General features: G+C 33.6%; 56 protein-coding genes and 1 rRNA gene (1 of these 57 running past the window's edge). 32 read left to right on the forward strand and 25 right to left on the reverse strand.

The window, feature by feature from the left end:
- The 3 genes from ACE01P_RS09475 to ACE01P_RS09485 all read right to left on the reverse strand — a co-directional run.
- Positions 1-808, reverse strand: a 16S ribosomal RNA gene (locus ACE01P_RS09475); the annotation flags it as partial.
- Between the two features lie 1,119 nt (positions 809-1,927).
- Entirely contained in the window at positions 1,928-2,293 is a 366-nt protein-coding gene (locus tag ACE01P_RS09480; protein ID WP_379696706.1) for a hypothetical protein, read from the reverse strand.
- A gap of 365 nt (positions 2,294-2,658) precedes the next feature.
- Complete coding sequence (locus ACE01P_RS09485; protein WP_379696709.1) at positions 2,659-3,330, reverse strand: hypothetical protein; 672 nt, start codon at positions 3,328-3,330, stop codon at positions 2,659-2,661.
- A gap of 527 nt (positions 3,331-3,857) precedes the next feature.
- Between ACE01P_RS09485 and ACE01P_RS09490 the strand changes: the two genes are divergently transcribed.
- Both ACE01P_RS09490 and ACE01P_RS09495 read left to right on the forward strand, forming a co-directional pair.
- A complete protein-coding gene (locus tag ACE01P_RS09490; protein ID WP_379696711.1) occupies positions 3,858-4,037 on the forward strand; it encodes a hypothetical protein in 180 nt (59 codons plus the stop codon).
- Positions 4,038-4,127: 90 nt separating this feature from the next.
- Positions 4,128-5,810: an ATP-binding protein gene (locus tag ACE01P_RS09495; RefSeq protein ID WP_379696714.1), complete on the forward strand. Its 1,683-nt coding sequence runs from the start codon at positions 4,128-4,130 to the stop codon at positions 5,808-5,810.
- Positions 5,811-5,884: 74 nt separating this feature from the next.
- Here the strand turns inward: ACE01P_RS09495 and ACE01P_RS09500 are convergent, their stop codons facing one another.
- Entirely contained in the window at positions 5,885-6,418 is a 534-nt protein-coding gene (locus tag ACE01P_RS09500; protein ID WP_379696717.1) for a 5'(3')-deoxyribonucleotidase, read from the reverse strand.
- A 99-nt stretch (positions 6,419-6,517) separates the two neighbouring features.
- On the opposite strand from ACE01P_RS09500, the gene ACE01P_RS09505 reads away from it, so the two are divergent.
- Positions 6,518-7,264 carry a DeoR/GlpR family DNA-binding transcription regulator gene (locus ACE01P_RS09505; protein ID WP_379696720.1) on the forward strand — a complete coding sequence of 249 codons (747 nt, stop codon included), beginning with the start codon at positions 6,518-6,520 and terminating at the stop codon, positions 7,262-7,264.
- Positions 7,265-7,505: 241 nt separating this feature from the next.
- Here ACE01P_RS09505 and ACE01P_RS09510 read toward each other — a convergent pair whose 3' ends face one another.
- The 5 genes from ACE01P_RS09510 to ACE01P_RS09530 form a co-directional block, all read right to left on the reverse strand.
- Positions 7,506-8,957, reverse strand: a complete 1,452-nt coding sequence (locus tag ACE01P_RS09510; RefSeq protein WP_379696723.1) for a TolC family protein — start codon at positions 8,955-8,957, stop codon at positions 7,506-7,508.
- Positions 8,950-12,117: an efflux RND transporter permease subunit gene (locus ACE01P_RS09515; RefSeq protein ID WP_379696726.1), complete on the reverse strand. Its 3,168-nt coding sequence runs from the start codon at positions 12,115-12,117 to the stop codon at positions 8,950-8,952. Before ACE01P_RS09515 ends, ACE01P_RS09510 begins: the two co-directional genes overlap by 8 nt.
- Positions 12,118-12,151: 34 nt before the next feature.
- Complete coding sequence (locus tag ACE01P_RS09520; RefSeq protein WP_379696729.1) at positions 12,152-13,234, reverse strand: efflux RND transporter periplasmic adaptor subunit; 1,083 nt, start codon at positions 13,232-13,234, stop codon at positions 12,152-12,154.
- Between the two features lie 177 nt (positions 13,235-13,411).
- Entirely contained in the window at positions 13,412-13,792 is a 381-nt protein-coding gene (locus ACE01P_RS09525) for a hypothetical protein (RefSeq protein WP_379696732.1), read from the reverse strand.
- A gap of 169 nt (positions 13,793-13,961) precedes the next feature.
- A complete protein-coding gene (locus tag ACE01P_RS09530) occupies positions 13,962-14,369 on the reverse strand; it encodes a GNAT family N-acetyltransferase (RefSeq protein WP_379696734.1) in 408 nt (135 codons plus the stop codon).
- A 173-nt stretch (positions 14,370-14,542) separates the two neighbouring features.
- Here ACE01P_RS09530 and ACE01P_RS09535 point away from each other — a divergent pair, with 173 nt between their 5' ends.
- On the forward strand, positions 14,543-15,106 hold the full coding sequence (locus tag ACE01P_RS09535) for an outer membrane beta-barrel protein (protein WP_379696737.1): 564 nt from the start codon (positions 14,543-14,545) through the stop codon (positions 15,104-15,106).
- Positions 15,107-15,152: 46 nt separating this feature from the next.
- Here the strand turns inward: ACE01P_RS09535 and ACE01P_RS09540 are convergent, their stop codons facing one another.
- The 4 genes from ACE01P_RS09540 to ACE01P_RS09555 all read right to left on the reverse strand — a co-directional run bounded on the left by ACE01P_RS09540 (position 15,153) and on the right by ACE01P_RS09555 (position 20,027).
- Positions 15,153-15,764, reverse strand: a complete 612-nt coding sequence (locus ACE01P_RS09540; protein ID WP_379696740.1) for a hypothetical protein — start codon at positions 15,762-15,764, stop codon at positions 15,153-15,155.
- Positions 15,765-15,928: 164 nt separating this feature from the next.
- Positions 15,929-17,806 (reverse strand): M1 family metallopeptidase, encoded by a 1,878-nt coding sequence (locus ACE01P_RS09545; protein ID WP_379696743.1) that lies wholly within the window; start codon positions 17,804-17,806, stop codon positions 15,929-15,931.
- A 251-nt stretch (positions 17,807-18,057) separates the two neighbouring features.
- Positions 18,058-19,638: an NADP-dependent glyceraldehyde-3-phosphate dehydrogenase gene (locus ACE01P_RS09550; RefSeq protein ID WP_379696746.1), complete on the reverse strand. Its 1,581-nt coding sequence runs from the start codon at positions 19,636-19,638 to the stop codon at positions 18,058-18,060.
- Positions 19,639-19,715: 77 nt separating this feature from the next.
- Positions 19,716-20,027 (reverse strand): rhodanese-like domain-containing protein, encoded by a 312-nt coding sequence (locus ACE01P_RS09555; RefSeq protein WP_379696749.1) that lies wholly within the window; start codon positions 20,025-20,027, stop codon positions 19,716-19,718.
- Between the two features lie 293 nt (positions 20,028-20,320).
- Here ACE01P_RS09555 and ACE01P_RS09560 point away from each other — a divergent pair, with 293 nt between their 5' ends.
- The 3 genes from ACE01P_RS09560 to ACE01P_RS09570 all read left to right on the forward strand — a co-directional run bounded on the left by ACE01P_RS09560 (position 20,321) and on the right by ACE01P_RS09570 (position 22,775).
- Positions 20,321-21,124, forward strand: coding sequence for a hypothetical protein (locus tag ACE01P_RS09560; RefSeq protein WP_379696751.1), 804 nt, complete (start codon positions 20,321-20,323; stop codon positions 21,122-21,124).
- A gap of 26 nt (positions 21,125-21,150) precedes the next feature.
- Complete coding sequence (locus tag ACE01P_RS09565) at positions 21,151-21,777, forward strand: Crp/Fnr family transcriptional regulator (protein ID WP_379696754.1); 627 nt, start codon at positions 21,151-21,153, stop codon at positions 21,775-21,777.
- Positions 21,778-21,989: 212 nt separating this feature from the next.
- Positions 21,990-22,775, forward strand: coding sequence for a sulfite exporter TauE/SafE family protein (locus tag ACE01P_RS09570; protein ID WP_379696757.1), 786 nt, complete (start codon positions 21,990-21,992; stop codon positions 22,773-22,775).
- 90 nt (positions 22,776-22,865) lie between these two features.
- Here ACE01P_RS09570 and ACE01P_RS09575 read toward each other — a convergent pair whose 3' ends face one another.
- From ACE01P_RS09575 to ACE01P_RS09595, 5 genes are all read right to left on the reverse strand, one after another.
- Positions 22,866-23,252 carry a helix-turn-helix transcriptional regulator gene (locus tag ACE01P_RS09575; protein ID WP_379696759.1) on the reverse strand — a complete coding sequence of 129 codons (387 nt, stop codon included), beginning with the start codon at positions 23,250-23,252 and terminating at the stop codon, positions 22,866-22,868.
- Positions 23,253-23,492: 240 nt separating this feature from the next.
- The gene (locus ACE01P_RS09580) at positions 23,493-23,897 is read right to left on the reverse strand and encodes a hypothetical protein (RefSeq protein ID WP_379696762.1); all 405 of its coding nucleotides are present in this window, start codon (positions 23,895-23,897) and stop codon (positions 23,493-23,495) included.
- A gap of 577 nt (positions 23,898-24,474) precedes the next feature.
- Positions 24,475-25,551, reverse strand: coding sequence for a cytochrome d ubiquinol oxidase subunit II (cydB, locus tag ACE01P_RS09585; protein ID WP_379696764.1), 1,077 nt, complete (start codon positions 25,549-25,551; stop codon positions 24,475-24,477).
- Positions 25,552-25,553: 2 nt separating this feature from the next.
- The gene (locus ACE01P_RS09590; protein WP_379697207.1) at positions 25,554-26,900 is read right to left on the reverse strand and encodes a cytochrome ubiquinol oxidase subunit I; all 1,347 of its coding nucleotides are present in this window, start codon (positions 26,898-26,900) and stop codon (positions 25,554-25,556) included.
- A 164-nt stretch (positions 26,901-27,064) separates the two neighbouring features.
- Entirely contained in the window at positions 27,065-27,655 is a 591-nt protein-coding gene (locus ACE01P_RS09595) for an HD family hydrolase (protein ID WP_379696767.1), read from the reverse strand.
- Positions 27,656-27,859: 204 nt separating this feature from the next.
- Between ACE01P_RS09595 and ACE01P_RS09600 the strand changes: the two genes are divergently transcribed.
- The 23 genes from ACE01P_RS09600 to ACE01P_RS09710 all read left to right on the forward strand — a co-directional run bounded on the left by ACE01P_RS09600 (position 27,860) and on the right by ACE01P_RS09710 (position 50,904).
- The gene (locus ACE01P_RS09600; RefSeq protein ID WP_379696769.1) at positions 27,860-29,275 is read left to right on the forward strand and encodes a rhodanese-like domain-containing protein; all 1,416 of its coding nucleotides are present in this window, start codon (positions 27,860-27,862) and stop codon (positions 29,273-29,275) included.
- A 93-nt stretch (positions 29,276-29,368) separates the two neighbouring features.
- The gene (locus tag ACE01P_RS09605; RefSeq protein ID WP_379696772.1) at positions 29,369-29,932 is read left to right on the forward strand and encodes a YeeE/YedE family protein; all 564 of its coding nucleotides are present in this window, start codon (positions 29,369-29,371) and stop codon (positions 29,930-29,932) included.
- Between the two features lie 10 nt (positions 29,933-29,942).
- Positions 29,943-30,419, forward strand: a complete 477-nt coding sequence (locus tag ACE01P_RS09610; protein ID WP_379696774.1) for a DUF6691 family protein — start codon at positions 29,943-29,945, stop codon at positions 30,417-30,419.
- A 246-nt stretch (positions 30,420-30,665) separates the two neighbouring features.
- Complete coding sequence (locus ACE01P_RS09615; protein ID WP_379696777.1) at positions 30,666-32,282, forward strand: FAD-dependent oxidoreductase; 1,617 nt, start codon at positions 30,666-30,668, stop codon at positions 32,280-32,282.
- 249 nt (positions 32,283-32,531) lie between these two features.
- On the forward strand, positions 32,532-32,990 hold the full coding sequence (locus ACE01P_RS09620) for a MarR family winged helix-turn-helix transcriptional regulator (protein ID WP_111288898.1): 459 nt from the start codon (positions 32,532-32,534) through the stop codon (positions 32,988-32,990).
- Positions 32,991-33,003: 13 nt separating this feature from the next.
- The gene (locus ACE01P_RS09625; protein ID WP_379696779.1) at positions 33,004-33,636 is read left to right on the forward strand and encodes an NAD(P)H-dependent oxidoreductase; all 633 of its coding nucleotides are present in this window, start codon (positions 33,004-33,006) and stop codon (positions 33,634-33,636) included.
- Between the two features lie 39 nt (positions 33,637-33,675).
- A complete protein-coding gene (locus tag ACE01P_RS09630; protein WP_379696781.1) occupies positions 33,676-34,242 on the forward strand; it encodes a YceI family protein in 567 nt (188 codons plus the stop codon).
- Between the two features lie 204 nt (positions 34,243-34,446).
- Positions 34,447-35,727, forward strand: a complete 1,281-nt coding sequence (locus ACE01P_RS09635) for a hypothetical protein (RefSeq protein WP_379696784.1) — start codon at positions 34,447-34,449, stop codon at positions 35,725-35,727.
- 298 nt (positions 35,728-36,025) lie between these two features.
- Positions 36,026-37,426: an anthranilate synthase component I family protein gene (locus ACE01P_RS09640; protein ID WP_379696786.1), complete on the forward strand. Its 1,401-nt coding sequence runs from the start codon at positions 36,026-36,028 to the stop codon at positions 37,424-37,426.
- Positions 37,427-37,494: 68 nt separating this feature from the next.
- Complete coding sequence (locus ACE01P_RS09645; RefSeq protein ID WP_379696788.1) at positions 37,495-37,938, forward strand: hypothetical protein; 444 nt, start codon at positions 37,495-37,497, stop codon at positions 37,936-37,938.
- Positions 37,939-38,031: 93 nt separating this feature from the next.
- Entirely contained in the window at positions 38,032-38,598 is a 567-nt protein-coding gene (locus tag ACE01P_RS09650; protein ID WP_379696791.1) for an anthranilate synthase component II, read from the forward strand.
- 76 nt (positions 38,599-38,674) lie between these two features.
- Positions 38,675-39,667, forward strand: a complete 993-nt coding sequence (gene trpD / locus ACE01P_RS09655; protein ID WP_379696794.1) for an anthranilate phosphoribosyltransferase — start codon at positions 38,675-38,677, stop codon at positions 39,665-39,667.
- A gap of 87 nt (positions 39,668-39,754) precedes the next feature.
- A complete protein-coding gene (trpC, locus tag ACE01P_RS09660; RefSeq protein ID WP_379697209.1) occupies positions 39,755-40,534 on the forward strand; it encodes an indole-3-glycerol phosphate synthase TrpC in 780 nt (259 codons plus the stop codon).
- A 123-nt stretch (positions 40,535-40,657) separates the two neighbouring features.
- Entirely contained in the window at positions 40,658-41,290 is a 633-nt protein-coding gene (locus ACE01P_RS09665; protein WP_379696797.1) for a phosphoribosylanthranilate isomerase, read from the forward strand.
- Between the two features lie 12 nt (positions 41,291-41,302).
- A complete protein-coding gene (gene trpB / locus ACE01P_RS09670; RefSeq protein ID WP_379696800.1) occupies positions 41,303-42,484 on the forward strand; it encodes a tryptophan synthase subunit beta in 1,182 nt (393 codons plus the stop codon).
- A gap of 70 nt (positions 42,485-42,554) precedes the next feature.
- Complete coding sequence (locus ACE01P_RS09675) at positions 42,555-42,875, forward strand: gamma-glutamylcyclotransferase family protein (RefSeq protein ID WP_379696803.1); 321 nt, start codon at positions 42,555-42,557, stop codon at positions 42,873-42,875.
- A 5-nt stretch (positions 42,876-42,880) separates the two neighbouring features.
- The gene (locus ACE01P_RS09680) at positions 42,881-43,618 is read left to right on the forward strand and encodes a carbon-nitrogen hydrolase family protein (RefSeq protein ID WP_379696806.1); all 738 of its coding nucleotides are present in this window, start codon (positions 42,881-42,883) and stop codon (positions 43,616-43,618) included.
- Between the two features lie 52 nt (positions 43,619-43,670).
- Positions 43,671-44,432 carry a tryptophan synthase subunit alpha gene (gene trpA / locus ACE01P_RS09685; protein WP_379696808.1) on the forward strand — a complete coding sequence of 254 codons (762 nt, stop codon included), beginning with the start codon at positions 43,671-43,673 and terminating at the stop codon, positions 44,430-44,432.
- A 93-nt stretch (positions 44,433-44,525) separates the two neighbouring features.
- Positions 44,526-46,148 carry a M1 family metallopeptidase gene (locus tag ACE01P_RS09690; RefSeq protein WP_379696810.1) on the forward strand — a complete coding sequence of 541 codons (1,623 nt, stop codon included), beginning with the start codon at positions 44,526-44,528 and terminating at the stop codon, positions 46,146-46,148.
- Positions 46,149-46,282: 134 nt separating this feature from the next.
- Positions 46,283-46,912, forward strand: coding sequence for a TetR/AcrR family transcriptional regulator (locus tag ACE01P_RS09695; protein ID WP_379696813.1), 630 nt, complete (start codon positions 46,283-46,285; stop codon positions 46,910-46,912).
- Positions 46,902-48,221: a TolC family protein gene (locus ACE01P_RS09700; RefSeq protein ID WP_379696815.1), complete on the forward strand. Its 1,320-nt coding sequence runs from the start codon at positions 46,902-46,904 to the stop codon at positions 48,219-48,221. Before ACE01P_RS09695 ends, ACE01P_RS09700 begins: the two co-directional genes overlap by 11 nt.
- 12 nt (positions 48,222-48,233) lie before the next feature.
- Entirely contained in the window at positions 48,234-49,313 is a 1,080-nt protein-coding gene (locus tag ACE01P_RS09705) for an HlyD family secretion protein (protein ID WP_379696818.1), read from the forward strand.
- A 4-nt stretch (positions 49,314-49,317) separates the two neighbouring features.
- On the forward strand, positions 49,318-50,904 hold the full coding sequence (locus ACE01P_RS09710) for an MDR family MFS transporter (RefSeq protein ID WP_379696821.1): 1,587 nt from the start codon (positions 49,318-49,320) through the stop codon (positions 50,902-50,904).
- A gap of 194 nt (positions 50,905-51,098) precedes the next feature.
- On the opposite strand, the gene yaaA is transcribed toward ACE01P_RS09710, so the two are convergent.
- Positions 51,099-51,857: a peroxide stress protein YaaA gene (yaaA, locus tag ACE01P_RS09715; RefSeq protein WP_379696824.1), complete on the reverse strand. Its 759-nt coding sequence runs from the start codon at positions 51,855-51,857 to the stop codon at positions 51,099-51,101.
- A 476-nt stretch (positions 51,858-52,333) separates the two neighbouring features.
- On the opposite strand from yaaA, the gene ACE01P_RS09720 reads away from it, so the two are divergent.
- Positions 52,334-53,767 carry a CCA tRNA nucleotidyltransferase gene (locus ACE01P_RS09720; RefSeq protein WP_379696827.1) on the forward strand — a complete coding sequence of 478 codons (1,434 nt, stop codon included), beginning with the start codon at positions 52,334-52,336 and terminating at the stop codon, positions 53,765-53,767.
- Positions 53,768-53,782: 15 nt separating this feature from the next.
- Positions 53,783-54,808: a COX15/CtaA family protein gene (locus ACE01P_RS09725; RefSeq protein ID WP_379696830.1), complete on the forward strand. Its 1,026-nt coding sequence runs from the start codon at positions 53,783-53,785 to the stop codon at positions 54,806-54,808.
- A 118-nt stretch (positions 54,809-54,926) separates the two neighbouring features.
- Here the strand turns inward: ACE01P_RS09725 and ACE01P_RS09730 are convergent, their stop codons facing one another.
- The 6 genes from ACE01P_RS09730 to ACE01P_RS09755 form a co-directional block, all read right to left on the reverse strand.
- Positions 54,927-55,694, reverse strand: a complete 768-nt coding sequence (locus ACE01P_RS09730) for a LytR/AlgR family response regulator transcription factor (protein WP_379696832.1) — start codon at positions 55,692-55,694, stop codon at positions 54,927-54,929.
- 228 nt (positions 55,695-55,922) lie between these two features.
- The gene (locus ACE01P_RS09735) at positions 55,923-56,303 is read right to left on the reverse strand and encodes a 2TM domain-containing protein (RefSeq protein ID WP_379696835.1); all 381 of its coding nucleotides are present in this window, start codon (positions 56,301-56,303) and stop codon (positions 55,923-55,925) included.
- 14 nt (positions 56,304-56,317) lie between these two features.
- A complete protein-coding gene (locus tag ACE01P_RS09740; protein ID WP_379696838.1) occupies positions 56,318-56,623 on the reverse strand; it encodes a 2TM domain-containing protein in 306 nt (101 codons plus the stop codon).
- Positions 56,624-56,625: 2 nt separating this feature from the next.
- Complete coding sequence (locus ACE01P_RS09745) at positions 56,626-56,955, reverse strand: 2TM domain-containing protein (RefSeq protein WP_379696840.1); 330 nt, start codon at positions 56,953-56,955, stop codon at positions 56,626-56,628.
- A complete protein-coding gene (locus ACE01P_RS09750) occupies positions 56,936-57,259 on the reverse strand; it encodes a 2TM domain-containing protein (protein WP_379696843.1) in 324 nt (107 codons plus the stop codon). The genes ACE01P_RS09745 and ACE01P_RS09750 overlap by 20 nt, the downstream gene beginning before the upstream one ends.
- Positions 57,259-57,671: the 3' end of a 2TM domain-containing protein gene (locus ACE01P_RS09755; protein ID WP_379696845.1), read on the reverse strand. Its footprint extends 925 nt past the window's final position; 413 of the gene's 1,338 nt are visible here — the last part of the coding sequence; its start codon lies beyond the right edge, outside the window; its stop codon occupies positions 57,259-57,261. Before ACE01P_RS09755 ends, ACE01P_RS09750 begins: the two co-directional genes overlap by 1 nt.

Genomic DNA, 57,671 nt, shown 5'->3' on the forward strand with positions numbered 1-57,671 from the left:
ATCGTTTACGGCGTGGACTACCAGGGTATCTAATCCTGTTCGCTACCCACGCTTTCGTCCATCAGCGTCAATCAATTGGTAGTAACCTGCCTTCGCAATTGGTATTCCATGTAATCTCTAAGCATTTCACCGCTACACTACATATTCTAGTTACTTCCCAATAATTCAAGTCCTGCAGTATCAATGGCCGTTCCACCGTTGAGCGATGGGCTTTCACCACTGACTTACAAGACCGCCTACGGACCCTTTAAACCCAATGATTCCGGATAACGCTTGGATCCTCCGTATTACCGCGGCTGCTGGCACGGAGTTAGCCGATCCTTATTCTTACGATACCGTCAAGCTCCTTCACGAAGGAGTGTTTCTTCTCGTACAAAAGCAGTTTACAATCCATAGGACCGTCATCCTGCACGCGGCATGGCTGGTTCAGGCTTGCGCCCATTGACCAATATTCCTCACTGCTGCCTCCCGTAGGAGTCTGGTCCGTGTCTCAGTACCAGTGTGGGGGATCTCCCTCTCAGGACCCCTACCCATCGTCGCCTTGGTAAGCCGTTACCTTACCAACTAGCTAATGGGACGCATGCTCATCTTTCACCGTTGCGACTTTAATTGGAAAAGGATGCCCTTCTCCAATGCTATGAGGTATTAATCCAAATTTCTCTGGGCTATCCCTCTGTGAAAGGCAGATTGCATACGCGTTACGCACCCGTGCGCCGGTCTCAAGGCCCGAAAGCCTCTACCCCTCGACTTGCATGTGTTAAGCCTGCCGCTAGCGTTCATCCTGAGCCAGGATCAAACTCTTCATCGTATATTTTAATATTATATAATCGATGCTTTATATCGGTTCTTTTTCGAATCTATCGATTCTACTGCTCTTATTTCTTTTGTCTCGTTGTTAAACGAGACGGCTGTCAATTCAATATGTCTACGAACGTGTCTTCTATTCTGTATCGCTTGTGTTTCAAAGCGGGTGCAAAACTAAAACTTCTTTTTGTTTCCTGCAAGAAAAACTTAAAAAAAATTGAAGCTTTTTTTTCGCCTCATTTTTATAATCTTTCTTCCAATCTTTCAAAGAGCTCTACCCGTTTTGCGGGGTGCAAATGTAAAAAGCTTTTTCAATTCCCGCAAGCTTTTCCGAATCTTTTTTCCGAAAATTTCTTTCCGTTCCGATTCCTGTTGCCTGCCTGAATTTCTAAGAGCGTTTTCGCTGTTGCGGGTGCAAAAGTAGAACCTTTTTCCGCTTTTCCAACACTTTTCATGCCCTTTTTTAAATCTTTTTCAAAACTATTTCTTAACTCGCTGGCAACATATTCTTTACGTTTTCATGTTTTTTGGGTTTGCGTGGGATTTTTCTGAAACGCTTTCCGTTTTTCCAGTTTTTCGGGGGCTTCATCTCTCCGCTTTTATTGGATTTTTAGCCTTTGATCCCGTTTTTTGATGATTTCTTATGCTTGCCAGAGCTTAGTTTTACCGAAAATCCTCTTTCGAAGACCGATCCCATAGCCCCGATAGAAGCGGAAATCCTTTTTGGGCCGGGGTTCGGTCCGAAAAGATTGGAGCGGATAGCGGGAAACAGCTCCTAAATCAAAAATTGCAATTATTCCGAATTACAAAACCCGATCGGATTCGGCTGCGCTCGAACGGACATTTCTATACTTATATAATATATGTATCAAAAAATAACCCGACAGCTTTTGGAAAACTGTCGGGCTAAGTACTATTATATATGTAGAATTTATATTTAAATCATGATCTCACAAAATTCGTTTTATACTTTACTATAATATATGTATACATTTAAAACTTTATTTTCTACTTTTTACTTGAATTCATCAAATTTTAAATAATCCAATGTCTTCAATAATTTACAGCCAGTACTTGGGAATCTGGGAGAATACAAGTAAAACTTAGGTATGCGAATCTCCTACTAGCGGAATCTAAACTTATAATTTTGTTTTAAAATCCCAACATGAAGTTTTCCTTTATTATTAATATGAGTAGTAACCATAATATATTTCTCTTCGGGATATTTTACGTCGAAATTGAACGTAGTGTCTTTTGCTTTAACCTGAAGCAAGTGTTTTCCTTCTCCAGATGTAGACAAGCTAACTGTTTCATAAGTCGGCAATGCTTCTGTTGCTTTCAAATTAATATCTTGAACTTTCTCTTTATCTAAAAAGACTTCTAGTTTTAAGTTATCTAATTTCATATCGGTTGGCTGTTCAAACGAGACCACATATTTTTTACAGCTGACAGTGCACAAAACGATTAATAGTAATAGAAGCTTTTTCATAGACGGGATTTTTTTGGAATGGACTTTATGTAGAATGATAATCTATTTATTTTTATAAATATAAATAATTTTATTGCGATTTGGTTTCTGAAAAAATTAGTTTTCCTCTTAAAAACTGATATTTAGATAGTTCTGAATTATATTAAAAAGTGTATTTTTTTTCACTAAAAAAACGCTATTTTATTGATTTTTACTAGGTTTAACGGGATTTTTTTCTTATCTTTATAGTGTAAATAACAGTAAATATATGCCGGAAAACAAACTATTTAATTACCAAAATTACACTTCAAAAAATCATTCTTTTTACTGCTTTATGCATTTTATTTCTCAAAATGCTTATCAGTTTCATTTCGAAACAATGTTTTCTAATCTTTTTTCTGAACCAAATATAGACACGCAGAAGAAACTAGAGCAACTGCTCCAACTGCAATCGTAATTATTTTACGAGGATATATTTTCTGAGCCATTTTTTTAGAAAATAGATTCTTAAAATTCAACAAGAGATTTCCTTTTTTAGGAATATCTTTTGACTCTTCATGTTCATTTTTCACCAAAACATTTTTTTCTATGCCTTTATTTTCTATTTCAGTAGTTACATTCTCAACGACATTTTTAATTTGTTTGGCTTCTTCAATTCTGCATTTTTCATTGAATTTTTTAAACGGGCGCGGCTGAAAGTCGACGATTACCGCAGCAAGATTTATGGCGTCAATATTTGACGGGTCCGTTTCGCCTTTGAAAAAAGTTTCAATAGGCCTGAACTTGTCTTTTTGATCTTTGAATTTATGTTTTTGAGTATGGTCAAAATTTAAGCATAATAAATTTCGAAAAACATTTAAATCGTCTTGTGTCGGATTATCTTCAAAAATAAGCCAGCACAAATCACGGAGTTTACCGCGCGAAGGATGGTATAAAAAATCAAAGTATTCTCCCTCTTTTTCGATCTCGTATTTAATTCTAATCGCTTTTTTATACTCTTCTAATGTATTATTCATCTTGCCTTTTTTAGGAACTTCTTTTGACTCTCTAATTTTCATTTTTAACCAAAACTTTTTTCTATGCCTTTACTTTCTACTTCTACAATTAAATTCTTACCAGCAATTTCAATTTCCGTTCCAAATCTATTTTATTTCTATATTTTTTTTAATTGTTCGCAACCAACTTTTGACGAACTTTTTGCATCTATAATAATAGAGATTTGGTTAGAAATCAAATAACATTTTAGCAAAAAATAGCCTTTGCATATTTGCTTTATTGGGAATTCTCGGGAATCTCAGGAATACGCAGGAATTCCGGGAATCCCTTATCGATAGTGACCTAGAAGCGTCATTACTTTGCATCAGAAATTAGTTCAAGTTTTGTCTGCAGACTAAAACAAAAATATAAAACTAGTTCTAATTAACATTGTGGAAAACCGTAAGACCGAGTTTATTCGGGAAGTATAAATTACGTCTTACAGTCTACACGATTTCACTTCCCCAAAAAACAATTTTGGTATCGCAATTCCAAGATTCGGACAAGTCCGAACAGCCATACCTATGTCTAATTTCTAAATTAAATTAAAATGAAAAAACTATTACTATTCATAGCTTTCGCGCTATTGTTCACGATATTTTCTTGTACTCCTGATGAGTATGAGACTCAACCTAAAAAGAAAATTGAAAAGGTTGGCACACCGTCAGCAGATTATAATGAGGGTCCTGGTGACAAAGGAAATGGAAATCCACCACCACCAGGTCCATAATAAAAAAAAAGTTTTTAGTATCTAATTAATTACTATTTTCGGGGAAAGTAAATTTAAATGTTACGGTCCCCTTTTTTTTATTGTATTATTTTGCTTTTTCTTTTTTCTTGCGAAGAAAAAAAACCTGTTAATCCTGATAATAAATCCATTAGGAAAGAGGCACTCTTTTTACGAAACAAAGCTATTGAAAATTTTGATCAACAGAATTTTAATACTGCCTTTTACCAATTCAATAAATCAAAAGAACTATATGAAATCCTAAAAGACAGTGCCAATATCTCGTACATACTCAATAGAATTGCAGAAATCTATCAGAGAAATGGAGATTATTATGGGAGTAAAGAAATCATAACTGAAGCATTACCATATATTAAAAAAGGAGTTTATATTGCTGACGCAAATAATTCGTTGGGTATTGCTGACAAAGAACTTTCTCTTTATGACGATGCCATTTATTACTATAAACAAGCCGCAAATGAATATGCCGACCCTCTCTTAAAACAAGGTCCCATACAAAATATTGCAGCTGTTTATATTCAACAAAAAAAATACAATAAAGCAATCCCTATTTTAGATTCTCTTTTACAATCTCTTTCAAGTAAAGACTTAAAAAAGAAAGCTGCTCCAAGTGATAAATCTATATTGTTAGATAATTTGGGTTTTGCATATTTCAAAAACGGAATGGATGAAAAAGGATTTCGATTAATGACTGAAGGTCTTCAAATAAGAGTCGAAACTAATGACACTTATGGAAGCATTGAAAGCTATCTTCATCTTGCCGATTATTATTCTAAAAAAGACAAACAGAAATCAGATGAAAACGCTCTTTTGGCTTACAAAGTAGCAACAAAAATGAATAGTGTTGATGAAAGGTTGGAAGCGTTGCAAATATTAGTCTCAAATGACAATACTTCTAATACTCCCAAATACACACAAAAGTATTTTACCTTAAACGACAGTATTATTAAAGTTAGAAATAATTTCAAAAACAAATCTGCCAAAATTAAATACGATGCAAAAAAGGAAAAGGATGAAAATGAAAAACTACGTTTAGAAAAAGCCGAAAATCAATTATCTCTTCAAAAAGCCAAATATCTCCGAATTGTATTTGTAATTGTTTTTATTTTCTTGGTGATTTTAATTGCGATTTTGATTCGCTACTATAAAAATAAAAATAAGGCTATCGAATTTAAAAGTTCATACGATACGGAAACGAGAATTTCTAAAAAGATTCATGATGAATTAGCAAATGATGTATTCCAAGTAATTGCTTTTGCTGAATCTCAGCCATTGGCTACAGAATACACTAAAGAAAATCTTCTTCAGAAATTGGATGATATTTACGGGCGTGTAAGAGGGATTTCGAAAGAAAACAATAAAATCGAAACCGGAAAAGATTTCACCAAAAGCATAAAAGAAATGCTTTCTGCCTATAATACTGTTGAAAGAAATATTATCGCCACCAATTTAGAAAGTGTAAACTGGGAAGATGTTGACGATATAAAGAAAATCACTATCGGAAGGGTTTTGCAAGAATTAATGGTGAATATGAAAAAACACAGTAAGGCAAATCTAGTTGTAATAAAATTTGAAAGCGATCAGAAATCGATTTTAATAAATTATACCGATAATGGAGTCGGCTGTGAAAAAGAGAAGATTTCTAAAAATGGCCTTCAGAATATGGAGCATAGAATTCACACGGTTAAAGGAAGCATTGAATTTGAAACAGAACCTGAAAATGGATTTAAAGCTAGAATAGCAATTCCTATATAAAACAAAAGCCTTTCGGAAGATTTCTGAAAGGCTTTTTCTTCAAAAAACAAGTAATTTTTAAAAATTACCTTGCGTTAAACTGCTTCTTTTAAAACAGCAACAGCTTCTTTCCAATTATTTACTCTTAAATAATTTTCTTTTTTTGCATTATGAAATGCAGTAAACATAATGGGTTTACCCATGCAAAAATCTAGATTCTTTGGATGATCATCGATAAGATAATCAGTATTGATAATGCTTTTGCTTCCGCATAAAACAATGTTCTGCCAATTGATAAAAGGAAAATGTTCTGCAAGCCATTCTATTTTTTCATTCAGCGAAAGCGGAAATTCCGTAGCTGCAGAAACAATATAAATCTCAAAATTCTCCTGTAACAGTTTTAAACTTTCTACAGCATCGTCAATTACGGGTAATGTTCTGAAGAAATCTTTAGAGTTTAAAACACTCATAACCTTCTCCCGACTGTGGAATGCTTCTTCCTCAGTTAAACCTTGAATATCTTCTCTTAAAATTGTTATTCCGAAATCTCTTTCGAAGTAAGTAATTAGGTGTGCCTCTACATCAGCAAGCACTCCATCCATGTCGATTGCAATTGATTTCTTTTTCATTGTAATTTTATTTTGCTGCTAAATTATGCAAAAATTGCAACAAACAGCAAAATATTGCGATTTTTTATTTATTTTTGCAGTATTAAACCGCAAATAGAAATGAGAAAAGAAGAACGACAACAGACCATTTTAGAATATTTATCTAAAGAACATCGTGTAACTTCGGTAGAGTTAAGCGAATATTTGAGTGTTTCTGAAGATACGATCAGACGTGATTTGAAAGAACTTTCAGACCAGGGACTTTTAAAAGCTGTTCGCGGTGGTGCGGTTGCTCCTTCTCCAATGCCTTTGCATTATAGAAAAAGAGAAAAACACGATCTTGAAAACAAAAAGATTATTGCAGAGAAAGCAATTTCTTATCTTAAAGACGGACAAGTTGTTTTTATTGATGGAGGAACAACTTCTTTGGCTTTGGTAGCAAGTTTTCCGCATGATTTGAGATTGACCGTAATTACAAATAGTTTTCCAGTTGCAGTTTTAATTGAAGATTTACCCAACATTGATTTAATTTTTGCTGGAGGAAAAATGTGTAAAACCTCTTTTACGACTGCCAGTATGGAATCTTTGGACTTTTTCAGAAATTTCAGAGCCGATATCTGTATTTTGGGAACTTGCGGAATTCATCATGAACGTGGTCTTACTGGAATTTTATATGATGATGCGCAGATCAAAAGAAATATGATTCAGAATTCGAATTTCATAATTGCTTTGGGTTCAAGCGAAAAAATTGATACAGGAGAAACTTATTTTGTTTCGCATTTAAAAGATATTGATGTTTTGGTAACTAATATTTCGCCAGACGAGGAAATATTAAAACCGTACAAAAAACAAGTGACGGTTCTATAATTTTTTAACACATAGAAACATAGCTTTTAGGCATTTAGTAAAGGCATTTCACTTATAATATTACGCATAGAACTATGTGTTAAAGCTTGCTTTTTTCTGTAATCTTAAACAGGAGCAATAAAAATCTATGTTTCTATGTGTTAAAACTAAATTTTACACTTTTCTATATGGTTAGCAATAAAAAAAGCCTTTCAGGATTTTACTCCCAAAAGGCTTTTTCTCTACAAATTAAGTGGCAATTTTATTTCCATCCGCCGCCCAAGTCTCTGTAGACATGAACTGCAGCATTTAATTGTTCTTTTTTAGTATCGATTAATTCCAATTTAGCTTCTAATGCATCTCTTTGAGTCATTAAAACTTCGAAATAATCAACTCTTGCCGATTTAAACAAATCGTTTGAAACATCTATAGAAGTATTTAATGCATCAACCTGTTTTGATTTAAGATCGTAACCTTTTTGAAGATTCTCAATCTTAGACATTTGATTTGAAACTTCTAAATACGCATTTAAAACCGTACGATCGTAATTGTATAATGCTTGAATTTGTCTTGCATTGGCACTTGCAAACTCCGCTTTAATCGCATTTCTATTAATCAAAGGCGCAACAAGATCTCCAGCCAATGAGTACAATAACGATTCTGGCATTGTAAACAAATAAGAAGGTTTAAAAGCATTTACCCCAATCGCAGCAGTAATATCCAAAGAAGGATAAAACTCAGCGCGAGCTACTTTTACATCTAATTTTGAAGCCACCAATTCCAATTCTGCTTGTTTAACATCTGGACGATTCTCTAACAATTGAGACGGAATTCCAGAACTTACAGCTGCTGGTAAAAGACTTAAGAAATTATTATTGCTTGTTCTTTTAATTTCCTGCGGATATCTTCCTAGCAAAAAGTTGATTTTATTTTCTGTTTCTTTTATCTTCTGCAAGATATCAAACTCCATACTTTGTGAAGTTAAAACCTCTGCTTCAAATTTCTTAACTCCAAGTTCAGTTGCTCTTGCCGCTTGTTTTTGAACTTTTACAATTTCTAAAGCATTAGTTTGTAATTTGATAGTTTGCTTTACAATATCCAATTGATTGTCTAAAGCCATTAATTCATAATAAGAATCAGCAACTTCAGCGATAAGATTTGTAATAACAAAGTTTTTACCTTCAACCGTAGCCAAATATCTATTTAAAGCTGCTTTTTTAGAGTTACGAAGTTTTTTCCAGATATCTACTTCCCAATTCGCGTAAGCGGCAATTGTAAAATCTCCTAACGGATCTGGAGTTTCAACACCTGGTTTAATTTCAGTTGTAGCATCACCAGCACCTTGGCTTGTATATCTACCTACTTTTTCTACTCCAGCTCCTGCACGTAAGCCCGCAGTTGGCAATAAAAGTCCTTTTTTTACACGAATATCGTTCTTTGCGATTTCTATTTCCTGTAAAGTAATGTTTAGTTCTTGATTATTTTTAAGAGCAATATCAATTAGATCAATAAGATTCTGATCTTTAAAGTAATCTTTCCAAGCTAAAGCAGCTGTATTATTGTTTGATTCCTGTGTTTGAGCTGTTTGCCCAAACGAATCAGGAACTGGCGTACTTGTAGTTACTGCTGCCTCAGGTGCAGGGGTTTTACACCCTGCAACTGCTAGACATGCAGCTAATACAATACTATATTGATATGTTTTAACTTTATACATGATTGTTATCAATTTCTTCTGTTAATGGGTTTTCTTCTTCATGTTTTACCAATTTGTGTTTCTCAGCAATTTTAGCAAATATGAAATACAAGCCCGGAATTACAAATACACCGCAAATGGTTCCGATAAGCATACCTCCTGCTGCTGCAGTACCAATTGTTCTGTTACCAATTTTACCCGGACCCGTTGCAAAAGCAAGTGGCAATAAACCAGCGATAAAAGCAAACGAGGTCATCAAAATTGGACGGAACCTAGCTTTTGCTCCTTCCATTGCTGCTTCAAGAACCGATTTCCCTGCTGCGTGTCTTTGAATCGCAAACTCTACAATCAATACGGCATTCTTACCTAATAATCCGATAAGCATTACCATGGCAACTTGAGCATAGATATTGTTTTCTAATCCAGTTAATTTTAATAAAAGGAAAGCTCCAAAAATACCGGCTGGCAAAGAAAGAATTACTGACAGTGGCAGAATAAAACTTTCGTATTGCGCCGCTAATACCAAGTAAACGAATCCTAAACAGATTAAGAATACCCAAATAGCTTGATTACCTTGTGCTACCTCATCGGCAGAAATACCTGCCCAGTCAATGTCATATCCTCTTGGCAGTTTTTCAGCAGCTACTTTCTGAATCACTTTAATTGCTGTACCAGAGCTATAACCAGCCGCAGGTGAACCACTGATCTGCGTTGAAGTATACATATTATGACGTGTAATTTCTGAAAGTCCGTACACTTTTTCTAATTTCATAAAAGCAGAAAAAGGCACCATTTCGTCACGATCATTTTTAACGTATAATTTTAAGATATCATCTGGTTGCGCACGATATTCTGGCGAAGCTTGAACAATTACTTTATAATTGATACCGAATTTGATAAAACTGATTTCGTAGTTACTTCCAACAAGAGTTGACAGCGTATTCATAGCATTTTCGATAGAAACACCTTTTTGCTGTGCCAAATCATTATCAACTTTCATCATATATTGAGGGAAACTCGAGCTATAGAAACTAAATACGTTTGATAATTCTGGCTGTTTATTTAATTCAGCAACAAAATCATTGTTTACTTGTTCCATTCTTTTGTAATCAACAGAACCTGTTTTATCTAACAAACGAAGCTCAAATCCTCCAGCAGCACCATATCCAGGTACAGCAGGCGGTTGGAAGAATTCGATATTAGCTCCTGCAATATCTTTACATTTTTCTTCCATTTCATGCATAATCTCAATAACAGATTCTTTTCTGTCGCTCCAATCTTTAAGGTTGACCAAACATGTTCCTGAGTTAGCACCTGTACCTTCAGAAAGAATTTCGTAACCTGCTAATGAAGAAACCGATTTCACTCCGTCAATACCTTCAGCAATTTTCTGAACTCTCTCCGCAATATTGTTTGTTCTTTCCAAAGAAGAACCTGGAGGAGTCTGAATTACAGCATAAAACATTCCCTGATCCTCATTCGGAATAAATCCAGAAGGAACAGTGCTACTTATTAACCATGTTCCAGCACAGAAACCAAGAAGCGCTACAATTGTAACCACTCTTCTGTTCACAATTTTAGCTAACAGATTTTGGTATTTTCCTTGCGCTAAATTGAATTTTTCATTAAAAGCATCAATAAATCTATTTGCTGGTGTTTTCTTTTTAGGCACTCCGTGATTATTTTTCAACATCATCGCACAAAGCGCAGGCGTTAAAGTCAAAGCCACAATACCCGAAAGAATAATCGCCGTTGCCATAGTTACAGAGAACTGTCTGTAGAATACCCCAACAGGACCTGACATAAATGCTACCGGAATAAATACCGCCGCCATAAGAAAGGTAATTGCAATGATTGCCCCCGCGATTTCATGCATTGCTTTCTTAGTGGCTTTAAATGGCGACAGATGTTCCTCTTCCATCTTGGCGTGGACAGCTTCAATAACCACAATCGCATCATCGACGACGACTCCAATTGCTAATACCAATGCGAATAATGTAATTAAGTTCAATGAAATATCGAAAAATGTCATGAACACAAACGTTCCTACCAATGATACAGGAACCGCAATTGCCGGAATAACCGTAGAACGCCAGTCTCCTAAGAAAAGGAATACTACTAAACCTACCAAGATAAATGCTTCAACCAAAGTGTGAATTACTTTTTCAATAGAAGCGTCAAGAAATTTAGAAACGTCATATGAAATTTCGTAATCCATTCCTTTTGGAAATCTTTGTTTGATTTTTTCCAGTTTTGCTTTTACTTCTTCAATAACCTGATTCGCGTTACTTCCAAAAGATTGTTTTAATACGATCGCCGCAGATGGTCTTCCATTCAAATTAGAATAGATATCATACATCGAGCTTCCAAATTCAACTTTTGCAACATCTTTCAATCTCAAAAGCTCACCATTCGGATTTGCTTTTACTACAATATTCTCGTATTGTTCTTTCGTTGTAAAACGTCCAGAATATTTCAATACATACTCAAATGCTTGAGAACGTTTACCAGAACTCTCCCCTGTTTTACCTGGAGAAGCTTCCAAACTCTGACTTGATAATGCTTCCATTATCTCATCAGCAGAAATTTTATAAGCCAACATACGATCTGGTTTCAACCAAATACGCATTGCATATTCACGTGTTCCTAAGATATCTCCAGAACCGATACCGTTTACCCTTTTTAATTCAGAAAGTACGTTGATATCGGCATAGTTGTATAAGAACTTCATGTCGGTATTTTTGTCTGTACTGTAAAGGTTCACGTACATCAACATACTCGGTACTTCACGAGTAATTTTGATACCTTCTCTAATTACTAAAGGAGGAAGTTTATTGGTAACAGAAGCCACACGGTTCTGAACGTTAATTGCAGCTTGGTTAGGATCTGTACCTAAGTTAAAAACTACTTTAATTGTTGCTTCACCGTCATTTCCTGCATCAGAAGCCATATATTTCATCCCTGGAACCCCGTTTAAGGCTCTTTCCAAAGGAATAACAACTGCCTTAACCATCAATTCACCATTCGATCCAGGATAATCTGCAGTAACGTTCACCATTGGAGGTGAAATTGTAGGGAATTGGGTTATTGGTAAACTTAAAACCGACAATACCCCTAAAAAGACAATAATCAACGATATTACTATCGACAGAACAGGTCTTTGAATAAATTTATTAAACATTTTTGTATTTTTTAATGATTAAAACCCAGTAAACCTATTCTGCTTTTAAACGTAAATGATTGATAACCTCTTTTGGAGATTCGTAATCAAATTTGATTTTGTCGTTTTCTTTTACTTTCTGAACACCTTCAAGTAAGATTTTATCATTTTCTGTAAGACCTGTCTTAATTACGTATAAATCAGGAATTTCTCCAGTAATTGTAATTTCTCTAGAACTTACTTTATTGTCTTTAGTAACTACGAAAACATATTTTTTATCTTGAATTTCGTAAGTCGCTTTTTGTGGAATCACAATAGCATTTTTAAGCGGAACATTCATTTGAACTTGTCCTGTCTCTCCGTTTCTAAGTAATTTTCCAGAATTTGGGAATCTTGCTCTGAAAGCAATGTTTCCTGTTTCGTTGTTGAATTCACTTTCGATAACCTCAACATTCCCTTTTTCTTTAAAAGTATCTCCGTTAGCTAAAACCAACGCTACTTTGTTATCTGCACGATCTTTAATATTTGTTTCATACTGAAGATATTCTGGCTCTGAAACATTGAAGTAAGCAAACATCTGACTGTTGTCTGAAAGGCTTGTTAACAATTCTCCTTCGTCAATTAAACTTCCTAATTTTAAAGGAATACGGTCGATAGTTCCGTCAAACGGAGCTCTAATTTCTGTGAATGATAAATGAAGTCTTGCTAAAGACACTTCAGCTTTTGCAGATTGCAATTTAGCTTGGGCAACACTCAATTCGTTTCTAGAAACAATATTTTTGTCTGCCAATAATTTAGAATTTTGCAATTCGATTTCTGCCGATTTTTGTTCAGACTGCGCTTTAAGTAACTCAGCCTCATACATGTTTGGCATAATCTTAAACAACAGTTGTCCTTTTTTTACAAACTGTCCTTCGTCAACATATATATTTTGTAAAAACCCTTTTTCTTGGGCGCGAAGCTCGATATTTCGAACTGATTTTATTTGTGAAACGTATTCTTTTGTGAATGAAGTATCAATTCTAACAGGGTTTGTAACCGTGAATTTTTCAGCTTCTTCTTTTTCTTCTTTTTTAGATGTACAGCTCGTTAAGCACACCAAGGCCATTAAGCCTGTGAACACAATGATTTTTTTCATGATTTAGTTTGGAAATTAAGCGATTGAATGCTTTTTGGAATGAAAATTCCTTTGGATGTTAAAATGCATCAGCCAGCCTTAGTCCAGACCTTACTTTATATAAGCAGAAGTAGAAAAAATATACAACAGCAAGATACGCAGAGATCGTAACTCAGGTAACCGATGTATATTATAAAATCAAATTCTTAATACTCGTTGAGTAATGTAGATAGGATTTGAATGCCCGAAAACAGGCGTAGAAATTTTTAAACGATTAGAATCATTCGCAGCAGACTGATCTGAAAGTGCCAGATACAAAGCGTCTACCAAACTATACGAAGCAGTAAAATATTTGTTCGTAAGTAAATCAACATCTTCGCCTCCAACAAGATCTTCTTCTAGATCAATATCTGTAGCTTCTTCAATTGTTGAGGTTCCGCGATCTTGATTAGTGAATTTAACTCTGTGTTTTTGCAGATGATGATGAGCATGAGGACCAAAAGTATTTGCATTCAAATATTGGCCTCCTCCTAACAGAAGCAAATTCATGAATACTAAAAATACTATTAACTTTCTCATTTCGGTGCGAAAGTAATAAAAGAATTAAAACAAAAAAAGAATTTTTAACAAGGTTTAACAGTTACATAAAACGAAAACGTTTTCATCCTTTTAATATTTAGCAATAGCTTTATTTAAAAATATAAGATTTATTTTAAGAAACTAAAAATCAATGTTTTAAGTTTTACAATTAAGAAAGTAAAATTTCCATAATCGTAAATTCTTGCCCTGCTTTTACAAAAGTTTTGAAGGTATCTTTCATTCCAAACTTCTTATAAAATGATTTTTTATTGCTTCTGGCATTGCACCAAACCTTTTCCAAACCTTTTTCTTTCGCAAATTCTAGAATATATTTTAAAAGATGAGAAGCAATTCCTTTTCCTTGATAATCTTCTAAGGTGGCTAATTTTCTAAACTGAATTTCTTTCCCGTCAATAAAACAAGAAACTATAGAAACTAATTTATCTTCTTCAAAAACTCCAAAATGAAATCCTGAATTATCTTCTTCAAGCTGTACAAATTCAAAAGGTTGATCTGGCCACATTACTTCGTGTCTTATTTGCCAAGTATCTGATGCGTTTATTATTTTAATTTCCATAGTGATTCATTAATTCTTCAAAAATAATTCATTTTAATTTGATTGTAAAAAGCAAACTAAAAATCCAGAAACAACTAATTTTCAAAACTTTACACAAAAATAAATCAGACAAATCATTCAATTTTAATCTATTATGATTATTTTTATAGTACCAAAATCAAATAAATCGCATTATGAGAAAATTCCTTTTAGCAGCATTTTTATGTATTTGCGCCAATGGATTTGCGCAATTGATACAAATCGGACCACAGTTTTCGACTAATATTACTTCTGTCAATGCCAAAAATTTCAGCTCAGACCATACAAACACAGGAGTTGGATTTGCTGCTTTTGGCCGATTAAATCTTGCACTTTTTTATGCTCAGGGAGAATTTGGATATGGCCAAACTAATTTCAGCGTGTACCAAGACGGCATTGGAGAAACTGAATATAAACTAGCAGGAACAGATGCATCATTAATTGCAGGGCTTAAAATTATTCCGCTTGGAAAATTGGGAAATGTGAGACTTTTTGTGGGATACAACTGGAAAAACTATTCCGACATAAGCACCAGCAATAATCTAAATTCTATCGCAATAGAAAGAAATAATCATAGTGTTCTTGGAGGTGTCGGAGTTGATGTTTGGAGACTGACTTTTGATGTTAGATATCTTGCAGGACTAAGCGATATAGATGCTTCAAATAGTGAAATTAAAACTGGGGTAACAAATTTTTCGCTTGGATTTAAATTTCTATAAAACAAAAAAAGGGAATCAAAACGATTCCCTTTTTTATAACTCTTATTTACATTTTAACGTAATAACTTTCTTCATTATTACTGTTTATCTTTTGTATTCCTTCTTCTGTTTTAATAGCTACATTAATAACATGCAGTACATTTAATTTTTCATTAAGACTGCAATTCCAAATTGACCCATCTGAAAGTATAATTTCTGAGAATACTGACACATAGCTTTTAGCATCATTATAAACTAAATTCTCTGTTTTTAGCAGTTTCTTTACTTTCGTTTTTTTGTCAACTTCGTAAAATAATAGCTCGTTTTCTTTAATTTCAACTACTTCGTCAAAACTAGACTGATTAGTACTTGTGGTAACAGTAGACCAAACTGGTTGGGTTCCTGTTTTTTTCCAAGTTCCAATTACATGGCTTAAAATTTCTTTTCTTAAAATTTCTTTTAAAGTATCGACTTTTTTAACAGCCTCTTGACCTATTTCATTTTCAGGTTTAATCTTCGCAGCCAAAGAAAATAAATCAATAGCTTTTACAAAATCAGCTTTTTTGTAGTACGAAACAGCCAAATCATATTTGTTTTTTTGAAATGCTGCCTTTTGATCATTCTGTCCAAAAAACTGAAGGGTATTTAGCAAAACAATCAGAACAAATGTATTTTTCATTTTATAAACTGTAGGTTTTTTATTAGTCGGCAAACATAATATATTTCCCCTAAACATCTTTACGGTTTCCCGTAATTTTGAATATTTTTAATTATTTTAAATAAAAAACGCCACTTCGTTAAAACAAAGCGGCGTTATTAAACCATTTCTTACAGTTAATTCAATTATTTAACATGTAAAATATTATCTTCTGGCGTTGCATCCATAAAAATTCCGCCATCAACTTCAATTTTTTCTATTTTTTTTGCACTTTTCAGAATTATTTTGGCTGTTTTTTGATTTTTCTCCCAAATTGCCGGTGTTTGATGCACAGTAACTTTCGATTTGTCAGCGTAAGTAATTATAACATCAAATGGAATAGCAAAACCGCCAATATTTTCTACTATTATCGTTTTCTTATCAGCAGAAAGTCCTTTTACAGCAATATCTAAATAATGGTTAGTAAAGAACCAATTATTAAAAAACCAATTTAAGTTCTTTCCAGTTGCAGTATTAAATGAATTAAAATAATCCCACGGAATTGGATGTTTTCCGTTCCAAGTATCCATATAATAATGAAGTGCCTTTTTAAACATTTCATCTCCCAGCATATCTTTCAAAGCTAAATAAGAAAGAGACGCTTTTCCATAAGAATTATTTCCATAACCTGCTCCTGAAACCTGTGTAGACATTGTTATAATAGGCTGATCTTCTTCTGTAGAACGATCAGTAATATAATGTTTCACTCTAAATTCCTTATAAAATTTATCTGCCGCTTCTTTGCCGTGTTCTGCAATTCCGATTAAATATTCAAAAGTTGTTGCCCAACCTTCATCCATAAAAGCATAACGCGTTTCATTAATTCCCATATAGAAAGGAAAATAAGTATGCGCCACTTCATGATCTTGAACCAATTGTGCAAAAACAGGATCATCCATTTGTGAATCGTTGCACATCATTGGATATTCCATATCTGCAAAACCTTGAAAAGCCGTCATTTTTGAAAATGGATAAGGAACTCCTGGCCAATTGTTAGAAAACCAATCTAAAGCATATTGGTTGTTTTTAACTGAATTTACAAAATCAGTTCCTTTCACATTATAAGCTGCTTGAACACTTGCGCGACGATTTGTTTTCTTGTCAACCACAACACTGCTGGCATCCCATAAATAATGATCGCTTAAACCAAAACACACATCTGAAATATTTTTAGCTTCAAATTTCCAAACATTCCAATCGTATTGTTTCGTTACTACTCCGCTTTTCATTTCTTGTTCGTTAGCGATATGCAGAATTTCATCTGTAGTGTATGATTTCTTTAAGCGTGAAGCAAATTCAGGTTGCAAAACCTCATCTGGATTTAACAAATCTCCAGTCGCATAGACCACGTAATTTTTTGGTGCTTTTACAGAAAAAACATAATCATTGAAATCATTATAAAATTCCTGACGATCAGTGTGCGCCAATCTGTCCCAACCATTGTAATCATCAAAAACTGAAACGCGAGGATAACTGTATGCTACAAAAAATGTTGTTTCGTCAATCTGCCCTTCTCTACCGCTTTCTATAGACAACGGATAATTCCACTGAATATTGATAATTGTTTTAGAACGCGGCAAAATCGGTTTTTGCAATTTTACATTCCCAACAGTTCCCCATTTTTTTGCGTCTTCTTTGTATACTTCATTTTCTATTTTTAATGAAGTAATTGTTAATCCTTCGCTTAAAAAATCATTGCTTACTTCGCTTCCACGAGGAGAAGAAGGTTTGTGAAGATTATTTACAAAACGAATAACCAAGTTTCTTAGCGTATCCTTGCTATTGTTTTCGTAAATTATGGTTTCTGTTCCGCTGACCAATCTCGTTTTCGGATCAACTGAAATTTCCATATTATATTTTCCTCGGTTCTGCCAATAATTTGCTCCAGGTTTTCCGTCTTTAGAACGTGTTCCGTTCTCATAAGCTTCTTTAATATTTCTGGGCATATAAAGCTCTTGGGCAAAGTTATTTTGGGCAAAAAGAACAAATGCTATTAATGCAAATTGCAAAAATTTCTTTTTCATAAGTAGTTCTTAGGTATTTTAAATTAATTTTTGATATCGTATTAGTGGACTTTTTTCTACGAATGTTACAAATTTAGTTATTAATTGTAAATTGTTGATAGTGAATTGTAAAATGTGAGATGTAATTTTAGCTCTAACTTTTCACAAAAAGAAAAACTTAGAATCTCAGAACCTTAGTATCTAAAAAAGTAAAAACCGTCTATCACCAAAAGCAACAGACGGCATCTACAATTAATATATAACCTTGAGGACTACAAAATATAATCTGTATTAATAAAATTTGATTCTTTGCTGTTAAGCAATTCCTGTAGAATCTCATTATTATAATCGATATCTTTTGAAGCTACAAACGTACGAATTGAGAAAGAACGCAAAGCATCTGGAATACTCAAAGTTCCTACAGCAGAATCTTTTCTTCCTGTGAATGGGAAAGCATCTGGCCCTCTTTGACAAGAACTGTTGAGGTTTACTCTACAAACTAAATTTACCAAAGCATCAATCAGCGGTGCTAGAGTTTTGATGTCTTTACCAAACAAACTCACTTGCTGTCCGTAATTTGATTCTGCCATGTCTTTTAATGGCTCTTTAATATCTTTGAAAGAAAGAACAGGAACAACTGGCCCAAACTGCTCTTCGTGATAAACACGCATTTCTTTATTTACTGGATATAAAACAGCTGGAAAAATATAATTATCAGTGTGTTTTCCTCCTTTTTCATTGATGATTTTTGCTCCTTTTGAAGTTGCATCATCAATTAAACCTTGAATATATTTTGGCTTATCTGTTTCTGGAAGCGGTGTTAAAGAAACTCCTTTTTCCCACGGATTTCCAAAAAGCAAACTATCTACTTTTTCAGAAAAACGTTTATTGAATTCTTCTGCAATAGATTCGTGAACATAAAGCACTTTTAAAGCCGTACAACGCTGACCGTTAAAAGACAAACTTCCTGTAATACATTCTTGAATAGCCAAATCTAAATCTGCATCTGAAAGAATAATCGCTGGATTTTTAGCTTCTAAACCTAAAATTAAACGTAATCTGTTTTTGTTCGGATGTTGATCTTGTAAAGCAATCGCCGATTTACTGTTTCCAATTAATGCCAAAACATCAATTTTTCCAGATTTCATAATCGGAGAAGCCACTTCACGTCCTCTACCGTAAACAATGTTGATTACCCCTTTTGGAAAACTGCTTCTGAAAGCTTCTAATAATGGCGAAATACATAAAACACCATGTTTAGCAGGTTTGAAGATTACAGTATTTCCCATAATCAAAGCAGGAATCAATAATGAAAAAGTTTCATTAAGAGGATAATTGTAAGGTCCAAGACACAAAACAACTCCAAGAGGTCCACGACGGATCATCGCGTTTACACCTTGTACTTTTTCAAAATGTGAACTGCGTCCGTTTAATTCTTTATAGCTGGCAATAGTATCGTAAATATATTCTACTGTTCTGTCAAATTCTTTTTGTGAATCTCCAAGGTTTTTTCCAATTTCCCACATCAAAAGTTTAACCACTTCTTCGCGGGTTTCTTTCATTTGTTTCACAAATTTTTCCATGCATTTAATACGATCCACTACTTTCATAGTTGGCCATAAACCTTGTCCCATATCGTATGCATCGGTAGCAGCTTCGACAACTTCTGCTGCTTCTTTTTCTCCCATAAAAGGAATAGATCCTAATAAAGTTGGCGAATACTTTTCAGTTGAAGAAATAGTAGAAAACACAGGTGTGGTTTGTCCTGTCCATTGTTTCAATTCTCCATTTACAAGATAAGTATCTTGATTTATCAGACTTGTAATCTGATATTCTTCTGGTATAAAACTCATAATTAATTTGGTTTGTTAATAGTCTGGTAATTCTATTTCAAAAAAAAAAAAGAGGCTTTATTATGCCTCTTCTTCTTTTATGGTTGTACTGTTTCGCCTTCCCAATCTAGGATTCCTCCAAGCAGATTGTAAGCGTTTTCGATACCCAATTCGTTCATGATTTGGCAAGCTTTAGCGCTTCTAGCCCCAGAACGACAGTATACGTAATAGTTTTTATTTTTGTCTAATTCTTCGATTTCATAGATAAATGCCTGCCCTTTATTGATATCAATATTAAGAGCATTCTCAATGTAGCCGTCATTAAATTCGTCTTCAGTTCTTACATCAAGTATAACTGCATTTTCGTCAGCTCCTAGCTGTGCAACCCAATCTTCTTGTGATAAATTCATAATAAAATGTGTTTTTGTAAAATTACGACGTTTCTCTATATGAAAAACGTACCAAATGCGATTTCGATTATTATTCTCAGAAAACGTTTTAGAGAAACTATTATAATCAGTGAATTACAAATTTAGTTACTATTTTTAAAAATTCAGCCTACAAAATCGATAGAAAATAGGATTTTTTCATTTATATAAAACACATCTTAAATGCAGTTTCCTTACAATTAATCCCATTTCAATCTCTTATCTTTGTCAGAATCTAAAAATAGAAGCCTTTTAATTAATAATGATACATTATAATGAAATTGATAATGGTACTTTTTTTGTTTTGCAGTTTATCTCTATCCGCACAAAAAGATGGAAATAATTCAGAGACAGAAGAAATAAAAATCGAAAACGGAGCAATTACTAAAAAATTCAACAAGGGAAAACTAGAAAGTTTTACTGTTGAGATTAATGCTAATTCCTATTACAATTCCTTTCTCTTTACCCAAAAAAATGATACTATAATTGCTACTAATTTAAGTGAAGAAAAAGCAGTCATTAAATTTTATGTAAAAGACAAAAAGAAAGTTAGCGAATTCTTTTATAACGGAAGATTATTATTTTATCAGGAAGTAATAGATTTCAACACAACTAAATTACCGCCAAATGGCAGAATTTGGGGAACCATATACAATGCAGAAAAAACAAGTTATTTATTTTACCGAGACAATTTATCAAAAGCTCAAGGCGATGATTTTGAGAAAACACACAAATTATACAGCTTCTTAAAAACAGCTGAATATAATGTTACTTCAGACTTGCTCTTTAATGAAATTGCTGATTTTTTTTCAGAAGAAGATGCGATTTTGAAAATTTATCTTAGTTCATACAGAAATAAAATAATAGCTGAATCAAAGTTACTCAAAGTAGCTTATTTAACTACAAATGGGCAAGGCCAGATAAAAAATGGTGTTTTATGGACACAAAAATCTGACCTTAAAGGTGAATACAAGCTTTTTGAAAACCAAAAAAACATAAAAACGGAAAACATCGATTTAGATTCTTTTCAGGGAATTTTTAACGATTATTATATTTTAAATCTTCCTGTTCAGGATTAAAACTAATCAGACAAAAAAACAGATTCATGCAACCTTCTCTAAATACCATATTTCCTAATTTTTCTAACGAACTTATCGCTACAATTGAAGAAAACGGAAGCCTTCAGAACTTTGAAACTGGAACCATTTTAATGCGTACCGGACAATATATTAAAAATACCGTTTTGATTACTAAAGGAAAAATCAAAATTTATCGTGAAGGTGAAGATGGCGGCGAGTTTTTAATGTATTATTTGCAACCTGGCCAAGCCTGCGCCATTTCGATGATTTGTACTGCTAAAAGCGAAAAAAGTCAAATCATGGCAAAAGTGGTCGAAGACGTTACCGTAATGATGATTCCGTTACAATTAATGGATAAATGGATGATGGAGCACCGATCTTGGTACGAATTTGTAATTGAAACGTACCGAAGCCGTTTTGAAGAAGTTCTCGAAGTAGTTGACAATATCGCTTTCCGTTCGATGGATGAAAGATTGGAGTTTTACCTAAAAAGACATTCTGATGCTTGCGGTTGTTCTGAAGTTAATTTGTCACACCAAGAAATTGCTACAGAATTAAATACTTCTAGAGAAGTTGTTTCTAGATTATTAAAAAAAATGGAACAGCGAGGTTTGGTAAAACTTAATCGTAATCAGATTGAACTTTTGAAATAAAGTTTTTTTCGCCACGACTCGAGCGATAGCGAACAGGCGAAGCAATTCACGAATTTTCACTGTTATTTTTTTACTGTCTTCAATTTCACTAATTTTTCTCAATCATTATCAAAAAAATAATTCGTGAATTCGTGGCGAAAAAAAACTCTTCTGTGATAAATGTTACTGTAGAATCCTAATTTCCGAAGCAACTTTGCATCAAAATAAATGCAATGGAATATTTAGGATTTTTTGCCTCAATCATAATCGGAATCACACTTGGCTTAATTGGCGGAGGCGGTTCCATTCTGACTATTCCTATTTTAGTTTATTTGTTTAAAGTAAATCCCGATCAGGCAACTTCTTATTCTTTGTTTATTGTCGGATTAACCGCTTTATTTGGAAGTTTTAGTCATTATAAAATGGGAAACCTGAAACTGAAATCGGCTTTGTATTTTGCTATTCCTTCAGTAGTTTCGATTTTAATAATCCGTGAAGTAATATTTCCTCAAATTGCGGCAACTTTATTTTCTGTTGCTTCTTATACGGTTTCAAAAGATTTTCTAATTATGATCATCTTTTCTGTCTTGATGATTACAGCTGCTATTTCAATGATTAAAAAAAAGCAGTCTGAAATTAAATCAACAGAAACCAATTATTCACAACTCAGCTTAATCGGCTTTTTAGTCGGAATTGTAACTGGATTTCTGGGCGCTGGCGGCGGATTTTTAATTATTCCTGCTTTGCTTTTTTTCGCTAATCTGCCAATGAAACAAGCCGTTGGAACTTCATTATTAATCATCACTATTAATTCATCCATAGGTTTTGCGGGCGATCTATATATCGGAACACCAATAAATTATACTTTCCTTTTAAGTGTTTCAGCAATGGCCTTAATCGGAATGTTTATTGGAAGCCAGCTTTCTAAAAAAATTGACGGCGCAAAATTAAAACCACTCTTCGGATGGTTTGTCTTAGTAATGGGCTTCTACATCATTACCAAAGAAGTTTTCTTTTAAATATTTAGTTTCAAAATTTAATTTTAGTTTCACTTGTAGAGTAATCTTTGTCAAAGCTTTTACACTTTGACAAAGATGAAACTAAAACCTTCAGATTTCTCCAAATTTATTTTTATAACGGCCGAGCTCAATTTCTGTTTTATTCAAAAGTTTTTCCAACAATTGAATTTTATCTTCATAAAGTTCTTTTAAAATAGATGTACTATCTGTGTTTATCATAATACTTCCATTATTATTTCCTGTTATTTTATTGTAACTGGTAAAATACTTATCGTAATCAAAACTAATAATATCCTCTACACTCACATCTAGAATTCTTCCAATTTCAACTAGCTTTTCATAACTTAAAGAAGTTTTTCCTTTCTCAATTTTGCTATAACCCGCCTGAGTTACGCCTAATCGTTCTGCCATATACTCTTGAGTGTAATTTTTTAACTCTCTTATGTTTCTAATTTTATTTTTAATTGTTGCTGCCATAATTTTTGTTTCTGATTTGTGGTCATGTATAGTCAAAACAGCCAACTGCTAAACTTTTTAGCAGCATAACTACACTTTATTTTTGAGAATTTTAAAGCTACTTCATAATTGGGAATTTAAGAAGTAACGTTACGTTAATTTTTTCTTTGTGTAATGATAAAATAGCCGTACATCAAAGCTGCCATTATGAAAATGCAATCATAACGGGAAATATCGAATATAAACATCTCTGCCTCCTTTTTACGCAGTTCTTTTTACACTTCTTTCAAACTGAAGATCTAAGTAATCATCAATTTGTTTGCCGATCAATACGCGATCTTTTGAAGCGATTTTTGTCCTTATTTCGTTCTTGTAAACATCTTTTACAAAAACAAAATAAACAAACTCGGCCTTATTTCCGAATCTTGTTGCTAAGATAAATGAATAACAAAAAATAGCAGGAATTACGTAATACAAGTACATTAAATCGGAAAACAACATGCAATAATATGTTGCAGCAGTTACGGCAATAAAAGCACCGTTTTCAAGAAAATATTTTCTCTTTTTTTTAAGCAGTCCCAGTTCTTTAATTTCATCAAACTGATACTGCCAATTCTTAGATTTGTAACGAAATCTAACCTTGTCGGAAAAAATTGTTAAAGGCATAATAATTTAGTAGGTAAAAATAGATTTAAGCTTCTAGTGAAAAATCATTTTCTAAAAATTCAGGGGGGAAAAATTCTTAGATGCGCAATATTAAGCATTAAGGGCTTGTTTTTCCTACAATTAACATTATAGAATATAACTCTTAGTTGTAATTAAATCTTTCGTAAAATTTATCCTATGTTTTTCTGTACTAAAAACATACGTATTGGAGAAGATTGTTTTGGGCGTTGCCTCCGGCCGGGCTATCCGCTAAATTCCCAATTAACAAAAACTACGGCTAAAAAGCCTTGTTTTTCTAAATCGGGAGATACCGCTCCTATCCCTAACGCAGACTCCGATAAGCAGGAAGTTTTCGTTATTACAAATTCATTAGATAAAAAGTGCAATTTAAAAAGAACACTTTATTGAATTGCCTTCAGCTTTAGCTGAAGGTAAAAAATGCACAAAAAAGGGCTTTAGCCAAACTCGTAAAGTTTGACTAAAGCCCTTTCAAATCTCAACAAAAAACCTCCAGTTAAAACTGAAGGCAATTGATATAAATTCGTGAAAATTTGTGCAATTCGTGGCTATAAAAAAATCAATGTTCTCCATACCCAATATCATCCATTTTCCCGCTGAAAACACGATATTGAATAATAAAATAAATAATTACAAGAAACAAAGCGACAAAAAACCAGCTCAATCCAGCATTCAATCCGTATTCGTGAGCCGCAGTGTTATAAATCGTTAATGACGGATTTACTTTATTTGTTGAAGGCAAAACATTCGGAAAAATAGAAACGGCTGTAGAAGCAAATCCTCCTAATAAAAATAAGGTTGAAAAAACAAATCCTTGACCATCTTTTTTGAAAGAACGAACTTTAAACAATCCAGCAATTCCAACAAAAGTCATTAAAGGAAAAAACCAAAGAATCGGATTTTCAATGAAATTGTGAAACGGTTTTGGCTCAATAAAATGCCAAATTCCCAAAGAAATAAAAACCAAAACCAGCAAAACAAAATTCAATCTAAAAACAACATTTTTCAATTTCGGATTTAGCGCCGAATTCGTTTTATAAATAATCCAATTCGCGCCATGAATCGTCAAAGCGACAACGCTTACAATTCCTAAGAAAAGCGTAAACCAATCGATAATTCCTAATTCATTCGCTTGCGGACTAAAAGTTGGGTTCCACAAAGGCAAAAAGAAATAATGCGCTTCTTGGGTAGAAACTCCATTTTGAACCATTCCGAGATTCACTCCACGAACAATATTTCCCAAAGCAATCCCGAAGAAAAGAGCCAAAAGCAAACTCGCAATTCCGAAAGCTTTGTCCCAAATGCTTTCCCACATATGATTATGAACTTGTCCGCGCATTTCTAATCCGATTGCACGGAAAATCAAAAGCCATAAAATCATTATCAAAGGCAAATAAAATCCGCTGAAAGACGAAGCGTATAAAGTTGGAAAAGCAAAAAATAAAACGCCTCCAGCTGCAATCAGCCAAACTTCATTGGCATCCCAAAACGGACCAATTGCATTTGTAATTGCTTTTTTATCTTTTTCTGTATCGGCAAAAAATAAATGAATAATTCCTGCACCAAAATCATAACCGTCTAAAACCAGATAAACAGCTAGAATTCCCATTAAAACTACGTACCAAAAAAATTCCATACTTATATTTTTTCTGTTGAAAGTTCCACATGATGCGGTCCTTTATTGATAATTTTTCCAACCAAAAGCAAAAACAACATTCCCAGTAAAAGGTACAAACCAATAAAACCAAGTAATGTAAATAGGGTATTTCCAGAAGAAACTGTTGGCGAAGCTCCAGAGGCTGTTCGCATTAAATTGTAAACCAACCAAGGCTGTCTTCCTAATTCGGCCGTGTACCAGCCTGTTGTATTGGCAATATAAGGAAACGGCATCATGAACATTAAAGACCATAAAAGCCATTTGGTTTCAAACAATTTTCCTCTAATTAATTGAAAAAGAGAAAGCACCATTAAACCGATAAAAACCGTTCCTAGTCCGACCATAATATGATACGCATAATACAATCCGGAAATATTAGTTGGATGCAAATCTTCCTCAAACTGATCTAAACCTTTAATTTCCTGATCCCAATTTCCATAAGTCAAGAAACTCAAAATATTAGGAACAGCGATTTTATTATCCAGTTTTTTGTCTTTTACATCGGGCTGACCAATTAAAACAATTTCAGAACCTTTTTTCTCGGTATGAAAAATTCCTTCCATCCCGGCAAAAGTTACAGGTTGATATTTCACAACATTTTTAGCCAATAAATCTCCCGTTGGAACCGCAACAATAACACTCGAAATCAATCCGAAAATTACTCCCGTTTTTAAGAACAATTTCCCGAAAGAAACATTCTTTTTGCTTAAAATATAGAAAGCTCCAATTCCGGCAACAACAAAAGAACTTGTTACCATAGAAGCAGCTTGATTGTGCAAGTAAGACGGCCAAAGCCAAGGATTCAAGAATAAAGCTTGAAAATTATTCAATACAAATTTTCCGTTTTCTAAGATTTCATAACCAACAGGATTCTGCATCCATGAATGTGTGGCGATGATTAAAAATCCGCTGGCCCAAGAACCTATCATAATTAATAATCCGGTTACAAAATGCCATTTATGTCCGAGAAGTTTTTCTCCAAATAAAAATATTCCCAAGAAAGAAGATTCGAGAAAGAAAGAAAACATTCCTTCCATGGCAAGCGTTTGGCCAATGATTCCGCCCGTTAATTCGGAAAATTTAGCCCAGTTGGTTCCAAACTGAAACTCCATCGGAATTCCCGTTACAACGCCCATTGCAAAATTGAGGGCGAAGATTTTCATCCAGAAATGGGTGGCGTGATTGTATTGTTCGTCTTTAGTTTTTAGATATTTCCACTTGAAGTAAACAATGATGAGCGAAAGACCCATTGTAAGTTGTGGAAAAAGGTAATGAAAAGTAATCGTGAAGGCAAATTGCATTCGATCATAAAAGAGCATTTCTTCCATAATGGTAATTTGTTTATGAAGTTCCACAAATTTAACCATTAGAACCCGAATTGCCTCTTAAAACATAAGTTTCTTTTTAAAATTTTAAACCATATAAGTTATATAAGTAAATATAAATTTTGTGCAAAACTAAAATGAACTTATATAACTTATATGGTGGAATTTTACTTCTCCAAAATTCCTTTTTCTACACTTTCGTTAATCAAACCTTCAGCGTAATTCCAAATCGATTTTGAACCTTCTTTTATAACGCTTTTCTTTTCGTAAACTTTATCATATTTCACCCCAAATTCTTTCCAAGTTCCGCCATTGTTAGAAATATTCTGTAATAATGGTTCTAAACGATCCATTGATTTTGCGAATTTGGCTTCTTTGGTTTCTCCCGCTTCAAATTCTTCCCAAATTGAAATGAATTCTTCTTTTTGTTTTTCAGGAAGTAAACCGAAAATTCTGTTTGCTGCCAAACGCTCTTCATCAGTATTCGAGTGATTTTTTACGGTATCATAAATAAAAACATCGCCAGCGTCTATTTCTACGATATCATGAATCAAAACCATTTTCACCACTTTCAGGACATCAATCGGTTCATTCGAATGTTCTGCCAAAACAATTGCCATTAAAGCCAAATGCCAACTGTGTTCTGCGTCGTTTTCGCATCTGTCGCTGTTGAATAATTTTGTCTTGCGCTGAATGTATTTTACTTTATCAATTTCTTTTATAAAAGCAATTTGATCCAATAAGTTTTGTGTGTTCATTTTATTTTTCTTTTGAAATGATATTCGTCATATGCAAAATTAAAGCTTAAAGCGTAATTGCTCCACTTTAAATTTAATTTATCTCAATCGATTATGACAAACAACATATTTTTTTACACAAAAACCTAATTTCTGTAACATTAGTCACCTATTTTTTTAAAAAACAAAGTTACCTTTGTATCCCATCATTTTACAATACCTATCATGAAAATAGAACAAATTTACACCGGATGCCTAGCGCAAGGTGCATATTATATCACTTCAAATGGCGAAGCGGCCATTATTGATCCGCTTAGAGAAATTCAGCCTTATCTGGATCGTTTAGATCGTGATGGAGTTAAGCTGAAATATATTTTTGAAACGCATTTCCACGCTGATTTCGTTTCTGGACACGTAGATTTAAGCAAAGAAACTGGAGCTCCAATTGTGTATGGGCCAAATGCTGCCTGCGAATTTGATTGCATTTCTGCGAAAGACGGACAGGAATTCAAAATCGGAAACGTAACGATTAAAGTTTTGCACACTCCTGGGCACACCATGGAAAGTGCTACATTTTTATTAATTGATGAAAACGGAAAAGATCACGCGATTTTCTCTGGAGATACTTTATTCATTGGAGATGTTGGTCGTCCAGATTTAGCTCAAAAAGCAGCTGGAATGACTCAAGATCAATTGGCTGGAATTTTATTTCATTCGTTAAGAGATAAAATTATGACTTTGGCTGATGAAGTAATCGTTTATCCTGCGCACGGTGCGGGAAGCGCGTGCGGAAAAAACATGAGCAAAGAAACCGTTTCAACAATCGGTAACCAGAAAGCAACAAATTATGCTTTGCGTGCAAATATGACCGAAGAAGAATTCATCAAAGAAGTAACTGACGGATTATTGCCTCCTCCAGCCTATTTCAGCATGAATGTTGCAATGAACAAACAAGGTTACGAAAGTTTTGAAACTGTTCTACACAACGGAATGAAAACCATAAATGTAAAAGAATTTGAAGCTGTTGCAGAAGAAACCGGTGCTTTAATTTTAGATACAAGAAGCGCAGCTGATTTCAGTAAAGGATTTATTCCGCAGTCTATCAATATAGGAATCAACGGAGATTTTGCTCCGTGGGTTGGAACTTTAATTGCCGATGTAAAACAGCCAATTATTTTGGTTACTGCAGCTGGCATGGAAGAAGAAACTGTTACGCGTTTAAGCCGTGTTGGTTTTGATACTATCATCGGACATTTAGAAGGCGGTTTTGAAGCTTGGCAAAATGCAGGTTTTGAAACTGATACCGTAAATCGAATTACCTCTGAACAATTTGCCAACGAATTTAAATTTGGCGAAGATAAAGTTGTAGATATTCGCAAAGAGACAGAATACGCAGCTGAACATATTGATGACGCTTACAGCAAACCTTTGGCTTATATTAATGATTGGCTAAAAGATATTAATCCGAATGAGCATTTTTATTTGCATTGCGCTGGAGGCTACAGAAGTATGATTGCAGCTTCTATCCTTCAAGCAAGAGGTTTCAGAAATTTCTCTGAAGTTGAAGGTGGTTTTGGAGCAATTTCAAAAACGAATATTCCAAAATCAGATTTTGTTTGTCAAAGTAAAGTATTAAAATAATTTAAAAAAGGGACAAAGGTTCAGAGGCGCAAAGGGACAAAGTTTTTAACCTCTGAACCTTTGAACCTATGTACCTTACAACCTTAAAAAATTATGCTAGAAATCATTAAAGAACCTTGGCCTTGGTATGTTGCAGGTCCACTAATTGGATTAACTGTTCCAATTTTATTAATTATTGGAAATAAATCTTTTGGGATTAGTTCGTCACTTCGTCATATTTGTGCGGCTTGCATTCCTGCGAATATTTCGTTTTTTAAATACGATTGGAAAAAAGAAAGCTGGAATTTATTCTTCGTTTTAGGAATATTTTTAGGTGGTTTTATCGCTGCTTCTTTCTTATCGAATCCAAATCCGGTGGAAATTGCTCCTGAATTATCAGCGAAATTAGCGACTTACGGAATCACAGATCATAGTGGTTTAGTTCCGTCACAATTATTTTCTTGGGAAAGTTTACTAACGCTTCGCGGATTTATTATGATTGTGGTTGGTGGATTCTTAGTTGGTTTCGGAACTCGTTACGCTGGAGGATGCACAAGCGGGCACGCGATTATGGGATTATCAAATTTACAATGGCCTTCATTAGTAGCCACAATCTGCTTTATGATTGGCGGTTTTGTAATGGCACTTTTGATTTTACCTTATATTCTTTCACTTTAAAATTTCAAAAATGAGTTTAGAAAATAAAAATATCGACGGCGAAGGAATCAACGCAAGCCAGAAAAAAGAAAACGCGTTTGCAAACCTTAAATATTTAATTGTTGGAATCTTTTTCGGAATTGTATTCGTAAAAGCAGAAATCATCAGTTGGTTTCGTATTCAGGAAATGTTCAACTTGGAATCATTTCATATGTATGGCGTAATTGGTTGTGCTGTTGCTGTTGGATTAATTTCAGTGCAATTGATTAAAAAATTCAATATTAAAACTCTTGATGGCGAAAAAATCGAAATTCAGCCAAAGACTTTCAATAAAGGACAGATTTACGGAGGACTAATGTTTGGTTTCGGATGGGCAATTACTGGAGCTTGCCCAGGTCCTCTTTTCGCTCAAATTGGTACTGGTGCAACTGTAATTGTGGTTACTCTAGTAAGTGCAATTGCCGGAACTTGGTTTTATGGTTTGATAAAAGATAAATTGCCACATTAATAATTTGTTTCAAGTTTTATTTGTTTCAAGTTTCAAGTTGGTTTAACCGCAAAACGCGCTAAGATATACGCAAAGTTCGCAAAGTTTTATTTACAAAGCTTTGCGAACTTTGCGCTTTTTACAAAGCCCTATTTTCAAAAAACCTTGCGTGCTTTGCGGTTAAATATTTTTCTTCATCAATTTTTAATTTCATTTCGTTAAGTTTGCTTCAAACAACATTTCCCAAAATAAATATCCAAGAATAGAATGAACCGTTCCGAACAATTATCCAAACTACAAAATACCGAAAAATGGGATGTAATAATAATTGGCGGAGGTGCGAGCGGTCTCGGAACAGCTGTTGATGCAGCAAGCCGGGGTTATAAAACAATCTTATTTGAAGCGGTCGATTTTGCAAAAGGAACTTCAAGCAGAAGCACCAAATTGGTTCACGGCGGAGTACGTTATTTAGAACAAGGAAATGTGCACTTGGTGATAGAAGCTCTAAAAGAAAGAGGTTTATTAGCTCAAAACGCAGCTCATTTAGTCAAAAACCAATCTTTTATTATTCCGAACTACAATTGGTTTAGCAGTTTTATTTATACAATTGGACTAAAAGTTTACGATTTATTGTCGGGTTGTTTGAGTTTAGGAAGTTCTAAATATCTTTCGAAGAAGAAAACTATTCAATTACTTCCAAACGTAGAAGAAAATGGTCTGGTAAATGGCGTTATTTATCACGACGGACAATTTGATGATTCTCGTTTGGCAATTAATCTTGCTCAAACGGCCGTAGAAAATGGAGCTTGTCTTTTGAATTATGTAAAAGTTGTCAATTTATTAAAAGACGGAAAAAACCAAGTTATTGGCGTTCAGGTTCAAGATCAAGAAAATGGAATTAAATATGATGTAAAAGGTTCTGCTGTTATAAATGCTACCGGAGTTTTTACAAATGCGATCATGAAGTTGAATGATAACGTTTATAAAAAATACATTGTTCCAAGTCAGGGAATTCATTTGGTGTTTGACAAATCTTTTCTTCCGGGTGAAAATGCTTTGATGATTCCGAAAACAAAAGACGGAAGAGTTCTATTTGCCGTTCCTTGGCACAATCGAATTGTCGTTGGAACGACTGATACTTTAATTAAAAAACAAAGTTTAGAACCAATTGCTTTAGAAAGTGAAATTCAATTTGTTCTCGAAACTGCACAACGTTTTCTAGCAAAAAAACCAACAAGAGCTGATGTTTTATCGGTTTTTGCAGGATTGCGTCCGTTGGCTGCACCGAAAGAAGAAGGCAAAAGCACTAAAGAAGTTTCAAGAAGTCATAAAATTATAGTTTCAGAAACGGGACTTATCACTATTACTGGCGGAAAATGGACAACGTACAGAAAAATTGCTGAAGATATTATTGATAAAGCAATCAAAACAGGAAAATTACCTAATAAAGAATGTACGACTGAACATCTTTCCATTCATGGAAATCAACCGACGAATGCTGCAGACAGAGAAAATCACCTTTATATATATGGTTCTGATATTTCTAAAATAATTGAGCTGCAAGAAAGCGAACCTGAATTAAAAGAAAAACTACATCCAGATCATGAGTTTACAATGGCAGAAGTCGTTTGGGCTATTCGTTATGAAATGGCAAGAACGATTGACGATATTTTGGCAAGACGCGTTCGTTTATTATTCTTAGACGCGAGAGCTGCAATTGAAGTTTCGGAAAAAACTGCTAGAGTACTTGCTAAAGAATTAGGACACGATGAAGCATGGATAAAGACCGAAATTGCAAATTTCAGTCAAATTGCAAAGGGTTTTCTCCTATCTGAATTCCAAAAAGTTGTCAATCCGACTGATTTTGAGAATCATTTGCTTTAATATTATCTTACAAAAAGTTATTTGATCAACAGCTTCAATCAAAATCAATTTCCGACTTTAAAAAATTATTAATTTACAATATATCAATACGTTATATTAAAAAATTACTTTAAATTTAGTATCGAAAACTAACATTTTAGTTCTTTCAAAAAGCGCACTTATTTACATTAACAAAAAATTAACACAACATTTGTATATACAACTATTAAAAGTTCTACATTTGTATATACAAATTATACATTTACGACTATGACAATTGAAGAGGTTATTAAGAGTACGGTTAAGATGGATAATGCGAAAAAAGTTATTCTGAATATCATGTACACGCAAAATGTGATTCAGGATCATTTCAACGAGTTGATCAAACCGTATGATTTATCTGGAGAACAGTATAATGTGTTACGTATATTAAGAGGACAGAAAGGAAAGCCTGCTAATATGTGCGTGATACAAGAGCGAATGCTTGCTAAAACGAGCAACACAACACGTTTGGTAGACAAATTATTATTAAAGGATTTTGTGACAAGAAACGTCTGCCCTGACAATCGAAGAAAAATTGAAGTTTCGATTACAGAAAAAGGATTAGATGTTCTGAAAGAATTAGATCCGAAAGTAGATGAGCACGAGCAAACATTTGCAAATAATTTAAAACCAGAAGAATTAGTTTTCTTAAACCAATTATTAGAAAAATATAGAACCAACAAATAAAATAATAAAAACTATGAGCAATTTCTTAGACAATCAAAATTGGAGATACGCAGTTAAACAATACGATGCTTCGAAAAAAATATCAGAAGCTGATTTAAATACATTAAAAGAAGCCGTTAGATTAAGTGCTTCTTCTTACGGATTACAACCTTATAAAGTAATTATTGTTGAAAATCCAGAATTAAGAGAAAAATTAAAAGGTGCAGCTTGGGGACAAACTCAAATTACAGACGCTTCTCACCTATTCATTTTTGCAAATGATTTAAGCCTTGACGGAGGTTCTGTTGACAAATACATCAGCAATATTAGCGAAGTAAGAGGCGTTCCTACAGAAGCTTTAGGTGGATTTAGCGACATGATGAAAGGTGTTATTTCAAATTTATCTGAAGATGCAAAACACATCTGGACTGCAAAACAAACTTATTTAGCTTTAGGAAATTTATTAAATGCAGCTGCTGAATTAAAAATTGATGCTACTCCAATGGAAGGTTTCAACGCAGCTTCTTTCAACGAAATTTTAGGTTTTGACAAATTAGGTTTAAATGCTTCAGTAATCGCAACTGTAGGTTACAGACACGAAGACGACAAATCGCAACACAGCAAAAAAGTTAGAAAATCACACGAAGAATTATTTATCACTCTATAATTATTTATTAATCAAATTCAAATTTTAATTTTAAAACACATGAAAAATTTAAAAACTATTGCAATAGCATTATTCGTAGCAGCAGCTGGAATCTCAGTAAACGCTCAAACTAAAAAAATCGACGTAAAAGCATCTACTATTAAATGGGTAGGTAAAAAAGTAACTGGAGAGCACTCTGGAACTGTAAACTTCAAAGAAGGTTCTTTAGTTTTCAAAGGAAAAAAATTAGCTGGTGGTAACTTTACAGTTGACATGACTTCATTAACTTCTACAGATTTAACTGGAGAATACCAAGGAAAATTAAACGGTCACTTAAAAGCTGACGATTTCTTCGGAACTGACAAATTCCCAACTTCAAAATTAGTTTTCAAAACTATCGGTGCAAAATCTGCTGACGTTTACACTGTAACTGCAGACTTAACTATCAAAGGAATTACTAAACCAGTAACTTTTGATATCACTGTAAAAGGAAACACTGCTACAACTGCTTTCAAAGTTGACAGAACTAAATACGATATTAAATACGGTTCAGGTAGCTTCTTCGACGGTTTAGGAGATAAAACTATCAATGACGAATTTGAATTAGCTGTAGCTTTAAAATTCTAATATTTCAGTCTTACTAATTCAGAAATACATAAGCCCCGACAGTACAAACTGTCGGGGCTTATTCTTTACAAAAACTTTTCATAAACTTAACGTTCTTAATAGTAAAATAACGCTTTCGTAATAAGTATCAGGACTTTGATTAACATATGGCTTCTATTTTTGGGACAATTAAAAAATCAAAAACTAGAAATTAAAATCATAGTTATGAAAACAAAATTACGTATTGCATGCATAACCCTCATTATCAGCTTTTTCGCACAAGCTCAACAACAGCCAAAAGGAATCATCGGCACTTCAAACTGGATGGCCAACTGGACGAGCTTTAAACCTGCTGGTAATGACTATGGAGAAGCAACCAATATAATTGCTGGAACAATCGATAAAGATACACGATTAACAAAGCGTAATATTTATCATTTAGTTGGTGTTGTGTATGTTACAAATAATGCAACGCTAACAATCGAGCCTGGAACTGTTATTCGAGGCGACGATAAAACTTGCGGAACTCTTGTAATTACAAATGGAGCTAAAATTATGGCTGAAGGATTAGAAACTGATCCTATTATTTTTACTTCAGAAAATGAAATAAACAATAGAAAACCAGGCGACTGGGGCGGAATTATTGTTTTAGGAAAAGCTCCAATAAACGCTCTAGGAGGTATTCATACTTTACCTTTCGATTTAGATCCAACTTTAAATCACTACGGAGGTCAAGATCCGGAAGATAACTCAGGAACTATAAAATATGTGAGAATCGAATATGCTGGAAGAAAATTAAGTGCTTCTAAAGAGCTAAATGGTCTTTCTCTTGCTGGTGTTGGAAGAAAAACAACAGTAAGCCATGTTCAAATTAGTTTTTCAAATGATGATTCTTTTGAATGTTATGGCGGAGATTTGAATTTGAGTAATTTAGTTTCTTTCAGAACAACAGATGATGATTTTGATTTTACTCAAGGTGCTCAAATTAATATCAGTAACAGTATTGCTGTTCGTCACCCATTTTCTTCAGATATTTCAGGTTCAAGATGTTTTGAGGTAGATTCATATGAGAAAATTGCTAATACAGACATGACTAAAAAAATGACCAAAATAAATGCAAGCAACATTACTTTGGTCAACTTGGAAGAAAACAATCAAGGTTTGGTTAGAGAGTCTGCTTACATCAAAGAAAACACCTTTTTCAACTTAACAAATAGTGTGGTTTCGGGATTTGCTCCATTCGTTTTATTGGAAGGAAATATTGGAAATGGTGAAGCCAATTTATCAAAAATCACTTTAAAAAATGTTGTGGCAAACAATTGTACAGGTGAAATCGAAAGCGAATCTGCAAGCAATAATCCTGGTATAAAAGGCTATTATGGCAATCCAGGTTACGGAATAGAATATACTAAAATGAAACTTAGCGAATTATTTACAATGCCAAATATCAAAGGAAATCCAGATTTCAGATTAAATGTAAATAACTCGGTAGCAAGTGGAAATTAAGCAGTTATAAAGGTAAGAAGAATTAAAATTTAACAAATTTCAAGATTTACAAAAGTTTTTTTTGAAAATTTATGTATTCTAATTCAAATTACATTTATATCTTTGTCACATCAAAATAAGATATGAAAACAACAATGAACAATATTTGGTGGTGGAAGAATTTACGTCAGACGTCGTGAACGAAGCTTCCTATGGTATTGTAAAAAATATAAAAATTTAAAGGGCTTGTCATCACGACAAGCCCTTTTTTTTTCATCCAATTGAAAACAAATTAACGAACAACATAAAACTATATATTTTGAAACCTTTTATTCTTAATACACATTACAAACAAATTCTGGCAGATACCGTAACGCCAGTGAGTATTTATTTCAAAATCAGAGATAAATTCCCAAATAGTTTATTACTGGAAAGTAGTGATTATCATGGAAACGATAACAGTTTCTCTTACATCTGCTGCAATCCGATTGCTACAATCAAAATTGAAAATGAAGTTATTTCTAAAACTTTTCCTGACGGAACTTCAGAGAAAATTGCAATTGATGCTTCGACAAATATTCCGCAGGTAATTCAGGAATTTTCAAGTCAATTTAAATCAGAAAAAAACGATTTTAAATTCATTAACAACGGTTTATTCGGATACATTTCTTACGATGCTGTTCGTTATTTTGAAAAAGTTTCGATTGCTAAAAAAGACAATGCGACTTCTATTCCAGATGTTTTTTATGCAGTTTATCAGAACATTATCGCTATCAATCACTTCAAAAACGAAGCATATATTTTCTGCCACAGCGTTGACAATAAAAACAATATTGCAGAAATCGAACAATTGTTGCAATCTAGAAATATTGCTTCTTATAAATTCTCTAAAGAAGGTGAAGGTTTTTCAAACTTAACTGACGAAGAATTTAAAGCTAATGTGGCTTTAGCCAAAAAACACTGCTACCGTGGAGATGTTTTCCAATTGGTACTTTCTCGCAGATTTACTCAAGGTTTTAAAGGTGATGAATTTAATGTTTACAGAGCTTTAAGAAGTATCAATCCTTCTCCATATTTGTTCTTTTTTGATTATGGAGATTTCAAAATATTCGGTTCTTCGCCAGAAGCACAAATTATTGTAAAAGATAGAAAAGCCGAAATCCATCCAATTGCAGGAACTTTTAAAAGAACTGGAAATGACGAGCGTGACGCGCTTTTAGCTAAAGAACTTTCAGAAGATAAAAAAGAAAACAGCGAACACGTTATGCTGGTTGACTTAGCAAGAAATGATTTAAGCAGAAACGGACATGATGTAAAGGTAGAGAAATACAGAGAAGTTCAGTTTTTCTCTCACGTAATTCACTTGGTATCAAAAGTTACGGGACATTTACACGACAAAGCAACCACAATGCAAGTTGTCGCAGATACTTTCCCTGCAGGAACTTTGAGCGGTGCGCCAAAACATAGAGCTATGCAATTAATAGAAGACTGCGAAAAAACAAATCGTAATTTTTACGGCGGCGCAATCGGAGTTATGGATTTTGACGGAAACTTTAACCATGCGATTATGATTCGAACTTTCCTTTCTAAAAACCATCAATTACATTGCCAAGCTGGAGCAGGAATCGTTGCAAGTTCTGACGAAGAAAGCGAAATGCAAGAAGTTTATAATAAGTTAAGAGCATTGAATACAGCGCTAGAAATGGCGGAGAAAATTTAGTATGCAGTCGCAGTTTTCAGTCGCAGAGCTTGAAACCTTAAACAATTAACCACAAACTATAAAAAACCATGAAAAAAGCAGTATCAATTTTAGTTTTAATCATTGCGATGACATCTTGTAATTCAGAGAAAAAGCACAATCCGATTGAAGGAACCTGGCGTCTTATATCAGCTGAAACTACCGAGAAAGATTCGACTTTTTCGACTTTCAATTCAAAAACAAAAATGATTAAAATTATAAACGATACACATTTTGCTTTTTTTAATCATGATTTGAAAAATGGCAAAGATTCAACATCAGCATTGTTCTTTGGCGGAGGCGGAAAATATACTTTGAAAGACAGTATTTACACAGAAAATTTAGAGTTCTTCAACAACCGCGATTGGGAAAACAACAAATTTGAATTTGTAGTGAAAGTTAAAAACGACACTTTAATTCAAAAGGGAGTAGAAAAAATAGAAAAATTAGGAATAGATCGAATTATTATAGAAAAATACGTTCGAGAGAAATAAATAAAAATTAGGTGTCAAGTCGCAGTCGCAGTTTTCAGTCACAGCATGAAAACTTAGAATCTTAGAAACTTAGCATCTTAGAAACTTAAAAAAATGAAAAAGATTTTAGTTATAGACAATTACGATAGTTTCACTTACAATTTAGTGCACTATTTAGAAGATTTAAACTGCGAAGTTACCGTTTACAGAAACGACGAATTTGATATTGATGAAATTGCTTCTTTCGAAAAAATATTACTTTCTCCAGGGCCTGGAATTCCAGATGAAGCAGGTTTATTAAAAGCAGTAATCGAAAAATACAGTCCAACAAAAAGTATTCTTGGCGTTTGTTTGGGACAGCAAGCAATTGGAGAAGTTTTTGGCGGAACGCTTTCTAACCTTGACAAAGTGTATCACGGAGTTGCAACAAACGTAAAAACAGTAGTTTCAGACGAAATTTTGTTTGAAGGTTTAGGAAACGAATTTGAAGTAGGAAGATACCATTCTTGGGTTGTAGATGCTAATTTACCAGAAGATTTAGAAGCAACTTCGGTAGACGAAAACGGGCAAATTATGTCTTTAAGACACAAAAATTACGACGTAAGAGGCGTTCAGTTTCACCCAGAAAGTGTTTTGACACCGAATGGGAAAAAGATTTTAGAGAATTGGATTAATAGCTAGTATTCAGTCTCAGTTTACAGTCACAGTAAAAAACTTAGAATCTTAGTATCTCAGAACCTTAGCAACTTTAAAGAAAATGAAAACTATATTAAACAAATTAATCAACCACGAAGTGCTTTCTAAAGAAGAAGCAAAAAACGTATTGATTAATATTTCAAGCGGTCAATATAATCCAAGTCAGATTTCGGCATTTTTGACTGTTTTTATGATGCGAAGCATTACAATTGATGAACTTTCTGGCTTTCGCGAAGCATTATTAGATCTTTGCATTCGCGTCGATTTATCAGCTTACAATACAATCGATTTGTGCGGAACGGGCGGTGACGGAAAAGATACTTTCAATATTTCAACTTTGGCTTCTTTTGTCTCAGCTGGAGCTGGAATAAAAGTTGCAAAACACGGAAATTACGGAGTTTCTTCTATTTCTGGATCAAGCAACGTAATGGAAAAAATGGGAATTAAATTTAGCAACGATCCTTCATTTTTAGAAAAATGTATTGATCAGTCTGGAATCTGTGTTTTGCACGCTCCCCTATTTCACCCAGCGATGAAAAATGTTGGGCCAATTAGAAAAGAACTGGCGGTAAAAACCTTCTTTAATATGTTGGGGCCAATGGTAAATCCAGCATTTCCACAGAATCAATTGGTTGGAGTTTTCAACTTAGAATTGGCTAGAATGTATGCTTATTTGTACCAAAATACAGATACCAATTTCACGATCCTACATTCGCTTGACGGATATGATGAAATTTCATTAACTGGCCCTACCAAAACGATTTCTAATCATATGGAAGGAATGCTGAATCCAGAAGATTTTGGCGTTCGTCTTTTATCTCAAACAGAAATTGAAGGCGGAAAAACAATTGAAGAATCTGCTGAAATTTTCACTAATATCATTTCTGGAAAAGGAAATGAAGCACAGAATAATGTTGTTTGTGCTAACGCAGCAATGGCAATTTCAACCGTTACAAAATGCTCTCCAAAAGAAGGATTCGAACTCGCAAAAGAAAGTTTACTGTCTGGAAAAGGATTAAAAGCATTACAGAAATTACAAGAATTAAGTAAATAATTTTTTAGTTTCAAGTTTCAGGTTTCAAGTTTCAAGTTATTGGAACGTGAAACTAAAAAGACTTGAAACTTGAAACAAATAAAGACAATGAACATTTTAGATAAAATAATAATAGACAAAAAACAAGAAGTGATTTTAAAGAAATCGATTATTCCGGTTTCTCAGTTGGAAGCTTCGGTGTTTTTTGGAAAACAGACGATTTCTCTTAGTCAGAAATTAAGAGACAGTAATTCTGGAATTATCGCAGAACACAAACGCCGTTCTCCTTCAAAATCAGTAATCAACAATAATTTCACAGTTGAAGAAGTGGTAAAAGGTTACGAAAATGCTGGTGCTTGCGGAATCTCAGTTTTAACTGATGGAAAATATTTCGGCGGATCTTTAGACGATTTACTTTTAGCAAGAGCTTCAGTAAATATTCCGCTTTTGCGAAAAGAATTTATTGTAGATGAATACCAAATCTTAGAAGCAAAAGCACATGGAGCCGATTTGATTTTATTAATCGCGGCGGTTTTAACTCGTGAAGAAATCAAATCCTTATCTGAATTTGCCAAAAGCTTAGGTTTAGAAGTTTTGTTGGAAGTTCACAATCAAGAAGAATTAGAAAAATCAATTATGCCGACTTTAGACATGATTGGCGTGAACAACAGAAATTTGAAAACATTCGAAGTAAGTTTAGATTTCAGCAAAGAATTGGCATCTCAAATTCCGAATGATTTTGTAAAAGTTTCTGAAAGTGGCATTTCATCAGTTGAAGCAATTCAAGAATTAAAACCCTACGGTTACAAAGGTTTCTTAATTGGAGAAAACTTCATGAAAACCGATAACGCAGGAAAAGCAGCAACAGAATTTATCAGCAAACTATAAAAAGTTTGCCACGAATTTCATGAATTACACTAATTCGATTCGTGGAAATTAGTGTAATTCGTGGCGAAAAAAATAAAAAAAAACTTAGTGTCTTAGCGCCTTCGTGGCAAAAACAAAATAAAAATGAAACTCAAAATATGCGGCATGAAATATCCAGAAAATATCCTCGAAGTAGGCGCGCTCCTACCCGATTATATGGGATTTATTTTCTGGGAAAAGTCCGCTAGATATTGCAATGGGAATGTTCCCGAACTGATAAAAACAATTAAAAAAGTAGGCATTTTTGTCAATCAAAGTCAGGAAGAAATTCTTGAAAAAGTTGAAAAATATAATTTACAAGCGGTTCAATTGCACGGAGAAGAATCAGTTGAATTTTGTTCAGCTTTAAAAGAAAAACTTCCAAAGAAAATTGAAATAATCAAAGTATTTTCTGCCGATGAAAATTTCGATTTTGAAGTCATAAAACCTTTTGAAGAAGTCGCAGATTATTTTCTGTTTGACACAAAAGGAAAACTTCCAGGCGGAAACGGAACAACTTTCGACTGGACGATATTAAAAAAATACAATTCGAAAAAGCCTTTCTTTTTAAGTGGCGGCATCGGAATGAACGAATTAAAAGCCATTGAAGAAATTTCAAAAACTAAATTGCCTATTTATGCTATCGATGTAAATAGTAAATTTGAAATCGAACCAGGGCTAAAAAATAGAAATCTATTAAGCAATTTCAAACGCAAATTTGATGTTGCCAACTTTTAAAATTTAAATAAAATGAGTTTTAACGTTAACGAAAAAGGATATTACGGAGAATTTGGAGGAGCTTACATCCCTGAAATGTTATATCCAAATGTAGAAGAATTACGTCAGAAATATTTAAGCATAATGGATGAACCTGATTTTAAAGCAGAATTCAACCAATTGCTGAAAGATTACGTTGGACGCCCTAGTCCTTTGTATTTTGCAAAACGTTTGTCTGAAAAATACAACACCAAAGTTTATCTAAAAAGAGAAGACTTAAACCATACTGGCGCGCACAAAGTAAACAATACCATCGGGCAAATTTTGCTTGCAAAACGTTTAAGCAAAAAAAGAATTATTGCCGAAACTGGAGCAGGGCAACATGGTGTGGCAACGGCGACAGTTTGTGCTTTAATGGGAATTGAATGCATCGTTTACATGGGCGAGATCGACATTGCACGTCAGGCGCCAAACGTGGCTCGTATGAAAATGTTAGGCGCAGAAGTTCGTCCAGCGCTGTCAGGTTCTAGAACTTTAAAAGATGCTACAAATGAAGCCATTCGCGATTGGATTAATAATCCTGTTGATACACATTATATAATTGGATCAGCAATTGGACCGCATCCTTATCCAGATATGGTAACTCGTTTTCAGAGTATTATTTCTGAGGAAATCAAATGGCAGTTAAAAGAAAAAGAAGGTCGTGAAAACCCAGATTACGTAGTGGCTTGTATTGGCGGAGGAAGTAATGCTGCTGGAACTTATTATCATTTCTTGCACGAACCTGAAGTTGGAATCATTGCAGTTGAAGCAGCAGGAAAAGGTGTTGATAGCGGACATAGCGCTGCAACAAGTAAATTAGGAAAAGTTGGTGTTATTCACGGTTGTAAAACCCTTTTAATGCAAACTCCAGACGGACAAATTACGGAACCGTATTCTATTTCAGCAGGTTTAGATTATCCTGGTGTTGGACCTTTACATGCACATTTAGCACAAACAGGAAGAGGAGAATTTTTCTCTGTTACCGATGACGATGCTATGAATGCTGGCCTTCAATTGACAAAATTAGAAGGAATCATTCCTGCAATAGAAAGTGCGCACGCTTTTGCAGTTTTAGATCAGAAGAAATTCAAACCGACAGATATTGTTGTAATTAGTCTTTCTGGTCGTGGCGATAAAGATTTAGATAATTATATAGATTACTTTAAATTGTAATAAAAGTTGTAATTTGGACCTTCGGATGAAGCAATCACAAACGCTAACAAATTAAGAGAAAATCATAATTATGGAACTATTATTCTCATACGGAACATTAAGATCAAAACAAATTCAGATGCAGATTTTTAATAAAGTTTTAAGCGGTAGTCCAGATCAAATACTGGGCTTCAAACTTAAAAGTTTACAAATTGAAGAAGAATTTGGAATGGCAGATTATGTCGTGGCGGTACCAAGTGAAAATTTGGAAGACGTTATACATGGTGCTGTTTTTGAAGTTTCAAATCCAGAATTGTTAAAAGTAGATCAATTCGAATCTAATTCATACAAAAGAGTTCAGGTCAAACTTCAATCAGGGAGAACGGCTTGGATTTATACCGAAAATAAATAATCAAAATGATTTTAGCGGCAGCGCAAACAAAACCTAAACGCGGAGATATATCTGCTAATTTACTGAATCACTATGAGCTTATTCAATTGGCTGCTCAAAACGGCGCTAGTTTAATTGCGTTTCCAGAATTATCTATTACGGGTTACGAAAGAGAAAATGCAGAAGCCTTAGTTTTTACAGAAGATGATTATAGAATTGATCATTTAAAAGAATTATCGGTTAGAAATAACATTGTCATTATAGCTGGAGCGCCAATTCGAATAGATTCGAAATTATTTATTGGCGAATTTATCATAGCTCCAGATGATTCGGTTTCTATTTATACGAAACAGTTTTTGCATGAAGGTGAAAGTGATTTTTTCGATTCAACATTCGATTACAATCCGATGTTAACTATTGAAAATCAAAATATTTCTTTTGCAATTTGTGCTGATATTGACAATCCGTTGCATCCTGAAAATGCGGCTAAAAATGATACTGATATTTATATTGCCAGTATTTTCTTTTCGCCAAACGGAATTCCAAATGCCTACAGCCATTTACAAAACTACGCTCAAAAGCACAAAATGAATGTTTTGATGTCTAATTTCAGCGGAGAATCTTGGGGATCGCCTTCTGCGGGACAAAGCGCATTTTGGAACAACAAAGGAGAATTAGTTGCCCAAATGAATGACTCTGATTCGGGATTATTGCTTGTTGAAAAACAAGGAGACGATTGGACGAGTAAGATTATCATTAATTAAAGTAAAAAATACCGAACAGTTTAAAAAACTTGTTGGGATAAAAAATATTAAAATGAACAGAATAACTCAAAAATTACAAGAAGATAAAAAGATACTTTCTATTTATTTTTCTGCCGGATATCCAAACTTAAATGATACGGTGCAGATTATTCAGGATTTAGAAAAAAACGGAGTGGATTTAATCGAAATCGGACTTCCTTTTAGTGATCCTTTAGCTGACGGACCAACGATTCAGGCGAGTTCTACGCAGGCGCTTCATAACGGAATGACAACTCAAATTCTTTTCGATCAGCTGAAGAACATTCGCGAAAGCGTAAAAATTCCGTTGATTATTATGGGATATTTTAATCCGATGTTACAATACGGAGTTGAAGCTTTTTGCCAAAAATGTGCTGAAATCGGAATTGACGGATTAATTATTCCAGATCTTCCTGTTGATGTTTACGCAGACGAATACAAAGCTATTTTTGAAAAATACGGTTTAATTAATGTGTTTTTAATTACGCCTCAAACTTCAGATGAAAGAATTCGTTTTATCGACAGCGTTTCAAACGGGTTTATTTATATGGTAAGTTCTGCAAGTGTTACAGGATCTCAAAGCGGTTTCGGAAATGTTCAAGAAGAATATTTTGAAAGAATATCAAATCTGAACTTGAAGAATCCTCAAATTGTTGGTTTCGGAATTTCAAATAAAGAGACTTTCAATCAGGCAACTAAATATGCTAAAGGTGCAATTATCGGAAGTGCTTTCATTAAACATTTAGCGGAAAACGGAAGCAGGAAAATTGCTGAGTTTGTTGGAGAAATTCGATAATTAAACGTAAATTACACGGTATCTAATTTTTAGAATCGTGTTATGCGTAAAAATTATTCAACAAAAGTACTTTTCATACTTATCTTAAACTTAATGTTTTGTTTGGTATATGCGCAAGAAAATGCAGCACCGCATATACCAACAAAACAAGATACATTAAACGGTTCTATTACTCCTGAAAGAATCTGGTGGGACATTCAACATTATGATCTCACAATAAAACCTGATTATAATACCAAAACAATATCAGGAAAAAATACAATTGAATATAATATCGTTAACAAAAATCATTCTGATTTAATGCAGATTGATCTTGTAGCTCCTCTAAAAATTGATAGTATTTTTCAGAGAGGAAAAAAGATAAATTATACCCAGAATGAAAACATCTGGTACGCAAAACTGCCTAAAAACCTACTCTCCAAGAAAAATCAGATTACAGTTTATTATTCTGGTAAACCAACAGAATCTATTAAACCACCTTGGGATGGAGGTTTAGTCTGGTCTAAAGATTCTTTAAACCGCCCGTGGATTTCTGTTGCTTGCCAATACAAAGGTGCAAGTTTGTGGTTTCCTTGTAAAAATGCTCTTTATGACGAACCCGATAAAGGAGCTAGAATAAATGTTATTGCTCCTGAAGGTTTAATGGCAGTTTCGAACGGACGTCTGCAATCAAAAATAAAAAATAGTGATAATACCTCAACCTATTCTTGGGAAGTTAAAAATCCGATTAATCATTACGGAATTACCTTTTATATTGGAAATTATGTCAACCTAAACGAAAGCTATAATGGCGAAAAAGGAAAACTAAGTATGGATTATTGGGTATTGGATTACAATAAACAAAAAGCTAAAAATCATATGATTCCAGAAGTTAATATAACTATGAAATCTCTTGAAAGCTGGTTTGGTCCCTACCCTTTTTATGAAGACGGATTTAAAATGGTTGAAGCCCCTTATATCGGAATGGAACATCAAAGTGCCATTGCTTATGGCAGTTCATACAAAAAAGGCACAAATAAAAAAGGAGGTGATATTTCGAATACTGGATGGGGTAAAAAAACAGATAAAATTATTGTCCATGAAATTGCTCACGAATGGTTTGGAAATAATATTACAGCGAACGACATTGCCGATCGATGGATTCAGGAAGGATTTGCCGGTTTGGCAGAAGAACTTGTAATAGCAGATTTATGCGGAAAACAAGCTGGCAATGAATTCATGAATGGAAGATTTAGAACTATAGAAAATGACAAACCTGTTATAGGCCGGTACGGAATAAATGAAGATGGCAGCAATGATAATTATGTAAAAGGTTGGTCTGTTATGCACATGATAAAAGCTATTTTAAATGATGATCATAAGTTTAAAGAAATTTTACGAGGATTAAATTTTGACCTTCATAATAAAGTTGTTTCATCTGCTGAAATTGAAACCTATATAAATAAAAAATCAGGCATCGATTTTACTAATTTATTCGATCAATATTTGAGAACTGTTAATGTACCTGTTTTTGAATACAATTATAAAAATGAAGAATTAAATTATCGTTATTCTAACTGTAACGATAATTTCTCAATGCCAATCAAAACAAATTTGACCAAAGAAAATTGGCTACATCCAACAACGTCATGGCAGTCTATAAAAGTAGAAAATACAAACACTACGCAAAATCTAAGGTTAGACATTAACTTTTATCTAAAGCTCTCGAAGCCCTAATAACATTAGTAATAAATGTATTTTTCGTCATAATGCAACTACACCGTTTTATGTTAATATTGTGTTAAAATAAAATTAAACAAGTGTTTAAATTAAACAAGTGTTTAATTTTGCATCCGATTAGAAACACTATCATGTCAAACATCGAATTAAACGATAAAAAAATTCAGATTCTTAACGTAGCTGAGACGCTATTTTCTGAGAAAGGATTTGAGGGTACATCGATACGAGATATTTCCAAAGAGGCAAAAATCAATATTGCCATGGTCTCGTATTATTTTGGTTCTAAAGAGAAGCTTTTAGAAGCTTTGATTTTTCATAAAACCGTTGATTTAAAACTACAACTCGAAAATTTATTGAAGGAAAATCTTCAACCCCTTGAAAAAGTCAATAAATTAATCGAAATTTACATTAACAGAATTTGCCTTAACAAAGGGATTTACAGGGTTTTACATTTTGAACTAAACAATAAAAAAAGAGAAAAAAGCCTGCAAGCTTTTACAGATCTTAAAAAAGGAAATTTAAAATCTGTTGAAAGCATTATCAAGCAAGGCCAAGCTCAAGGAGTTTTTAGAAAAGATATTAATATCCAACTGATTACGCCTACAATTATTGGAACCTTTTTTCACTTTCACATGAATCGCTCTTTCTTCGAAGAATTATTGGATTTAAAAACAGAAGAAATGTTTAACAATTACATTAAAAACGATCTTACAAAGCACATTCAACAAACTATAAAAGCGCTACTTGTTTATGAAAATTAGTCAATTAATGCTCTTTGGAGTTTTCTTTATCGGAATATCTTCAATAGAAGCACAAGAAAAAACAAGTTTAACCTTGGGCGAGGCCGTACAAATGGCTTGGGAAAAGAGTAACGAAGTTACGCTTGCCAATACTAAGGTAAACACAAAAATGTACGAATTAAAAACCGTAAAAAATAATCAGTACCCAGACCTTAAAATTTCTGGTCAATATCAGCGTCTTACAAAAGCATCGATTGATTTGCCAAATCAAGGTGAAAGTGCTTCATTAGCTTCTCCAGACAGAGCAATGATTGGAATGGCTAATTTAAGTCTTCCTATTTTTGCTGGATTTAAAATTCAAAGTAGCATAGATGCGTCTGAAGGGATGTATGAAGCAGAAACTGCTAATGCTGCAAAAACTAAAGAAGATGTAGCTTTAAAAGCAATCACTTATTACACAGCACTGTACAAAGCTCAAAAAACATTAGATGTTTTAAACGAAAATCAAAAAAGTGCTAAACAACGTGTTACTGATTTTACTGAGTTGGAGAAAAACGGAATTATTCCGAGAAATGATTTATTAAAAGCGCAATTATTAGTTTCTAAAACGCAATTATCTATCGATGAAGCTAATAATAATATTAATAACATCAATTACTACCTAACTACTTTGCTTAAATTAGATCCTAATGTAAAAATTGAGGTAAACGAGCAAGATTTCTTTAATTTGAAAACAAGCAATACTATAACATCTGATGCGGTTGCACTTGAAAGCAGAAAAGATTTAGAAGCAATAAGATTGCAAAGTAAAGCTTCTGAAGCTAATGTAAAAATTGCAAAAGCAGGATATTATCCAGCAATCTCATTACTTGGTGGTTACACAGCGTTGGATCTTAAAGATATCATAACTGTAAAATATGCTATGAATTTTGGAATCGGATTATCGTATGATTTATCAGGAATTCTAAAAAACAATGTGCACGTTAAAGAGGCAGAAAGCAGAGCTTTGGAAGTAAAAAATACTGAAGCTATTATGACTGACCGAATTAAAGTTGAAGTTCAAAAATCTATTGAAGATTATGACTTAGCAATCAACCAAAGTGTTGTTTATGACGAAGCGCTTCAACAGGCTGCAGAAAATTACAGATTAGTAAAAGATAAATTTGACAATGGTTTATCTGACACTAATGATTTGGTAGAAGCCGATGTAGAACATTTAAATGCCAAAATTCAAACTGCTTTATCTAAAGCAACAATTATTCAAAAATATTACGAATTACTTTCAGTATCAGGACAATTATCACAATCATTCAATCTTTCTAAAATATAATCGATAGCTCTCATGGAAAAGAAAAAGACAAATAAAAAATTCATCATCATACTAACCGTAATGGTTTTATTGGGAGGAACTTACGGAATATCAAAATATTTACACGGTCAAGCTCACGAAGAAACAGATGATGCTCAGATCGAGAAAAAAATGAATCCGATTATCCCAAGAGTATCAGGATATATCAGCAAAGTTTATGTGAAAGATAATGATTATGTAAAAAAAGGAGATACTTTATTTACTATCGACAAGAGAGATTATCAATTAAAGATTGATGAAGCTAACGCTGCATTATTAGGAGCTGAAGGTCAATACGAAGCTGCAAAAGCTGATATTGGAAGTGCTTATGCAAGTATTTCTGTTTCAGACGCTCAAATGAGATCTGCAAGCGGTTCTATCGAAAGTGCAAAAATTAGATTGAGACAGCTTACAAACGATTATAACCGTTACAATAACTTGTACAAAACTCATACTATTACAAAACAACAATATGAGCAAGCTTTATCAGCAAAAGAAGAAGCTGAAAACCAAGTACGTGTTTTAGAACAACAACAAAAAGCTACTTCTTACCAAAAATCTGTTATTCAGTCAAAATCTAAAGTTTCTGATAAACAAACAGAAGTTGCTGCAGCGAATATCAAAAAAGCAAAAACAATGCTTGATGTTGCTCATTTAAATCTTTCTTATACTGTAGTTACTGCTGCAATTGATGGTCAGGTTTCTAAAGTTGATATTCAGCCAGGACAATTGGTACAACCAGGACAATCTTTATTTTACATCATCAACAATAACGAAGCTTGGGTTGTAGCTAACTTTAAAGAGACACAATTGAACAAAATGGTTATTGGACAAAAAGTAAGCTTAAAAGTTGATGCTTATCCAAACTACGAATTCAAAGGAACTGTAACATCATTTTCTCCTGCAACAGGATCACGTTTTTCATTATTACCTCCTGATAACGCAACAGGAAACTTCGTAAAAACAATCCAAAGATTACCAGTAAAAATTAGTTTAGATCAATCAAACGATCCTGAAAAAGTAAAATTATTACGCCCAGGAATGAACGTTGATGTAGATGTACATGTAAAATAAATAAATGGCAACAGCAGTACAAGATGACGATTTAGTAGAATACGGTTTCAGACGTGTTGTCATTACGATTACGGCAGTACTTTGTGCATTGCTGGAAATTGTTGACACGACGATTGTAAACGTTGCACTAACAGACATGCGCGGAAGTCTTGGTGCTACCTTGACCGATGTTGCATGGGTAATTACAGCATACGCAATTGCGAATGTTATTGTAATTCCGATGACGAGCTGGCTATCGCAGCAATTTGGAAGACGAAATTATTTTGTGGCTTCAATCATAATATTTACAGTCTGTTCCTTCTTGTGTGGTAATGCTACAAATATATGGGAACTAGTGGCCTTCCGATTCGTACAAGGTATGGGTGGTGGAGCGCTTCTAGTAACAGCCCAAACGATTATTACAGAAAGTTACCCCGTAGCAAAACGTGGAATGGCGCAAGCGATTTACGGAATGGGTGTAATTGTTGGACCAACTCTTGGACCGCCTTTAGGAGGTTATTTGGTTGATAATTATTCTTGGCCGTATATTTTCTACATCAATATTCCGTTAGGAATTATTGCTACAATTTTGGCTTTAACTTTCGTTAGAAGTCCGAAATATGGAGAAAAATTAAAAGCAAATCAGGTTGACTGGTGGGGAATTATTTTGTTAAGTGCCTTTATTGGTTCTTTACAATTCGTACTAGAACACGGACAGCAAGACGACTGGTTTAACGATTCTTTGATCGTAACCCTAAGTGTCGTAACAGTTTTAGGATTGGTTTTATTTATATGGAGAGAGCTTACTTATAAACATCCAATCGTAAACTTAAGTGTTTTAAAAGACGGAAACTTAAGAATCGGAACCATAATGTGTTTCATCCTTGGTTTTGGTTTGTACGGTTCAACATTGATTATCCCGATTTACACGCAGTCGATTTTAGGATGGACCGCAACTGATGCCGGATTATTATTAATTCCTGGATCTATTACAACGGCGATTATGATGCCTTTTGTTGGAAATATGATTCAGAAAGGTGTACCACAAGGTTATATGGTTGGAGTTGGATTTTTAGTTTTCTTCTTCTTTACCTTTATGATGTACAGCCGAATGACGCCAGACACTGGAGTTGAACACATGTACTGGCCTTTAATTTTAAGAGGAATTGGTTTAGGATTACTTTTCGTGCCTATTACAACACTTTCTCTTTCTACTTTAAAAGGAAAACAAATTGGTGAAGGAGCAGCATTTACAGGAATGATGCGTCAGTTAGGCGGATCTTTTGGTATCGCTATCATTACTACTTTCATCACTCGTTTCAGCCAGTCGCATAGAGTAGATTTAATTAATAACCTAGATCCTGCCAAATTTGAAGTACAGCAGAGAGTTGCAGGAATGCAGCACGCCTTTATGGCAAAAGGATATAGCGCAGATGTTGCTTTGAAAAAAGCCTATCAAGCCATAGAATATTCAGTGATGAAGCAAAGTACGGTAATGGCTTACATGGATATATTCATGTATCTAGGAATAATGTTTTTATGTTGCATACCGATTATTCTCTTTATTAAAAAAGGGAAGAACAAAATTAGTGCAGCCGACGCAATGCATTAATGATAATAATAATTTTATAATACGCATAAACGCCGAATTCTTAATTGAATTCGGCGTTGTTTTTTATGATCGTTTTATTTTATAATCCGGACATATCACAGGGATTAGAAATCCCTGCCTACAATATATTTCGAGTCTACGATTCTAAAAACCTTTGAACCTTTGTTCCTTTGGCCCTTTGAACCTCAACAAAATTATCTTGTAAAAACTAAATGATTTCCTTTAGAAAGATTCGCATCAAACTGATACCCTTCATAATTAAAACCTTTTAAATCATCGATAGTTTCAGCGTTCGTATCGATAATATAACGAACCATCATTCCTCTAGCCTTTTTCGCAAAGAAACTGATCATTTTTAGTTTTCCGTCTTTATAATCTTTAAAATCTGGAGTAATCACAGGCACTTTCAAAGCTTTTACATCAACAGCAGAAAAATATTCGTTGCTTGCTAAATTCACAAACAACTCATCTTTTTTCAATTCTTTGTTTAATGCTTTTGTAACCGTTGGTTTCCAGAATTCGTGAAGGTTTTTAGATTCTGCAACTGGCATTTTAGTTCCCATTTCTAAACGATACGCTTGCATTAAATCAAGAGGTTTTAAAAGTCCGTAAAGACCTGATAATATTCGAAGTTTATCCTGCAGAACATCTAATTTTTCTAACGGAATTGAATACGCATCCAATCCTGTATAAACATCGCCATCAAAAGTATAAACTGCTGGGCGCGCATTTTCTGGAGTGAAAGGCGTTTTCCAATCCTGATTTCTTTTCCAGTTTAAATCAGCCAATTTTTCTGAAATCGACATTAATTCAGACAATTCCGCTGGCTTTTTTTCCTTAACTACTTTGTGAACCACTCTTGCTTCTTTTAAAAAAGACGGCTCTGTATATTGAGATGTTGGTAATTCTTTTTCGAAATTCAATGATTTCGCTGGAGATATAACAATTTTCATTTGTACATTTTTCTATGATTCAAAAATACAAATTGAAATTCTAAAAACAGATTATCGTAATTGATTTGTTCTATGAGCGTATATTTTTTTTTCTGCCACGAATTTCACGAATTACACTAATTTTTCTAGCCACAGATTTAAAGGATTAAAAATGTTTTTTTTATGTTTAAAAAACAATTCGTGTTGATTCGTGAAATTCGTGGTAAACCTTTTTTCAGTGCAATTCATATCGTTTTTGACGAATTTAAAATCCTTTTTAATCCTTTAAATCTGTGGCAGAAAAAATAAATTTGTGTTCATTCGTGTAATTCGTGGCAAACCTTTTCCAATTTTCACAAAAATCAACATCGAAAACTATTAAATTCTTCAAAAAAGTGATCGATAGATTATAATAGGCATTTTCTATGTTGTAAATTTGCGTGCATTTTATTTCGACTGAAATTCAAATTGCATTTTACTCAAAAATTAGTGAATTCGTGGCTATACAAACAAACTATAAAACTGCTTTACAAAACAAAATATTCGATATCATTTCGAAAGCTTCTCAGGAATTAAATGTTGACTCTTATGTGATCGGCGGATTTGTTCGTGATTTGCTTTTAAATCGAGGTTCTAAAAAAGATATCGACGTTGTAGCAGTTGGAAGCGGAATTGAATTAGCGCTTAAAGTTTCTGATTTACTTCCGAACAAACCAAAAGTTCAGGTTTTTAAAAGTTACGGAACAGCAATGCTCCGCTTTGAAGACACCGATATTGAATTTGTTGGCGCACGAAAAGAATCTTACAGCCGTGATAGCCGAAATCCGATTGTGGAAAATGGAACTTTACAAGATGATCAAAATCGTCGTGATTTTACGATCAATGCTTTTGCTTTGTCTTTAAATCAAAATAATTTCGGAGATCTTTTAGATCCTTTTAATGGTTTAACAGATTTAGAAAACAAAACAATTAAAACGCCTTTGGATCCAGATATTACATATTCTGATGATCCTTTGCGTATGCTTCGCGCGATTCGTTTTGCGACTCAATTGAATTTCGAAATAGAAGAAAATTCATTGAATGCGATCACAAAAAACGCAGAAAGAATCAAAATTATTTCTGGCGAAAGAATCGTTGACGAATTAAACAAAATCCTTATGACGGATAAGCCTTCAACTGGATTTTTACTTTTATACAAAACAGGACTTTTGGATATCATTTTACCTGAATTAACAGCATTGAATCAGGTAGAAGAAATTGAAGGTCATACACATAAAAACAATTTTTACCACACACTGGAAGTGGTTGACAACATCTGTCCAAATACAGACGATGTTTGGTTAAGATGGTCAGCTTTGTTACACGATATTGGAAAAGCGCCAACAAAGCGTTTTGCTAAAAAACAAGGATGGACTTTTCACGGTCATGAATTTCTTGGCGGAAAAATGGCTAAGAAAATCTTCGAACGTTTGCATATGCCTTTAAACCATAAAATGAAATTCGTTCAGAAAATGGTTATCATGAGTTCGCGTCCAATTGTTTTGGCTGACGATATTGTGACTGACAGTGCGGTTCGTCGTTTGGTTTTTGATGCTGGCGAAGATGTTGAAAATTTAATGACTTTATGTGAAGCGGATATCACAACCAAAAATCCTGCGAAATTTAAAAAGTATCATAAAAACTTCGAGCTTGTTCGCAAGAAAATCGTTGAAGTTGAAGAACGCGATCATGTTCGTAATTTCCAACCACCAATTACTGGAGAAGAAATTATGGAAATGTTTGATTTGAAGCCTTCACGCGAAATTGGGATTTTAAAAGAAGCCGTAAAAGAAGCTATTTTAGAAGGAGATATTCCAAATGAATATCAAGCGGCTTACGATTTTGTGATTAAAAGAGCTGAGAAATTAGGCTTAAAAAAAGTTGAGAAATAAGTATTATTTAATAAAATGAAAAAAGAAAATAAATCAGTAATCATTTGGTTACTATCGGGTTGTGTTTTATTATTTTTAATGGTTGTCGTAGGCGGCATCACACGTTTAACCAATTCAGGTTTATCGATGACCGACTGGCATTTGGTAACCGACACCTTCCCTCCTTTAACTGAGGCAAAGTGGCAGGCTGCTTTTGACGAATACAAGAAGTTTCCAGAGTACCAAAAAATCAACATTCACAACGATTTTCAATTAGCAGATTATAAGTTTATTTATTTCTGGGAATGGTTTCACCGTTTCATCGGTCGTATTATTGGTTTGGTTTTCTTTGTGCCGTTTGTTTATTTTTTAGCTAAAAAGAAATTAGATACAGATACCATCAAAAAATGCATTGTTCTTTTGGCAATGGGAGCTTTCCAAGGATTTTTAGGATGGTTCATGGTAAGAAGCGGATTAATTGACAATCCAGATGTGAGCCACTTCAGACTTTCATTACACTTAACTTTTGCATTCATCACTTTCGCTTACACGCTTTGGGTTGCATTAGATTTAATTTATCCAGAGAGAAATATCAACAAGATTTTACCGCTTCGCACAATTGCAAGATATGCTTTAGCTGCTTTATTAATCCAGATTATTTACGGTGGATTTGTTGCAGGATTGAATGCAGGATTAATTCACAATCATTGGCCTTTGATGAGCGACGGGGAATTTATTCACGAATCGGTTTTTATTGAGCAATCTTCTTTAGTGAAAAATTTAATTGAAGGAAAAAGCGGTGTTCAATTTGTACACAGAACTTTTGCTTATGTGGTTGTTGCAATTATTCTTTTCCTTTTCTTCAAAAGCAAAAAATATACGCTTACACATACGCAAGCAAACGGAATCAAAACTTTAGTTGTTTTTGTTTTCATTCAGTTTTTACTTGGCGTTTTCACTTTATTATACAGTGTGCCATTGGCTTTAGGATTAATTCACCAGATTATGGCATTTTTCCTTTTGAGCGCTATGACGTACACTTTGCATAGATTGAGCAAATAATCAAAAGATTTTAGATAAAAAAAAGGGGCGAAAATTTTCGTCCCTTTTTTATTTATATGTCGCACATGAAGATGAAGCTCTTTCTTCTCACATCTTTCTTCTTCCTTCCAAAAAAAAACTATCCCAGCCAACTCTTAAAATCCTGAACTTTTTCTCGACTCACAATTACCTCATCTTCTTTGTAAGTAGGTAAAATCACTTTTAAACGAGAATTAGTATAAACCTGAATTTCTTTAATTGCTTTTAACGGAACAATAAATTTTCTGCTTACGCGAAAGAAATCCTTCTTATCGAGTTCTTGTTCTAAAATCTCTAAAGTCGAATCAATCAAATAATCACGATTGTCGTAAGTATGAATGTAAGTACCTTTGTTTTCACTAAAAAAACATTCGATCTCTTCTGTTGTAATTACTTTTAAGTGCTGACCAATTTTAACCGTAAATCTCTTTTTATAGGTTTTCTCAAAAGGATTGGAAAGCATCTGGCGAATCTGTTCAAAATCCAATTGCAGGTTTGAAGTTTCGGCTGCAGCTTTTGGAAGACGCGATCTATATTTTGAAACCGCTGTTTCCAGATCATCTTCGTCAATTGGTTTTAAAAGATAATCGATGCTGTTTAATTTGAACGCTTTTAACGCGTATTCATCATAAGCTGTTGTAAAAATGATGGCGCTTTTTATGTCTATTTTTTCAAAAATTTCAAAAGACAAACCATCTGATAACTGAATATCCAGAAAAATCAAATCAGGATGCGGATTGTTTTCAAACCATTCAACTGATTCTTCAACAGAATGAAGCATTGTTTCTACGGTTACATCTAACTTTTCAAGCTTTCTTTGCAGTAATCTTGCCGCTGGTTTTTCGTCTTCTATAATTAATGTGATCATTTACTATATTGTAAAAAATTGAAAAATGTTAATCTGTAAGTTGAAATTATTTTAAACACATAGAAACATAGCATTTTAGGAATCTACTAAAGGCGTTTCACTAAGAATATCCTATGTGTTAAAGCTTGATTTTTTTACTCTTTAACAGAAGTAATAAAAATCTATGTTTCTATGTGTTAAAATTAAATTGCTCAATTTCACCCCAATGAGCAAAATATGAATTCAAATTTACTCCCATTTATTTTTATTTGCGGCTTCTTTCTCCATATATTTCTGAATTTTTCTCTTTTCCCAATCTTGACCGAAAAAGATATTAGAACCAAAAACAGACAATCCGTGCGCTAGCAAACCGATTCCCCAGAAAAATGCAGTCGAATAAGTATGCCATTCTGTTAAACCGCTAAAATCTAAACCTCCTTTAAAACTATCTCGAGTTATACTAGATACAATAATGATGATATTTATGATAATGTAAACTTTGAGATGCGAATAAAACCCTTTCAGTTTCTTTACTTTTCTATAAGCTGCGTTATAATTTTCATCATTCGTATATTCTGCGAAATGCTGACTTGTATAGTCCTCATACATATTTCTTCTAAAACGTCCCATAATTTTATTTTAAATTATTCCCACTTGTTTTTATTCTGTTTTTCCTTTTCCATAAATTCTTGGATTTTCCTTTCTTCCCATTCTTTTCCCATTCCTGGAAAAACTTCAAAGACTTTTAATCCGTGAAAAATAAGACCAACGCCCCACCACAACAATGGCCAGAAAAACCATAAATAACTTGGCGATGTATATAAATTGATAAAAATTAAAATCGCATTTACTAATACGAAAGCCAGAAGATTTCCGTAAAATCCTTTAATTTTTTCTACCTTTTTTTTGGCTTGGATATATTTTTCTTCTTCGCTTAAATTCCTTTCCATGATTATTCCCATTTTTGTTTTTTATATTTTTTTTCTAAAATGCTTCTTAGTTTTCGCTCTTCCCATTGCTGGCCAAAAATTTTATACGAAGCAAACAAATCGATTGCAGAACCTACAATTACAGCTGTCCAAATAATTACAATTACCCAATTAATATATTTTATTGGAAAAAATTGTAATGGCAAATTGGTATATTCCTTTAAAAGAAAAACAATTAATGCAATTATGTAAACGAACAAATGTTTGTAAAAAGACTTAAGCTGAATTACTTTTTTACTTGCCAATTCATGCAGCATTGTTTGTTCTTGATCGTTATTCAAATTTGTTTCCATGATTACTTTCTAATCGTTCTTTATTTTCTTTTTCTAGAATTTCTCTGATTTTTTTATTTTCCCATTCCTTATTAAAGAAAGGCGAAAGGCTAAAAACCTTTAATCCGTGTAAAACAATTGCAATTCCCCAACCCATTACAGACCAGATCCACCATAAATATTCTGGAGAAGTCATGTAATTAACCACAATCACAATCGGGTTACATAAAACGTACACAGTCAGATGCTCGTAAAATCCTCTTATGTCTTTTACTTTTTTCTGAGCGTCATAATAACGATCTGCTTCTGTGAAATTATTTTCCATTATTTCCACGTTTTTTGGTTGTTGTCTTTCTCTAAAATCTCTCGAATTTTTCTTTCTTCCCAATCTGAACTGTATCCAAAAACTTTAAAAGCATGCATGGCAACTCCAAATCCCCAACCTAAAGCTGAAAACCAAAACCATTGAAATCCTGGTGAAAATTTTAGATTGATAAAAACCAAAAACGGAATCACACAACAATATGAAATTATATTTCCATAAAATCCTTTCAGTTCTTCTACCCTTTTTTTGGCTCTATAATAAGCTTTCGCTTCGTCTGTATATTCTGCACTCATGTCCATAACCGTAATTTGTTTGGTTAAAATTGGAATTCTAACAGTGAAATTCTTTTCATCTTCCTCAATTTTCACTTTTCTATCTGTTATAATTCCGTATCTGTTTACAATATTCTGCA

The sequence above is a fragment of the Flavobacterium sp. HJSW_4 genome (genome assembly GCF_042436695.1).
GTDB lineage: Bacteria > Bacteroidota > Bacteroidia > Flavobacteriales > Flavobacteriaceae > Flavobacterium.

Excerpts from the sequence above, each read along its gene's own strand:
- ACE01P_RS09480 (WP_379696706.1), bottom strand. The coding sequence starts at position 2,293 with ATGAAAAAGCTTCTATTACTATTAATCGTTTTGTGCACTGTCAGCTGT.
- ACE01P_RS09485 (WP_379696709.1), bottom strand. The coding sequence starts at position 3,330 with ATGAAAATTAGAGAGTCAAAAGAAGTTCCTAAAAAAGGCAAGATGAAT.
- ACE01P_RS09490 (WP_379696711.1), top strand. The coding sequence starts at position 3,858 with ATGAAAAAACTATTACTATTCATAGCTTTCGCGCTATTGTTCACGATA.
- ACE01P_RS09500 (WP_379696717.1), bottom strand. The coding sequence starts at position 6,418 with ATGAAAAAGAAATCAATTGCAATCGACATGGATGGAGTGCTTGCTGAT.
- ACE01P_RS09505 (WP_379696720.1), top strand. The coding sequence starts at position 6,518 with ATGAGAAAAGAAGAACGACAACAGACCATTTTAGAATATTTATCTAAA.
- ACE01P_RS09510 (WP_379696723.1), bottom strand. The coding sequence starts at position 8,957 with ATGTATAAAGTTAAAACATATCAATATAGTATTGTATTAGCTGCATGT.
- ACE01P_RS09515 (WP_379696726.1), bottom strand. The coding sequence starts at position 12,117 with ATGTTTAATAAATTTATTCAAAGACCTGTTCTGTCGATAGTAATATCG.
- ACE01P_RS09520 (WP_379696729.1), bottom strand. The coding sequence starts at position 13,234 with ATGAAAAAAATCATTGTGTTCACAGGCTTAATGGCCTTGGTGTGCTTA.
- ACE01P_RS09525 (WP_379696732.1), bottom strand. The coding sequence starts at position 13,792 with ATGAGAAAGTTAATAGTATTTTTAGTATTCATGAATTTGCTTCTGTTA.
- ACE01P_RS09530 (WP_379696734.1), bottom strand. The coding sequence starts at position 14,369 with ATGGAAATTAAAATAATAAACGCATCAGATACTTGGCAAATAAGACAC.
- ACE01P_RS09535 (WP_379696737.1), top strand. The coding sequence starts at position 14,543 with ATGAGAAAATTCCTTTTAGCAGCATTTTTATGTATTTGCGCCAATGGA.
- ACE01P_RS09540 (WP_379696740.1), bottom strand. The coding sequence starts at position 15,764 with ATGAAAAATACATTTGTTCTGATTGTTTTGCTAAATACCCTTCAGTTT.
- ACE01P_RS09545 (WP_379696743.1), bottom strand. The coding sequence starts at position 17,806 with ATGAAAAAGAAATTTTTGCAATTTGCATTAATAGCATTTGTTCTTTTT.
- ACE01P_RS09550 (WP_379696746.1), bottom strand. The coding sequence starts at position 19,638 with ATGAGTTTTATACCAGAAGAATATCAGATTACAAGTCTGATAAATCAA.
- ACE01P_RS09555 (WP_379696749.1), bottom strand. The coding sequence starts at position 20,027 with ATGAATTTATCACAAGAAGATTGGGTTGCACAGCTAGGAGCTGACGAA.
- ACE01P_RS09560 (WP_379696751.1), top strand. The coding sequence starts at position 20,321 with ATGAAATTGATAATGGTACTTTTTTTGTTTTGCAGTTTATCTCTATCC.
- ACE01P_RS09565 (WP_379696754.1), top strand. The coding sequence starts at position 21,151 with ATGCAACCTTCTCTAAATACCATATTTCCTAATTTTTCTAACGAACTT.
- ACE01P_RS09570 (WP_379696757.1), top strand. The coding sequence starts at position 21,990 with ATGGAATATTTAGGATTTTTTGCCTCAATCATAATCGGAATCACACTT.
- ACE01P_RS09575 (WP_379696759.1), bottom strand. The coding sequence starts at position 23,252 with ATGGCAGCAACAATTAAAAATAAAATTAGAAACATAAGAGAGTTAAAA.
- ACE01P_RS09580 (WP_379696762.1), bottom strand. The coding sequence starts at position 23,897 with ATGCCTTTAACAATTTTTTCCGACAAGGTTAGATTTCGTTACAAATCT.
- cydB (WP_379696764.1), bottom strand. The coding sequence starts at position 25,551 with ATGGAATTTTTTTGGTACGTAGTTTTAATGGGAATTCTAGCTGTTTAT.
- ACE01P_RS09590 (WP_379697207.1), bottom strand. The coding sequence starts at position 26,900 with ATGGAAGAAATGCTCTTTTATGATCGAATGCAATTTGCCTTCACGATT.
- ACE01P_RS09595 (WP_379696767.1), bottom strand. The coding sequence starts at position 27,655 with ATGAACACACAAAACTTATTGGATCAAATTGCTTTTATAAAAGAAATT.
- ACE01P_RS09600 (WP_379696769.1), top strand. The coding sequence starts at position 27,860 with ATGAAAATAGAACAAATTTACACCGGATGCCTAGCGCAAGGTGCATAT.
- ACE01P_RS09605 (WP_379696772.1), top strand. The coding sequence starts at position 29,369 with ATGCTAGAAATCATTAAAGAACCTTGGCCTTGGTATGTTGCAGGTCCA.
- ACE01P_RS09610 (WP_379696774.1), top strand. The coding sequence starts at position 29,943 with ATGAGTTTAGAAAATAAAAATATCGACGGCGAAGGAATCAACGCAAGC.
- ACE01P_RS09615 (WP_379696777.1), top strand. The coding sequence starts at position 30,666 with ATGAACCGTTCCGAACAATTATCCAAACTACAAAATACCGAAAAATGG.
- ACE01P_RS09620 (WP_111288898.1), top strand. The coding sequence starts at position 32,532 with ATGACAATTGAAGAGGTTATTAAGAGTACGGTTAAGATGGATAATGCG.
- ACE01P_RS09625 (WP_379696779.1), top strand. The coding sequence starts at position 33,004 with ATGAGCAATTTCTTAGACAATCAAAATTGGAGATACGCAGTTAAACAA.
- ACE01P_RS09630 (WP_379696781.1), top strand. The coding sequence starts at position 33,676 with ATGAAAAATTTAAAAACTATTGCAATAGCATTATTCGTAGCAGCAGCT.
- ACE01P_RS09635 (WP_379696784.1), top strand. The coding sequence starts at position 34,447 with ATGAAAACAAAATTACGTATTGCATGCATAACCCTCATTATCAGCTTT.
- ACE01P_RS09645 (WP_379696788.1), top strand. The coding sequence starts at position 37,495 with ATGAAAAAAGCAGTATCAATTTTAGTTTTAATCATTGCGATGACATCT.
- ACE01P_RS09650 (WP_379696791.1), top strand. The coding sequence starts at position 38,032 with ATGAAAAAGATTTTAGTTATAGACAATTACGATAGTTTCACTTACAAT.
- trpD (WP_379696794.1), top strand. The coding sequence starts at position 38,675 with ATGAAAACTATATTAAACAAATTAATCAACCACGAAGTGCTTTCTAAA.
- trpC (WP_379697209.1), top strand. The coding sequence starts at position 39,755 with ATGAACATTTTAGATAAAATAATAATAGACAAAAAACAAGAAGTGATT.
- ACE01P_RS09665 (WP_379696797.1), top strand. The coding sequence starts at position 40,658 with ATGAAACTCAAAATATGCGGCATGAAATATCCAGAAAATATCCTCGAA.
- trpB (WP_379696800.1), top strand. The coding sequence starts at position 41,303 with ATGAGTTTTAACGTTAACGAAAAAGGATATTACGGAGAATTTGGAGGA.
- ACE01P_RS09675 (WP_379696803.1), top strand. The coding sequence starts at position 42,555 with ATGGAACTATTATTCTCATACGGAACATTAAGATCAAAACAAATTCAG.
- ACE01P_RS09680 (WP_379696806.1), top strand. The coding sequence starts at position 42,881 with ATGATTTTAGCGGCAGCGCAAACAAAACCTAAACGCGGAGATATATCT.
- trpA (WP_379696808.1), top strand. The coding sequence starts at position 43,671 with ATGAACAGAATAACTCAAAAATTACAAGAAGATAAAAAGATACTTTCT.
- ACE01P_RS09690 (WP_379696810.1), top strand. The coding sequence starts at position 44,526 with ATGTTTTGTTTGGTATATGCGCAAGAAAATGCAGCACCGCATATACCA.
- ACE01P_RS09695 (WP_379696813.1), top strand. The coding sequence starts at position 46,283 with ATGTCAAACATCGAATTAAACGATAAAAAAATTCAGATTCTTAACGTA.
- ACE01P_RS09700 (WP_379696815.1), top strand. The coding sequence starts at position 46,902 with ATGAAAATTAGTCAATTAATGCTCTTTGGAGTTTTCTTTATCGGAATA.
- ACE01P_RS09705 (WP_379696818.1), top strand. The coding sequence starts at position 48,234 with ATGGAAAAGAAAAAGACAAATAAAAAATTCATCATCATACTAACCGTA.
- ACE01P_RS09710 (WP_379696821.1), top strand. The coding sequence starts at position 49,318 with ATGGCAACAGCAGTACAAGATGACGATTTAGTAGAATACGGTTTCAGA.
- yaaA (WP_379696824.1), bottom strand. The coding sequence starts at position 51,857 with ATGAAAATTGTTATATCTCCAGCGAAATCATTGAATTTCGAAAAAGAA.
- ACE01P_RS09725 (WP_379696830.1), top strand. The coding sequence starts at position 53,783 with ATGAAAAAAGAAAATAAATCAGTAATCATTTGGTTACTATCGGGTTGT.
- ACE01P_RS09730 (WP_379696832.1), bottom strand. The coding sequence starts at position 55,694 with ATGATCACATTAATTATAGAAGACGAAAAACCAGCGGCAAGATTACTG.
- ACE01P_RS09735 (WP_379696835.1), bottom strand. The coding sequence starts at position 56,303 with ATGGGACGTTTTAGAAGAAATATGTATGAGGACTATACAAGTCAGCAT.
- ACE01P_RS09740 (WP_379696838.1), bottom strand. The coding sequence starts at position 56,623 with ATGGAAAGGAATTTAAGCGAAGAAGAAAAATATATCCAAGCCAAAAAA.
- ACE01P_RS09745 (WP_379696840.1), bottom strand. The coding sequence starts at position 56,955 with ATGGAAACAAATTTGAATAACGATCAAGAACAAACAATGCTGCATGAA.
- ACE01P_RS09750 (WP_379696843.1), bottom strand. The coding sequence starts at position 57,259 with ATGGAAAATAATTTCACAGAAGCAGATCGTTATTATGACGCTCAGAAA.